The organism is Paraburkholderia sp. J63 (genome assembly GCF_905220245.1).
Taxonomy (GTDB): Bacteria; Pseudomonadota; Gammaproteobacteria; order Burkholderiales; family Burkholderiaceae; genus Paraburkholderia.
Genome location: NZ_CAJMZF010000020.1, coordinates 1 through 56,869, shown reverse-complemented (window position 1 = coordinate 56,869; position 56,869 = coordinate 1). Strand labels below are relative to the sequence as shown.

Here is a 56,869-nt window from a genome sequence, read left to right as displayed (position 1 = left end):
TGGTTGTCGCGTGGACTTCCGCCTGTCTGGTCGATAAACATGGCTTGGCGAGTTGCGAACTCGCGTTTTAGTTCTTGCATGGTGTCCTCTTGCTCCTGGGTTGGCCGTGGCGTGTCCGTGGCGATTGCTGCGTTGCTTCGGCGATGTGCGCAAACGATAGGCTTCGTGCGGTTAATTATCAAGATTGATAATTAAAATCAATATAATCATGCTGATCCTTATACTAAGGGAGCGAGACGTACATTCATTGAGGTTCAACGCGGTACAATTGGTTGATTACATCCAGGGGCGAAGGCGCAAGTAAATGCTCAAAGATCTGTTGACTCGTGCGGAAGTGCTCGAACTGCTCAGCATTAAACCCAGTACGCTCTATGCGTACGTGAGTCGGGGAATGATCAAGACTGCGCCGCACGCTGACGGGCGTAGGAGCCTTTATTACCGCACTGATGTCGAGCGCGTCCGTAGCCGCAAGCGCGGACGGCCACCTGCAGTAGCCGCAGCCGAATCGACGATGCATTGGGGCGCTCCCGTAGTGGCATCTGCGATCACGCAGGTGACGCCTGGGGGGCCGCTTTATCGAAGCCGGTCCGCTGTCGAGATGGCGCGCGCCGGGGTTGCCTTCGAATCGGTCGTGCAGCTATTGATTACGGGCATGTGGCAGGACAATTTCGCGCCGTGGCCGGCGATTGCGACTCCAGCCGACGTGAGGCAGTTGCTGGATCACTACCGAAAGACTTCTGTTTCTGGTGATATCGGTAACCTGCTTGGCATGATTACCTTTGGGCTTGGCATGCAAGATCGAGGGGCGAAGGAGATTGCGGACGGCGCATCTGTGCCCGCTGCGCGGCTGATCATGCAGACGATGGCCGGATGTCTTGGTTTTCTTCAGGTCGCACGTCGCTATGCTGAACGTCAACCGTATGAGTCGCTCGCGACTTTCTTGTTACGCGCCAACGGAATCGCCCCAGCGCCAGAGGCAGTCCGCGCCGTCAATGGAGCGTTAATCGTTCTTGCCGACAACGAACTTGCGCCGGCTACATTCGCCGCGCGTATTGCGGCCTCGACTAACGCTGACCTGTACAACTGCGTATCGGCAGCCATAGGTGCGCATGTGGGATTCTCCACGGGTACGGCTACGCAAAAGGTGGAGACTGCGTTGCTTCAGACCACTTCTGCAAAAGATCTCTCGCAAAGAGCAGGCCTGGTCAAGGAGTACGGCGCAAGTTTGTTCGGATTCAATCATCCGATGTATCCAGGCGGTGATCCCCGCGCGGACCTCATTCTTGAGTTGACGCGGTCGTTGCCGAAACTCGATGCGGGAACGCGGAATACGCTCGCGTTTCTGGACGATGTCCGAGGGAGTTTTGAATCCAGTCCTGGAGTGGCGGTATCACTGGTCACGCTAACTCGTGCGTTGGGAATGCCAGACGGATCGGCGACGGCCATCTGGATCCTCAGTCGTACGAGCGGGTGGGTCGCGCACGTCTTGGAGCAGCGCACACTCGGGTTTCTGTTGCGGCCGCGCGCAAAATTTGTGGGGAACCCGACTCAGCGGTGATCCAATTGACATAAATATAAAGAGCGAATTTCCGCTTGTTACGGGACCATCGCGTTCTCGAACAAGCCCTGGGGATTGGGCGGGCAGCGGACGGCTAGATCTCGATTTCGCCGCCGATCTTGGACCAGCTGTACCCGCCCGCTAGCGTTTCCCGAACTGAAGGCTATTTCGAAAAGTCATCTTGATAGCTGGAATCCAGAAGAATTCGGGCGCGTTCGAGAAAGATCAACCGGCGATTCGAAAAAGCGCATTCGCATTCCACTGATTGCCTTCTTATCATTACGGAGCACGTGGCCCGGGGCCGCGCTCATCCGACACGACGGGGGTGGCGCGGTTCGGTCGAATTCGCGCATCTGACGGACAACAAAACCGGAGGCATGGAGGCAATGCAAGGGCTGGTTTTTCAAGGCGACTGCAAGGTAGATCTGGTTGATTTCGACGACCCGGTGCCCGGTCCCGGCGAGGCAATCGTCGAGATAAAAGCATCGGGCATGTGCGGAACCGACCTGCATTATTACCGCAACGGAATGAGCGAATCTTTGCGCATGCTGGGTCTCGCGCATCGGATCGAATCGGATCGCATCATCGGCGGCCACGAGCCCTGTGGGGTCGTAGCGGCGGTAGGCGCGGGCGTGGACGCGAAGTCCATCAAGGTGGGCGACCGCGTCATGGTCTTTCACTACGCGGGCTGTAACTTTTGTGAGCATTGTCGTACGGGCTGGACGCAGTTGTGCGATCACGGTGCCCGCATCTACGGGGTGCTAAGTCATGGCGGCCACGCGCATTTCATGAAGGTGCCCGCTTCGTCGCTCGTGCATCTGCCTCAGGAGATGTCGTTCAAGGGAGGTGCGGCTGTCGCGTGCGGGACCGGTACGGCCTGGGGGGCATTGCTGCGTCTGAACATCAGCGCGCGCGACACGCTCGCCGTTTTTGGCCTCGGCCCCGTGGGTCTGTCTGCTGCCCAGTTGGCCTCGGCCATGGGCGTCGAGGTGATTGGCGTGGACATCAGTGCCACGCGCGTCGAGCAGGCCCGCGCATTCGGCGTTGCCCATGCCATCGACGCAAGCGTGCTCGATCCGGTCGAGGAAATTCACAGGCTTACCGGGGGCAAGGGCGTGTCTTGTGCGGCCGAGTGCGCGGGCGGTGAGACGGCGCGACGCCAGGCTATCCGCAGCACCAGGATGTGGGGGCGAATTGCGCTCGTGGCTGTTGGCGGCGAGGTCACCGTCGACGTCATGCAGGACATGATCGGCAAGCAGCGGACGCTGATCGGCTCGTTCACGTTCTCGCAGGTTGCGATGCAAGACTGCGCCCACTTCATCGCCGACCATGGCGTCGAGGTGGACCGGCTCTTTACCCGCGAGTGGACGCTCGCTCAGGGTCGTGAAGCTTACGCCGAATTCAACCGTCAGTCCGGCGGCAAAGGCGTATTCGTGTTCTGACACCGTGCGCCGGGTATCACGCCGGAATTCGAAGTTTGCTGCCGGGTACGGCAGCGGAGAATGCAATGACAAGGACCATCGAACTGAAACACCCGCGCCATCTGTTCATTGGTGGCGCCTGGGTTGACCCTGCCACACCGGAGACGGTCGACGTGATCGATTGCTCGACCGAAGAGGTCGTCGCGACCGTCGCGAAAGCGGTGTCCGGGGACATGCAGCGGGCGGTTGCCGCCGCGCGGCACGCTTTCGACGTCGGCCCGTGGCCACGCATGACGCCACAGGAGCGAGCGGCCTACCTTGAACGGCTCGCGGCACGCCTCGAGGCGCTGAATGACGAATTCGCACGTATCTGGGCAATCGAGACCGGGATCGTCTACAAGGTCGCCCAACCACGTATCGGGTTGTTCATCGGCGGAGCGTTTCGCCAGTATGCGGCGATGGCGTCGACTTTCGCTTTCAGCGAAGCGTGCCGGTCGGTCACGGGAAATCCGGCCTGGCGCGTTTTCGAGCCGGTCGGCGTGGTTGCGGAAATTCTCCCGTGGAACGGGCCTGCCGGCTTGCTGGCTTATAAAACGGCTCCGGCGCTGCTGGCAGGCTGCACGCTAGTCATCAAGTCCCCTGTGGAGGCGCCGTGCTCGGCTTACCGGTTCGCGGAAATCTGCGAAGAGATCGGTTTGCCTCCTGGCGTGATCAACGTGGTGACAGCGGATCGCGATGTTTCCGAAGAACTCGTGCGTCACCCCGGCGTGGACAAGATCACGTTTACCGGATCTACCGCCGCCGGGCGCAGGATCGCCTCGATCGCGGGAGAACGGGTAGCACGTGTGACGCTGGAACTCGGCGGCAAGTCGCCCGCCATCATTCTCGACGACTACGATGTAGAGGCCGCCGCGAACGCGCTGGGCAATGCCTACTTCGGCTACAACACCGGCCAGATCTGTCATAGCCTGACGCGCGTGATCGTACCGCGAGCGAAACACGACTCGATGGTCGAAGCGCTCTCGGGCATTGCGCGCGCGATCGTTCTCGGCGATCCGTTTGCAGAGCAGACCACCTCGGGCCCCCTGGCCAGCGCCCGGCAACGGAACACTGTGGAGCGTTACGTCGCAAGAGGTATAGCGGAGGGCGCAAGGCTTGCGACCGGCGGCAAGCGGCCTGTGCATCTTGAGCGTGGCTTTTTCTTCGAGCCCACCGTTTTTGGCCGCGTCGACAACCGTTCGGCGATCGCGCAGGAGGAGATTTTCGGACCGGTCCTCTGCGTCATTCCCGCCGACGACGAAGCCGGTGCGATCAAGATGGCGAACGACAGCCTCTTTGGCCTGAACGCCGCGGTGTTCACGCACGACCGGGATCGTGCCATGCAGGTCGCGCGGCAGCTCCGGTCGGGCACGGTCGGCCACAATGGACCACGTACCGACTTTTCGATTGGCTTTGGTGGTTTCAAACAGTCGGGCATCGGCCGCGAAGGCGGCGTGGAGGGACTCACCGCATTCATGGAATCGAAAACGATCATCATGGCGTGATGGACATTCATCACGTCAGCTTGTTCATATAGAGGTCAATCGTATGAAGACTGTATCCATCAAGACTCCTTACTGGGACATCGCCGCCGACGTTCATTTGCCGCCGGATTTCAGCGAGTCGAAAACGTATCCAGCGATCATCAGCGCGCATCCGATCGGCAGTTGCAAGGAGCAGACTTCCGGCAACGTTTATGGCGAAGCGCTCGCGAAAGAGGGTTTCGTCGTGGTTGCGTTCGATGCGAGCTTCCAGGGTGCGAGCGGCGGTGAGCCGCGCTACATCGAAGACCCGACACTGCGAGTGGAGGACTTCCGCCACGTCGCCGACTATCTGGTTACGCTGCCGTATGTCGACGAGAACAGCATCGGCGTGCTCGGGATCTGCGGTGGCGGTGGCTACGCCATCAACGCAGCGATGACGGAACGGCGCATCAAGGCAGTGGGTACGGTGACCGGCGCCAATTATGGTCGGCTGATGCGTGAAGGCTTCAGCAACTATGACCCGATTGCCGCTCTGGAAGCGATGGCAAAGCAACGTACCGCGCAGGCGCGCGGTGCCGCGCTACGTGTCGATGATTTACTGCCGTCCTCACCGGAGGCCGCGAAGGCAGCCGGCCTCACCGAAATCGACCTCTGCGGTGCGACGGAGTATTACCGGACCGATCGGGGGCGTACGCCGCATGGTGTCAACCGCGCATTGTTTTCGCACCAGGCCGCTGCCGTCGGCTGGGATGCGTTCCACCTGTGCGAAACGTTACTCACGCAACCGCTGATGGTCGTCGTAGGCGACAAGGTCGGAGCGTTTGGAGCCTATCGCGACGGATGCGAGATCATCGGGCGCGCCGCCTCGAAGAAAAAGGAACTGGTAGTCGTCGAAGGCTGGTCGCATTACGACCTTTACGACAAACCGGAGCCTGTGTCTCAGGCGCTTGTCAGGCTGATTCCCTTCTTCAAGGCGAATCTCGTAGATCACATGGCATCCGAAAGCCCGCCTAGCGCCCGGATTTGAGTTGTGCCCACAGCCTGTTCTCGAGCCGCATGATCTCGGCCGGCAGCGGTGCCTGCAAGGTCAGCGATTTCAGCCGGTCGGCGTCGGGATAGATCGCGGGATTGCCGACTATCGACGGCTTGACTAGCGAGCGTGCAGCCGCATTGGCATTCGGGTAGAACACCTTGTTCGTGATTGCGGCACTGACCTTCGGCTGCAGGATATAGTTGATCCACTGCATCGCCGCGTCCGCGTGCGGTGCGTCTTTCGGTACGGCCATCAGGTCGAACCACAGGATGCCATCGCCTCGAGGAATCGAATAGCGAATCTCGTAAGCACGATGCGCTTCCTCCGCACGCGCTTTCGCGATCGCGACGTCGCCGGACCACGCAAGCGCAACGCAAACGTCGTCGTTGGCGAGATCGTTGATATAGCCGGACGAATTGAACTGTGTAATATACGGACGAATGTTCCGATAGAGCTGGTACACGGCCTGGTAGTCTGCGGGGTTTGTGCTGTTCGGGTTCTTGTGAAGCTGGATCAGGCCGACCGCGAACGCGTCTTCTGGCGAATCGAGCACCGACACGCCGCACTGCTTGAGTTTGGACACGTACTGCGGGTCGAACAACAGTGCCCAGCTGTCGACAGGCGCATCCTTGCCGAGAATTTCGGCGACTTTCGTCGAGTTATAGCCGATGCCATCCGTTCCCCATGACCACGGCACGGTGTACTGGTTGCCGGGATCGGCATTCGACACCATTTTCATGAGCACTGGATCGAGATTGGCGAGATTGGGGATTTTGCTCTTGTCGAGCTTTTGATACACGCCCGCCTGAATCTGTTTGCCCGCGTAGGCTGACGAAGGCACGACGACGTCGTATCCCGACGAGCCAGCGAGCAGCTTGGCCTGCAGGGTCTCATCGCCATCGTAGACGTCGTAGCGCGTATGGATGCCGGTCAGCTTCACGAAGCCAGACACCGTGTCATCGGCAATGTTGTCCGACCAGTTATAGAGGTTGAGTTCCTCCGCGCAGGCACGAGTCGCGGTCGTTGCAAGGGCCACCAGCGAGGCAGCGAAGACAGCGCAGAGAAGGGGCGGAAAACGACGAGTCATCATATTGGGCTCTCGGATCAGGAAGATTCGGTTCGGACTACCAGGGGAGGCGAGCAGCGGCTAATTGCGAGGTGCCCGGTCGGGCTGCCAGCCAGCGGCTTCGAGCGCGCGCAGCAACCGTTGGGCATTGAGAGCGCGGACCTGTCCCACGCGGCCTTCCATGTCGGTGGCCGCAAGAAGCGCATTGAGGATGGCTTCCTCCACGGCATCGGCCGCCGCGACAAACAGTGCCGTCATCCAGTCCGGCGTCACGCTCTGCAGTGTGGCAAGCGGTGCGCTGGTGCGGCTGTAGTCGGCGGGTGGCAGCCCGCGGTTACCGACCGAGAACGCGACAAAGATATCGCCGCTCGAGTACTCGGTGCCGCCCCCAACGCGCGCCAGGCCGACGCCGGCGCGCCGGGCAATCTGCGCGCACTGGTGGGGCAGCAGCGGGGCGTCGGTGGCGATCGCGACCACGATCGAGCCCATTCCGGGCGTGCCGGCATTGCGCCGCTCAAACGGCGAGGCCACGTCGGCCAATGCGTGGCCGACGGGATAGCCCGCCACGCGCAGCGCGTCTCGCGTGCCGTAATTGGCCTGGACAATCGCGCCGACCGTCCACCCGCCGTCCTGATCGGCGAGACGCCGCGAAGCCGTGCCGATTCCCCCCTTGAATTCATGGCAGATCATGCCGGTGCCACCGCCTGCGCAACCCTCGGCGACTGTCCCGCCGCGCGCATCGGCCAACGCTTCGCGCACGTGGGCAGCGGTCACATGCTGCCCCCAGATGTCGTTAAGCACGCCGTCAAATGTCTCGAGCACGACCGGCATGCACCAGTACTGCTGCGAGCCCACCGACGCACGCTCTGCCTGTACCAGCGCGTCGCGGACCACGCCGACGCTGTGGGTATTCGTGAAGGCGATCGGCGTGGTCAACAGGCCGGACTCACGGATCCATTCGAGGCCCGTGGCGTCGCCGTTACCGTTGAGCACGTGGCACCCCGCATAGCACGGGTCGAGCCGCGCCATGCCCGGACGCGGCTCGATGATCGTTACGCCGGTGCGAATCGACGATTCCCCGTTCTTTTCGATCAATGTACGATGTCCGACCCGAACGCCGGGCACATCGGTGATGCTGTTCAACGGACCGGGCATGCCACGTCCGATCCGGATGCCGATGTCTCTGATGCGCATACCTTTTCTCCGAGGCGCGGGAAGCGCCTTGTGTGTTTCGACTACTCGCGGACGCGTTTCACCTGCGTCGAGGTACGGCGATGGTAGGCGGCTCGCCGCGGGAGGACTATCGTTCCGACGGGTTAGGCGCAGCGGCGGGGCTAAACCTTTGGGATTAGAGGAAGGAGACGGAATGAAGCTTGAGACGACGGACATCGCGTTTCACCAGCGACTCGGGCGCCTGATCGAGCGTCTCGATGACCCGCAGTTCTGGAATGCACTGATCGACCTGCTGCGGGGCGTCGTCCAGTTCGACAACTGGGTGGTGGTGGTCTTCAGCCCGATACGCAAGCCGTGCCTGATAGCGCAAAGCCAGGACAGCAAGCCATACGACGCGCTGTTTGTGGATTATCTGAACAACGTTTATCTGCTCGACCCGTTCTATCAGTTCAGCCTCGGGCAGATCAGTCCAGGCGTATACCGGCTCGATGAGGTCGCTCCCGATCACTTTCGCGAGACGGAATATTTTCGACGCTATTTCTCGGTGAACGTGGTGGAGGACGAAGTGCAATATCTCGCGCCGCTGCCGGGCGGTGAGACTGTTTCGCTGTCGATGGGCGGCGGTCGGCGCATCGGTCACGCGGATATCGGCACGCTCTGTCTTTACGGTGCATGGATCTTGCCGCTGATGCGTCGCGCCGCACGGCTGCCTGCCGACGAAACGGGCGCACCTGAGCGCGTCGCCGCCGAAAGCGAGCGGCGCAGCCACTTCGAGCAAGCGTTGCGGCGGCGCGCGAATCCGCATCTGACCGACCGGGAGATTGAGGTCGCGATGATGATCCTTGGTGGCCATTCGAGCAAGAACATCGCCCGGTTGCTCGACATTTCTCCGGCCACGGCGAAGGTCCACCGCAGCAATCTTTACCGGAAGCTCGAAATTTCATCGCAGGCGGCGTTGTTCCGGCTCTTCATCGATGAGGATGTCTAGACGTTGGCCGAAAGAACGCCATTCGTGATTTGGTTCGGCGCCATACCGGCATCAGTCCGGAGGGCGCCAGTGATTTGAACCGAGGCATCGCGCGCGGTAATCGCATATCGCGCGCCGCCGTGCGCCTGCAGCGAACCGGTAGCACTTGCGCGTTGCGCCGCAAAGTCCGCGAGCGTGCGCAACGCATCTCGTGCCGAGCGCAAATAGAGCGACTGTAACTGGAACACGTGCCAGCGTCCCGCATGGACTTCGAGTGTGCAGCGTACGCCGCAAGCGTTGGCGTGCAAGGCAAGCCGAAGCGAATCGGACAGCAACGTCTCCTGATCGCCCACCTGGACCAGCATCGGCGGAAGTCCGCGCAGATCGGTATCGAGCGGGCCGCCCGCAGCCGCAGGATCCGCGCCGTAATACCAGCGCAGGCCTTGCTCCAGCCAGCCGCGACGGATCATCGGATCATCGGCGCTGCGCGTTGAGAGCGTTTCGCCGCCGAGTGCCGCGTCGGTGACTGGCGAGATCAGCGCGAGTGCCGCCGGCATGGCCTCGCCGCGTTCTCGCAGTGCCATCGCCAGGGCCAGTGCGAGCGCGCCGCCTGCCGAATCGCCGGCAATGACGATGCGCTCCGGCGCATAGCCTTGCGCGCGCAACGTTGCATAGACGCGTAGCGCGTCGTCGAGTGCTGCCGGGCACGGGTGCTCCGGCGCGAGCCGGTAGTCAGGCACCCAAACCGCCATGTGCGACTCACGCGCAAGCCGCGTCGTCACGCTGCGGTGTGTGTTGGGGCCACCGAGGCAGAACGCGCCGCCGTGCAGATAGAGGATCGCGCCGCCCGTATCCGCGTGTCTGGGCGCGACGATCTCCGTAGCGACGCCGCCCGCGGGCGTGCGATAACGGATCACGCCGCCCACGCCGGGCATCAGCAGCGACAGCATCCCGACGATGCTCCGCTGGAAGCCGACGCCGAACGGCGGTCCGATCAGCGTGCGGAATCCGACCCGCAGAAAGCCGCGCAGGACGCTTGCGTTGAGTCTTTCGAGCATGCCGGTGGGCTCTGCGACGGTGACGCCGGCCGCCTGTCCGGCGAGTCCTGGTAGCGCCGTCGAGAACCGGTAGGCGGAGAGCCCGGAGAAGCGTGTGAGCCAGCGGTATGAAAGCGTGAAGCCTGGCCAGTTGGTGCTGTTGTGTCCGGACGCATCGACATACCAGCTCTTGCAGCCATTCCATACCGAAGCGGCGAGCCTCTGCTGCACGTGCAGGTTGAATCGCCGGTAGGGACGCGGATCGATGTCGATGGCGCTTGCACCCGAGCGCTGCATCTCGCGCACGCAGCGCATCACGTGCGCAATCTGGCTTTCGAGCATGTAGACGATCGAATTGTGGCCGAGGTTGGTATTGGGGCCGTACAGCATGAAGAAGTTAGGAAAGCCTGGCACGCTCATGCCGAGCCAGGCCTGCGCGCCGCGCCGCCAGACCTCGTTAAGGTCGAGTCCGCTGCACCCCGTAATACGCATTGGCGAGAGGAATTCGGTGGCAGCAAAGCCGGTGCCATAGATGATCGCGTCGACCTCATGCAGCGTGCCATCGGCGGTCTTGACCCCGTGCCCGGTCACGCGCCGGATACCCTGGGTGACGAGTTCGACGTTGTTCCGGGTCATTGCCGTGAGATAGTCGCTCGACAGCAGGATGCGCTTGCATCCGATGGGATAGTCGGGCGCAAGCCGTTCGCGCAGCGCCGCGTCATGAACTTGTTGTGCGAGCAACTTTCTGAATGGCCGACCGACCACGAATTTCATCAGCCCGTTCAAACGTGTGAATGCAATCGCACGCGACTCGTAGCGCAGATAGATCGCAGCGCGATGCAGTTTCATCGCCCACGGCAATTTGCGGAACAGCGCGCGTCGCCACGGGCTGTACTCGCGGTCCGGGCGCGGCATCAGGTAAGCGGGCGAACGCTGGAATACCGTGAGCGACTTAACGGTATCGGCAATGGCGGGTACGAACTGGATCGCCGAGGCACCGGTGCCAATCACGGCGACGCGTTTTCCCTCGAGCCGGTAATCGTGATCCCAGTGGGCGGAATGAAACGCGCGGCCACGGAATTCTTCCTTCTCGTTGGACGGCAAGGCCTGGTGATGGCGCCCGCGTGGTATATCGCTGCGCTCTGTGTGCTCGGCCTCCTGATCGGGCTCGTGTGGAAAGCCCCGAACTACGTCGAGCCCGATTCGCGCCACCGGCAGTGACGACGCCTGGGCGATGACACCAATCGGGCGCACCGGTTCCACTGGGCCGCGGGCGCCGTCATCAGCCCGCGCACCACCTTGCGATCCCCCATGCTACTGACGCTCGGGATGACGCAGTCGCGAATGATGCCGGCCATATAGCATGTAGATCAGCATGCCGATCAGCAGCCAGACGACGAGCCGCACCCAGGTAATCAACGGCAGCCCCACCATCAGCAACAGGCAAAACGCAATCCCGAGGATGGGGACGATCGGCACACCGGGCGCGCGAAACGGGCGCGCTGCGTCGGAGTCGCTGCGTCGCAGGTAGATGACCGCGCCGCACACGAGCACGAATGCAAACAGCGTGCCGATACTGACCATCTCGCCCAGTATGCCGATCGGCGTGAGGGCCGCCACGATGGCGACGACCGTACCGATCATGAGCTGGCTTCGATGCGGTGTGTGCAGGCGCGGATGAACGCTGGAGAACAGGTGGGGGAGCAGCCCATCCTCCGACATCGTGAAGAAGATACGGCTCTGCCCATAGAGCAGCACGAGGATCACGGTCGTCAGCCCGGTTAGCGCACCAATCTTGATCAGTACGGAGAACCAGGTAAAGCCAATGGCATCCACACCCTTGGCGATCGGATCGGGAACGTTCAGTTGTGCATAGGGTACGAGACCGGTGAGCACCGCGGCCACCAGGATATAGAGCAGCGTGCAGATGACGAGCGACCCGAGAATCCCGATAGGCATGTCGCGCTGTGGCCGCTTCGCCTCCTGCGCGGCCGTCGATACGGCGTCGAAGCCAATGAAGGCGAAGAACACCACCGCGGAGCCGCGCAGAATGCCGCTTGCCCCGAAACTGCCGAATGCGCCCGTGTTGGGCGGAACGAAGGGATGCCAGTTGGCGGGATGCACAAAGGACGCGCCGATGGCGATGAAGGCCACCACCACGGTCAGCTTGATCGCGACCATGATGTTATTGAGGCGTGCGGACTCCCGGGTGCCGAGCACCAGCATCGTCGTGAGAATGGCGACGATCAGCACGGCGGGGAGGTTGATCATGCCGGAGGCGGTCGTGCCATCGGCAAGCTGCACCGTCGTGCCGGGGGCCGCCGCGAGTGTGGGCGGGATGGCGATTCCGATGTTATGCAACAAGCTGACGATATAGCCCGACCATCCGACCGCGACCGTCGCCGCGCCCATGGCGTACTCGAGAATCAGGTCCCAGCCGATGATCCACGCAAACACTTCGCCAAGCGTCGCGTACGTATACGTGTAAGTGCTGCCGCATACGGGAAGCATGGCGGCCAGTTCCGAGTAGCAAAGGCCGACAAACGCACAGGCAATGCCCCCTAGCACGAACGACAGGATGATGCCGGGTCCGGCGAATTGCGCCGCGGCGGTGCCGGTGAGGACGAAAATTCCGGCGCCGATGATGGCGCCGATGCCCATCGCGGTGATGCTGGGCGCCCCCAGGGTCTTCGACAGCGCGCGGCCGCCTTCGGCATCCGCGCTGCGCACAATGTCGGCGACGGATTTCCGCGCCCGGTAACTGATGTCGGCCATGGCAGCTTGTCCCATTCAGATTTAATTCAAAACGAATCGATTCGACTTGCTGGACTTCTTTAGAGTACGCCATGGGCGGCGTAAGGCAACCAGCGTGATACCGCCCATGGAGATTTACGCCAGCACCGGGAAACAGGGCCATTACACGGATCTCGTCGACGGGGACGCCCCGGCACGTTGCGGGTTAGCGTGCGTACTGCTTCAGGAACCGATCCGCAACCTGATTGAACTCGTCGGGCGTTTCGAAATAGGGTGAATGACCGGCGTCCTCGAACGTGTACGTTTGCGCGCCGGGGATCAGCGTCTGCACGTGCAAATGGCTGGTCGGCGTCAGGAAGTCGTCGTGCGTGCCGCCGCCGATGAACGTCGGCACGCTGAAATCGGCGAAGTCTTCGGGATGCAGCTTGACGCTATCGTCCTGCATCGTGCGAGCGTCGAAGGGACCGTTGAGCTGCTTGATCTGGCTGTACAGGAAGAACAGTTCCGGACGCTCCTTCACCGTCCTCCGGTTCCAGCCGACGCCATCGCCGCGACCCGCACCGCCGAGGCGCCCGCTATTGAAGGTGTCGCCGGCCGTCTTCAACACATGCCAGTTTTCCTCCGACCACGCGGGCGTGGGAGAGCCGGTGATGAAGAGGCATGACACACGCTCAGGATGACGCACGGCGAGCGGAAGGCCGGCCCACGCACCCAGCGACTGGCACACGAACGCTGCACGATCGATGCCTTCGGCGTCCATGATCGCCAGCATGTCGTCCGGGAAATAGCGAGGGTGCACGAGTTCCGGTGCGCAGTGCGACTGCTTGAAGCCGCGCATGTCGACCGTGATGGTTTTGTAGCGGCTCTGGAAGAAGGGCACTTGCTGAAACCAGCACATCGTGTTTCCTCCGCCGCCGTGCACGAAGAAGACCGGGTGGCCTTCGCCATGAATTTCGTAGTACAGATTGACGTCGGTGGTTTTTACAGTGGGCATTGCTCTTTCTCCTTGGGTAGGGTTCGGCCCGAACGGCGGCCTGGAATGCGTCAGAACTTGTTGCGGAGGCCCGCGGTGATGACGATCTGGTGATTGTTGCTCGATGGCGCGCCGAGATTCGTGAACCAGGCGTTGGCGCCCGATGCCCGCTGGATGCCCGCGCTCAAATAGACATCGGTGCGCTTCGACAGGAAATAGTTGGTGCCCAGCGTCAACTGGTGATAGTGGGCGTTCGTGTAGCTGGCAGACGTGCTGTCCTGGCTTGTGTAGATGTAGCCGGCCGCTACCTGCCAGGCGGGCGTGACCAGCCAGCGGCCGTTGATCTGGTAGTTCGCGAAATGCAGACTGCCGCCAGTGAGGATATCGAACTGGGCGTTGGTGTAGAGGACTGCGAGCGTCGCGGGGCCGAACGTCCAGGAACCGCCCGCACCGAACACGCGGTTGTCCTTCACGTTCGCAATGATCGAGCTGGCGGTGGAATAGTAGTTGTCCGATGCAATGGCGCCACCCGCTGTGCTTCCCGGCGCACTGAGGTGCGCATACGCAGCGTCGAGCCGCAGCGGGCCGTTGCTATAGTCGGCGCCCACGCTCCACGTCCGGTTTTGCGCGAACGCACCGGGTTGATTCGAGAACCCGTAAAGCCCCTCGACCGTCAATCCGCGCAAGGTCGGGCTCGTATACTTGACCGAATTCTGGCTCCGGTACGTGTTATTGAGGTCGTCGTTGTCGTAGACCGAGTTGGCGAATGCGCCCAGTGCGCCGTTCGATGCGGCTTGCTCGAACGTCAGATAGTCTTCGACGCTGTTGTACTGTCGACCGAACGTGAGCGAACCGTAGGTTTCATTGGCAAGACCGACCCACGCCGAACGCCCGAATAGTCGGCCCGCCTGCAGGGCAGCGCCATTCGACGGATTGAAGCCGTTCTCGAGTGTGAAGATGGCACGCGTGCCGCCGCCGAGATCCTCGGAGCCTTTGAAACCCCAACGCGATCCGGCATAGTTTCCTTGTGTGACCTGCCATGTGCTGCCGCCTTTCTGATTGTTGGTGTAGGTCACGCCTTCGTCGATGATGCCGTAGAGGGTGACGGAACTCTGCGCATGCGCACCGGCGGTGCAGGCGAGCAGAGGAATACAGGCAAGTTTTCGAATGTTTCTCATGAGGTAGCGTCTCGGGTCAAAGTGGGGCGGTAGACAGTCAGTCCATGCGTCGTTCGCGAACGCAAAGCACGGCCGCGAGCGAGATCAGATCGCAGGCGGCCACATACCAGGCCGCGGAGAACGGTTGTCCCGTCCTCGCGATCATTGCGGTGACGATGAACTGGGCCGTGCCGCCGAACAGCGTATTGGCGAGCGCATAGGTGGTCGAGAAAGCGGTCGCTCGCACGTTCGCCGGGAACAGTTCCATCATCAGCAGCAGCGTGGCGACGACGCTGAAGCCGAGTAGCGCGGTGACGACCATCACGGTCGTCACGACGGCGGCGGCGTGGGTGGTGCGCGTCACGATCCACAGCGCCGGCAGGCAGGCCGCCGTGCTCAGGATGAACGCAGGCCGCACGAGCGCCTTGCGGCTGGCGCACCGGTCGGCGACGAAACCGCCGATGAACGCGAAGATCGTGAATGCGATCGACGCGCCGAGCGCCGTCGCAAAACCCGTGGACGCGGGAAGATGAACGATCCGGGTCAGATAGCTCGGCATGTAGAACACCATTACGTACATGGTCACGGTCTGCCCCGTGGTGAGCCCGATGGCGGCCAGCATGTCGTTGCGGTGCCCGGCCCAAAGCTCGCCCAGCGGATGACGATGCGCGTCGTGTGCGCCACCCTGAGGCGATTCGGGGAGATGTCGGCGGATATAGAAGCCGATCGGCGCGATCAGCGTGCCGATCGCGAACGGCACGCGCCAGCCCCAGGCAGCGAGGGCATCGGGCGCGAGCGCATGGCTCAGCACATAGCCGCATAGCGCGCCGATGACGGAAGAGACGCCCTGGCTCACCATTTGCCAGCCGACCATGAAGCCCCGCCGATGTTGGCTGCCCGATTCCATCAGATAGGTCGTCGCGGTGCCGATTTCGCCGCCCGCCGCGAAGCCCTGCAGGATGCGGCCGCCGACAATCAGGACCGGTGCGGCCCAGCCGATTTGTCCATAGGTCGGGCACAGCGAGATCAGGCAGGTGCCGATGGCCATCAGCAGAATGCTCAACGTCATGGCGTCACGGCGGCCGACCCGGTCGGCGTAGCTGCCGAGCAGCAACGCGCCGACCGGCCGCGCGAAAAAGCCCACGCCGAACGTGCCAACCGCGAGCAGCAGTGAGGAAATCGGATCGTGAGTGGGGAAAAAGGCACTGCCGATATACGCGGCGAAAAAGCTGTAGACGGTGAAATCGAAAATCTCGAGGCCGTTCCCAAGTGCGGTCGCCACGATGATTTTTCTGGTCGTCGCGCGCGTGCCCGTATCCGCACGATCGGGCGAAGGTTGTACCGATGAAATTTGCACTGGCGTCTCCGTGAGCGTTTTTGGGTTCTGACGAGATGTTTTCCTGCCAAAATATCGAAAACAAAGCAGGAATTTTTTGAGCTATGCTGAATCGTTATAGCTCTGCGCCGGATGCCCATCATGAAGCTCAAACAACTCACTGCGTTGCTGGCCGTGCAGGAGACGGGAAGCTTGCTTGCCGCTGCCGAGCAGTTGAACGTGACCCAGCCGGGCGTCAGCCGCGCGATCATCGAACTCGAAAACGAGCTTGGCGTGGCGCTGCTCGTGCGTTCCGCACGAGGCGCGACGCTGACTGAATTCGGGCTTGCGGTATTGGCGCGGGCACGCTTGATCGATCGTGAGGTGCGCCGGATTGTAGAGGATGCCGAAGCAACTCGCGGTGTGTTCAACGGCTCTCTCACGATCGCGATTACGCCGCCCGCGGCGACGGCGGATTTCGCCGAAACCATCACGGCTTTCTCGGACGCGCATCCCGAGGTGCAACTGCGCGTGCTCGAACTGCGTCCGCATCTGATGGCGAGCGGTCTGCGCGACGGCACGCTCGACGTCGCGCTCTTTGCGCAATACAACGAGCCCGAACGCTCGCCGCATTTCGACGTTACGCCGCTCTACACGCTCGGAATCACGCTTGCGGTCAGCTCACGCTATCGAGGCCCCGGCGAAGTCGGCATCCGCGAGTTGCGGGAGATGTCGTGGCTGGTACTGGATCCCGTGATCGACACCCATAGCCTCGTTTCGACGCTGTTCGGGCAGCACGGGCTGGCGCCGCCGGCACGGATCATTCAGTGTTCGTCGCTCGCGATGTACATCGAGCTGGCCGGGCGTCTCGACGTCGTCTCCGCATGGACGGATGCCGGCATGAACGCACTGTGCAAGCGCGAGGAAGAGGGGGCGATGAAGCGCCTGCGGGTCACGGGGCCCATGCCGACGGCAACGATGTGCATCGCGTATCCGGCGATCGACATGATGACCGCGACGACACGTGAATTCGTCGTGTGGTTTCAGTCGACGTTGCGCAAGTCCGGTTCCGGGGTGCGTTCTTCGGTGCGGAGTACGTAATAATTTGCGGGTGGGCGCAGCGCCGCCGCGCGCTGGCCTGCGCGTCGTCTAGAACGGCAACGCGCCCGGCGGCGCGTTGCGAACCACCGCGAGCGTCGCACCGATATGGTCTTCGAGCGCCAGCGCCGCGCGCGCATCGGCGCGCCGCATCGCGGCTTCGAACAAACAGGTGTGTTCCGCATGCACGTCGCGCGTGGAATTGCCGAGGCCGATGCACACGCGCCGGTAACGCTCGCTCTGCTGCGACAGCATGCGCAGGATCAGATAGGTCCACGACGACGCGGCCGCCGAGATCAGTGCTTCGTGAAAGCGCCGGTTACAGGCTTCCCACGCGGCCCGGTGCGCGATCGACACCGGCTGCTCCCACGCCGAGAGCATCTCGAAGCTTTGCCGCACGCGCTGCTCCCACGCGGCGTCCCCGTATCGCACGGATTCGCGCAGCGCGTCGACCTCGATGTGAATGCGCAACCGCGTGATCGCCTCCAGGTCCGCAACCGACATCGGCGTGACGCGAAACCCGCGCTGCCCTTCGGCGACCACGAGCGCATCGCTGACGAGCCGCGTGAGCGCCTCGCGCAGCGTGGCCGCGCCCACGCCGTACACCGTCTTCAGATGCTCGACGCGCAGTTTCGCGCCCGGCGGGTAGTGTCCTTCGACGATATGTTGCCGAAGCTGGTGGTAGGCATGCTCGCTGAGGGTGCGCGCATGCGGTTCGATTGCATCGTCGGCGGCCGGGTCGGTCGCGGGTAGCGCGTCGCCGGTCAGCAGGGCGGCCGACGGATGCGCGGGCAGGATGGTGTTCATGTCACACGTCCTCCTGGTCCTGATTGCGGTTGAGGCGATAGCTGAGTTGCGCGCGCGTGAGCCCGAGCAGGCGCGCGGCGGCCGACAGGTTGCCCTTCGCGCGCTCGACGGCTTCATGCAGCAGCGCCCGTTCGAGCCCTTCGAGGCCGCCGCCTTGCAACTGGTCGAGCAGGCTCGCGCAGTCGATCGTCATCGCGGACGGCGGCCGGATCTGCCCCGCATGGTCGACCGTGGCGCCGCCGGGCGAACCGACGCCGGGGAACAGGTCCTTCGCGTCGACTGGACGGTTCGGGCGCGACAGGATCACCGCGCGCTCGATCAGGTTCTCGAGCTCGCGCACGTTGCCAGGCCAGCGGTAGCCGCGCAGCGCGTCGTACGCGTAGTCGGTCAGCGTCGGCGCCGGCTTGCCGTGCAGCGACGCGAAGCGCGCGAGCATCGCGTCGGCGAGCAGCGCGATGTCGTCCTGACGCTCGCGCAGCGGCGGGATCAGCACCGGGTAGACGTTGATACGGTAGTAGAGATCGGCGCGGAAGCTGCCGTCGCGCACCGCCTGTTCGAGATCGCGGTTGGTCGCCGCGACCACGCGCACGTCGACCTTCCGGCTTTGCGTCGCGCCGAGCCGTTCGACCTCGCCTTCCTGGAGCACGCGCAACAGTTTGGCCTGCACGTCGAGCGGCAGCTCGCCGATCTCGTCGAGGAACAGCGTGCCGCCGTCCGCGCGTTCGAAGCGCCCGGCACGCGCGGCCTGCGAGCCGGTAAACGCGCCTTTCTCCGCGCCGAACAGTTCGGATTCGATCAGCGCATGCGGGATCGCCGCGCAGTTGATCGCGACGAACGGCTTCGCGGCACGCGGGCTGAGGCTGTGCAGCGCCCGCGCGAAGCGCTCCTTGCCGACGCCCGTTTCGCCGGTCAGCAGCACGGCGACCTTGGTCGGCGCGGCCGTTTCGAGCAGCCCGTAGGCCGCGCGGAAGGCTTCGGAGCGGCCGACGAGCCGGGTCCGGTCGTCGTCGGGCGCGATCTCGAGGCGCAGCGATTCGACTTCGGTCTGCAGGTCGCGGATCGTATTGATCAGCGAGTCGGGCTTGAACCACGACGAGATTTCTTCCGCATCGGGCCAGTCCTCGGCCGGCTTGCCGACGATCGTGCAATGCGAGTCGTGCATGCCGACGCAGGCCGTCTCCTTGAACAGGATCTGGCGGCCAAAGAACGCGCTCGTATAGCCGGTCGCATAGCCGATCAGCATCCAGCACACGGGTTCGGACTGCGGGCCGAACGTGCGGCGGTGCACGTCGGCCTCCCACGAATGTTCCCAACGGTATTCGAAGTGGAACGCGCCCGTCACCGGATCGGCGTCGAAGCGCACCGGCGTGACCTGCACCGCGCCTTCGAGCATGTGCAGTTGCGGGCCGACATGGAAGATGTCGAACAGCGAGGCGCCGCTGCGGATCTCGCGCGCGAGCGCCGCGTCGCGCTCGCCGGCCGCGAAGCCCACGCGCGTGAGGAAGCGCCGCGTCTGCGCCGGCCCGACGCTTTCCATCAGTTCCCGGCGCAGCGTGGCCAGCGCGCCGGCATGCAGCAGCACCATCCGCTGGCCGGCGAGCCAGATGCGGCCGTCGCTCGCTGAAAAGTGAATCAGCTTGCGCAGGTCGGTGTCCGGCGGCAAAGGGGGCAGGCTGGACCGCGTCATGTCGTCTCCGTCGAATATCTCGTGATTTTCTGGAATTCAGCTGCCGGCTGCGCCGCCGGACGGCGATTTGCTCATTTGATCAAATGCATCTTGCCCGGTTGCTCAAATGATGAAAAGGCGCCAATGGATCGGGGTTTGGTGCGGCGATCCGGAGCAGGTTTCCATTCTGGTTAACCGGCATTGTGCTTCGCGAATACGAATTTTGTTTCAGGGCTTTCCCTGAATTATCGAGATTTTTTGCGGGGACGGACGAAGGTGGCATGGATGCTGCATTGAAGTGCGGCATGGAGGCGACACCGATCATGAATCAAACGACAACCGATCAACCCCCGTTCGATCCGGGCTGCAAGTACGTCCGGGTGACCGGCACCAACAGCCGCGGCTTCGTCGAATTCGAGCTTTCGATCGGCGGCGCACCGGAGCTCGCCGTCGAGCTGACGTTGCCTCCTGCCGCGTTCGACGCGTTCTGCGTGGAGCAGCGCGTGACGCGGCTGGACCAAGCGAACCCATGACCTTGAGGAGCAAGAAGTGACCATCGAGCTGAAGACTGTCGACATCAAGCCGCTGCGGCACACCTTCGCGCACGTGGCGCGGCATATCGGCGGCGACAAGACGGCGACACGCTACCAGGAAGGGATGATGGGCGCGCAGCCCCAGGCGAACTTCCATTACCGCCCGACCTGGGACCCCGATCACGAGATCTTCGACGCGTCGCGCACCGCGATCCGCATGGAGAACTGGTATGCGCTGAAGGATCCGCGCCAGTTCTACTACGCATCGTGGGCGACCGCTCGGGCGCGCCAGCAGGACACGATGGAGTCGAACTTCGAGTTCGTCGAGTCGCGCCGGATGATCGACCTGATGCCCGACGAGGTTGCCGCGCACGCACTCGAGATCCTGGTGCCGCTGCGCCATGCGGCATGGGGCGCGAACATGAACAACGCGCAGATCTGCGCGCTCGGCTACGGCACCGTATTCACCGCGGCCGCGATGTTCCATGCGATGGACAACCTGGGCGTCGCGCAATACCTGACGCGTCTCGCGCTGTCGATGTCCGGGCCCGATGCGCTCGACGCGGCAAAGGCCGCATGGGAGACCGACGCCGCGTGGCAGCCGCTGCGCCGCTATGTCGAGGACACCTTCGTCGTCGCCGACCCGGTCGAGCTGTTTATCGCGCAGAACCTCGCGCTCGACGGCCTGCTGTATCCGCTCGTCTATGACCGTTTCGTCGATGAACGGATCGCGCTCGCCGGCGGCTCGGCCGTCGCGATGCTGACCGCGTTCATGCCCGAATGGCACACGGAATCGAACCGCTGGGTCGATGCGGTCGTGAAGACGATGGCGGCCGAATCGGACGACAACCGCGCGTTGCTCGCGCGCTGGACGCGCGACTGGTCGGCGCGTGCACACGACGCGCTGGCGCCGCTGGCCGGGCGCGCACTGCGTGACGCCGGCGCCGCGGCGCTCGACGAAGCGGGCGAGCAGTTCCGCGCCCGCGTCGGCAAACTCGGCATCGCGCTCTGAGCCGACGCCCCTCCCTTATTCGAGGAAACCCGCATGTCAAACGTATTCATCGCCTTTCAGGCCAATGAGGAGTCCAGACCAATCGTCGAGGCGATCGTGGCGGACAACCCGAACGCGGTGGTCGTCGAATCGCCCGGCATGGTGAAGATCGATTCGCCGGACCGCTTGACGATCCGCCGCGACACGATCGAGGAACTCACCGGCACGTGCTTCGACCTGCAGCAGATCCAGGTGAACCTGATCACGCTGTCGGGCCACATCGACGAGGACGACGACGAGTTCACGCTGAGCTGGTCGCACTGAAACGAACATCGCGCCACGCGCGCCGACAACACCGGAGACACGAATGGACACGCCAACGCTCAAGAAAAAGCTCGGCCTGAAAGAACGCTACGCGGCGATGACGCGCGGCCTCGGCTGGGAGACCACCTACCAGCCGATGGACAAGGTCTTTCCGTACGACCGCTACGAGGGCATCAAGATTCACGACTGGGACAAGTGGGTCGACCCGTTCCGCCTGACGATGGACGCGTACTGGAAATACCAGGGCGAGAAGGAAAAGAAGCTGTACGCGGTGATCGACGCGTTCACGCAGAACAACGCGTTTCTCGGCGTGACCGACGCGCGCTACATCAACGCGCTGAAGCTGTTCATCCAGGGCGTGACGCCGCTCGAATACCTCGCGCATCGCGGCTTCGCGCACGTGGGCCGGCACTTCACGGGCGAGGGCGCGCGCATCGCGTGCCAGATGCAGTCGATCGACGAGCTGCGGCACTACCAGACCGAAACGCACGCGATGTCGACCTACAACAAGTTCTTCAACGGCTTCCATCACTCGAACCACTGGTTCGATCGCGTGTGGTACCTGTCGGTGCCGAAGTCGTTCTTCGAGGATGCGTATTCGGCCGGACCGTTCGAGTTCCTGACCGCGGTCAGCTTCTCGTTCGAGTACGTGCTGACGAACCTGCTGTTCGTGCCGTTCATGTCGGGTGCCGCGTACAACGGCGACATGTCGACCGTGACGTTCGGCTTCTCCGCGCAGTCGGACGAGTCGCGCCACATGACGCTCGGCATCGAGTGCATCAAGTTCATGCTCGAACAGGACCCGGGCAACGTGCCGATCGTGCAGCGCTGGATCGACAAATGGTTCTGGCGCGGCTACCGGCTGCTCACGCTCGTCGCGATGATGATGGACTACATGCAGCCCAAGCGCGTGATGAGCTGGCGCGAATCGTGGGAGATGTACGCGGAGCAGAACGGCGGCGCGCTGTTCAAGGATCTCGCGCGCTACGGCATTCGCGAGCCGAAGGGCTGGCAGGACGCGTGCGAAGGCAAGGACCACATCAGCCACCAGGCGTGGTCGACGTTCTACGGGTTCAACGCGGCTTCCGCCTTCCACACGTGGGTGCCGACCGAAGACGAGATGGCGTGGCTGTCCGCGAAGTATCCGGATTCGTTCGACCGTTACTACCGGCCGCGCTTCGACTACTGGGGCGAGCAGGCGAAGGCGGACAACCGCTTCTACATGAAGACGCTGCCGATGCTGTGCCAGACCTGCCAGATTCCAATGCTGTTCTCCGAGCCCGGCAACCCCCGAAAGATTGGCGCGCGCGAGTCGGACTACCTCGGCAACAAGTTCCATTTCTGCAGCGACCACTGCAAGGAAATCTTCGATCACGAGCCGCAGAAATACGTGCAGGCGTGGCTGCCCGTGCATCAGATCTATCAGGGGAACTGTTTCCCGCCTGATGCGGATCCGGCTGCCGAAGGCTTCGATCCGCTCGCCGCGGTGCTCGACTACTACGAGTTGGGCATGGGCCGCGACAACCTCGATTTCGAAGGCTCGGAAGACCAGAAGAACTTCGCGGCATGGCGCGGCCAGGCCACGAGCAACTGATCCATACGCAATCAATACGCAACCTCGAACGAGACCGGCGCACGCGCGGAAACACGCACGCGCGAACGCCGGCCGACAGGAGACAAGCATGGCCGTTATCGCGCTCAAACCCTACGACTTCCCGATCAAGGACGCGGTCGGGAAGTTTCCGGCGCCGCTCTTGTACGTGTGCTGGGAAGACCATCTGATGTTCCCGGCGCCGTTCTGCCTGCCGCTGCCGCCGGACTTGCCGTTCGGCGCGCTCGCCAGCGATGTGCTGCCGTCCGTCTACGGCTACCACCCGGACTTCGCGAAGATCGACTGGGACCGCGTCGAGTGGTTCCGCTCCGGCGAGCCGTGGACGCCGGACGCGGCGCAGAGCCTGGCCGGCAACGGCCTCGGGCACAAGGACCTGATCAGCTTCCGCACGCCGGGCCTCGACGGCCTCGGCGGCGCGAGTTTCTGATCGTCACGTGGACGGGCGAACCATCATGAGCCACCAACTTACCATCGAGCCGCTGGGCGTCACGATCGAGGTCGAGGAAGGGCAGACGATGCTCGACGCGGCGCTGCGCCAGGGCATCTATATTCCGCATGCGTGCTGTCACGGGCTGTGCGGGACCTGCAAGGTCGCCGTGCTCGACGGCGAGACCGATCTCGGCGACGCGAACCCGTTCGCGCTGATGGACTTCGAGCGCGAGGAAGGCAAGGCGCTCGCGTGCTGCGCGACGCTGCAGGCCGACACCGTGATCGAGGCCGACGTCGACGAGGATCCGGACGCGGAGATCATCCCGGTCAAGGATTTCGCGGCCGACGTTACGCACATCGAACAATTGACGCCGACCATCAAGTCGATCCGGCTGAAGCTCTCGCAGCCGATCCATTTCCAGGCGGGCCAGTACGTGCAGCTCGAGATTCCCGGCCTCGGGCAGAGCCGCGCGTTTTCGATTGCGAATTCGCCGGCCGATGTCGCGGCGACCGGCGAGATCGAACTGAACGTGCGGCAAGTCCCAGGCGGGCTCGGCACCGGCTATCTGCACGAGCAGCTTGCGACTGGCGAGCGCGTGCGCCTCTCGGGTCCGTATGGCCGCTTCTTCGTGCGCCGTTCGGCGGCTCTGCCGATGATCTTCATGGCCGGCGGCTCGGGCCTGTCGAGCCCGCGCTCGATGATCGCGGACCTGCTCGCCGCCGGCGTGACTGCGCCGATCACGCTGGTCTACGGGCAGCGCAACGCGAAAGAGCTCTATTACCACGACGAATTCCGCGCGCTCGCCGAACATTACCCGAACTTCACCTATGTGCCCGCGCTGTCCGAAGGCGCATCGGGCGAGGGCGTCGCGCAAGGGTTCGTGCACGACGTCGCGAAGGCGCACTTCGACGGCGACTTCTCGGGCCACCAGGCCTACCTGTGCGGGCCGCCCGCGATGATCGACGCGTGCATCACCGCGCTAATGCAGGGCCGCCTGTTCGAGCGCGACATCTATCACGAGAAGTTCATCTCGGCGGCCGACGCGCAGCAGACGCGCAGCCCGCTGTTCCGCCGGGTGTGACATGGACGCGAGCCGCGTATGCGGGACGGTCACGATCGCGCAGACCGACGAGCGCTATGCGTGCGCGAGCGGCGAGTCGCTGCTGGCCGGGATGGCAAGGCTCGGGCGGCGCGGCATTCCGGTCGGCTGCCTGAACGGCGGCTGCGGCATGTGCAAGGTGCGCGTGCTGCGCGGCGCGGTGCGCAAGCTCGGGCCGATCAGCCGCGCACACGTGAGCGCCGATGAGGAGAGCGAAGGTTATGCGCTCGCGTGCCGCGTGGCGCCGGACGGCGACGTCGAGCTGGAAGTGGCCGGCCGGCTGAAGAAGCCTTTCTTTTGCGGCTCGGCCTGTGCCGGGGCGCCGGTTCTTAAAAAGTAATCTGGAGGAGACTCACCATGGGTGTGATGCGTATTGGTCATGTCAATCTGAAGGTGATGGACATGGAAGCGGCGTTGCGGCATTACCTGCGCGTGCTCGGCATGCAGGAAACGATGCGCGACGCGGCCGGCAACGTCTACCTGAAATGCTGGGACGAATGGGACAAGTATTCGCTGATCCTCTCGCCGTCCGACCAGGCGGGGCTCAAGCATGCCGCGTACAAGGTCGAGCATGACGCGGACCTCGACGCGCTCAGGCAGCGTATCGAGGCCTACGGGATCGCGACCGAGATGCTGCCCGAAGGCGCGCTGCCGGGCGTGGGCCGCCAGTTGCGCTTCCTGCTGCCGAGCGGGCACGAGCTGCGCCTGTTCGCGAAGAAGGAACTGGTCGGCACCGCGGTGGGCTCGCTGAATCCCGATCCGTGGCCCGACGACATTCCGGGCTCGGCCGTGCACTGGCTCGATCACTGCCTGCTGATGTGCGAGCTGAATCCGGAGGCGGCCGTGAACCGCGTCGAGGAGAACACGCGCTTCATGGCCGAGTGCCTCGATTTCCACCTCGCCGAGCAGGTGATGGTCGGCCCCGGCAACACGATCCAGGCCGCGACGTGGATGTTCCGCAGCACGACGCCGCACGACATTGCGTTTGTCGGCGGCCCGCGCAACGGGCTGCATCACATCGCGTTCTTCCTCGACGACTGGGCCGACGTGCTGAAGTCGGCCGACGTGATGGCGAAGAACAAGGTGAAGATCGACGTCGCGCCGACGCGCCACGGCATCACGCGCGGCACCACCATCTACTTCTTCGATCCGAGCGGCAACCGCAACGAGACCTTTGCGGGGCTCGGCTATCTCGCGCAGCCCGATCGCCCGGTCACGACGTGGACCGAGGACCAGCTCGGGCGCGGAATCTTCTTCCACTCCGGTGAACTGAACGAAGCGTTCACGACCGTCTATACCTGACCCCCCGCACAGGAGCGCAGCGTCATGGCTCGCAATGATTCGACCCACAGCGTGGGCACGCGCGTGATCGACTGGCCCGCCGCGTCGCGCGCCGCGCAGGCGGCGGCGCAGGCCGCCGAGCGGCTCGGCGTGCGCGTGAACGTCGCCGTCGTCGATGCGGGCGGCTTGCTGGCGGCATTCGTGCGGATGCCCGGCGCGCCGCTGCATTCGATCGACATCGCGATCGACAAGGCGTACACGGCCGCGAGCTTCGGCTTGCCGACCGGTGCGTGGCACGACGCGCTGGCCACACATTCGGAGGCCGTGCGCCAGGGGCTCGTGCTGCGCGCGCGCTTCGTTGCGTTCGGCGGCGGGCTGCCAGTCGTCGAGGACGGCGTGCTGATCGGCGGCATCGGCGTGTCGGGCGGCAGCGAGGCGCAGGACGAGCAATGCGCGCACGCGGGTCTCGAAGCAGCCGGCTTTGGCGGTCCGTGAGGCGCGGCACACGGAACGCGAACGCCTCACGAACTCAACGGATCACGGATTCACGACTCTCGGCAGACACATCATGTACGACACAGAATCGAAAGCCGCGACACGCGGCCCCGCCGGCGGGCAGCCGGAACCGCGGCTCGTCCGCAACTTCATCGACGGCGACTATCGCGCGGGCGAGCGCTGGTTCGACAAGCGCTCGCCGCTCGATAACGCATTGATCGCGCGCGTGGCCGAAGCGAGCCGCGCCGATGTCGACGCGGCCGTGCAGGCGGCGCGCGCGGCGCTGGCGGGGCCGTGGGGCGGCCTCACCGTCGCGCAGCGCGTCGAGATCCTGTACGCGGTCGCCGACGGCATCACGCGCCGCTTCGACGACTTCCTCGAAGCCGAGGTGGCCGACACCGGCAAGCCGGTAAGCCTCGCGAGCCATATCGACATCCCGCGCGGCGCCGCGAACTTCAAGGTGTTCGCCGACGTCGTGAAGAACGTGCCCGGCGAAACCTTCGAAATGGCGACGCCGGACGGCGCGGGCGCGCTCAATTACGCGATCCGGCGGCCGGTCGGCGTGGTCGGCGTGATCTGCCCGTGGAACCTGCCGCTGCTGCTGATGACGTGGAAGGTCGGGCCCGCGCTCGCGTGCGGCAACACGGTGGTCGTCAAGCCGTCCGAAGAAACGCCGCAGACGGCCGCGCTGCTCGGCGAGGTGATGAACGCGGCGGGCGTGCCGCGCGGCGTCTACAACGTCGTGCACGGCTTCGGGCCCGGTTCGGCCGGCGAATTCCTGACGACGCATCCGGGCGTGAACGCGATCACATTCACCGGCGAGACGCGCACGGGCGCGGCGATCATGAAGGCCGCGGCCGACGGCGCGCGGCCCGTGAGCCTCGAGATGGGCGGCAAGAATGCGGCGATCGTGTTCGCCGATTGCGATTTCGACGCGGCCGTCGAAGGCACGCTGCGCTCGTGCTTCGCGAACGCGGGGCAGGTCTGCCTCGGCACCGAGCGCGTCTATGTCGAGCGTCCGCTGTTCGAGCGTTTCGTCGCCGCGCTGAAGGCCGGCGCCGAGCAGTTGCAGCCGGGCCGGCCGGAAGCGGAGACGACCGGCATCGGGCCGCTCATCAGCCAGGAACATCGCGACAAGGTGCTGTCGTATTACCGCAAGGCCGTCGAACTCGGCGCGACGGTCGTGACGGGCGGCGGCATACCCCACATGCCGGACGACCTGCGCGACGGCGCGTGGGTGCAGCCGACCCTCTGGACCGGCCTCGGCGACGATTCTCCAATCGCACGCGACGAGATCTTCGGGCCGTGCGCGCTCGTGATGCCGTTCGACACCGAAGCCGAGGTGATCGGCCGCGCGAATGCGAATGCGTACGGGCTGTCGACCGCGATCTGGACGAGCAACCTGTCGCGCGCGCATCGCGTCGCGGCGTCGATCGACGTCGGCATCGCGTGGGTCAACTCGTGGTTCCTGCGCGACCTGCGCACTGCATTCGGCGGCGCGAAGCAATCGGGCATCGGCCGCGAGGGCGGCGTGCATTCGCTCGAGTTCTACACGGAACTGCGCAACGTCTGCATCAAGCTCTGATCCCATTTTTTTCGACCGGACGATTCATATGGACTCCACATTGATCACCGCACTGGGCGACCGGCTGTACGACGCGATGACGTCGCGCACGCCCATCGCGCCGCTGAGCTCGCAGCACGAGGACCTGTCGGTCGACGACGCCTACCGGATCCAGCAGCGCTTCGTGCAGCGCCGACTCGATGCGGGCGAGACCGTCATCGGCAAGAAGATCGGCGTGACGTCGAAGGCCGTGATGGACATGCTCGGCGTGTACCAGCCCGACTTCGGCTACCTGCTCTCGGGGATGGTGTACGGCGAAGGCGAGTGCATCGCGCTCGACACGCTGATCCAGCCGAAGGCCGAAGGCGAGATCGCGTTCGTGCTCAAGCGCGATTTGCTCGGCCCCGGCGTGACGAATGCGATGGTGCTGGCCGCGACCGAATGCGTGATGCCGTGCTTCGAGATCGTCGATTCGCGCATCCGCGACTGGAAGATCCGCATCGGCGACACCGTGGCGGACAACGCGTCGTGTGGCGTGTTCGTGCTCGGCGACAAGGCAGTGAGCACGCGCAGCGTCGATCTCGCGACCTGCGGGATGGTGTTCGAGAAGAACGGCGACGTGATCGGCACCGGCGCGGGCGCGGCCGCGCTCGGCTCGCCGGTGAACGCCGTCGCCTGGCTCGCCAATACGCTCGGCCGCCTCGGCATTGCGCTGAAGGCCGGCGAAGTGATCCTGTCCGGCGCGCTCGCTGCCATGGCGCCGGTCGGACCTGGCGACAACTTCCGCGTGTCGATCGGCGGGATCGGCGCGTGTTCGGTGCGCTTCGCGTGAGCGGCGCCGTTCTCAACCATTTATTGAATAACAAGGACTTCCCCATGACCCGGAAAATCCGTTGCGCGCTGATCGGCCCCGGCAATATCGGCACCGATCTGCTCGCCAAGCTCATGCGCAGCCCCGTGCTCGAACCCGTGTGGATGGTCGGCATCGATCCCGACTCCGACGGCCTCAAACGCGCGCGCGAACTCGGCCTGAAGACCACCGCGGAGGGTGTCGACGGCCTCGTGCCGCACGTGCTCGCCGACGGCGTGCAGATCGCGTTCGACGCGACGAGCGCCTACGTGCACGCGGAAAACAGCCGCAAGCTCAACGCGCTCGGCGTGCTGATGATCGACCTGACGCCGGCCGCGGTCGGCCCGTACTGCGTGCCGCCCGTGAATCTGAAGGACCACATCGGCTCCGGCGAGATGAACGTGAACATGGTCACGTGCGGCGGCCAGGCGACGATTCCGATGGTGCGCGCGATCTCGCGCGTGCAGCCGGTTGCGTACGGCGAGATCGTCGCGACCGTGTCGTCGCGCTCGGTTGGCCCCGGCACGCGCAAGAACATCGACGAATTCACGCGCACCACGGCTGCGGCCGTCGCGCGGGTGGGTGGCGCGAAGGAGGGCAAGGCGATCATCGTGATCAACCCGGCCGAGCCGCCGCTGATCATGCGCGACACCGTGCACTGCCTGACCGAGGACACGCCCGACGAGGCGCGCATCGTCGAATCGGTGCACGCGATGATCGCCGACGTGCAGCGCTATGTGCCGGGCTACCGGCTCGTCAACGGGCCGGTGTTCGACGGCAAGCGCGTATCGGTCTATCTCGAGGTCGAAGGTCTCGGCGACTACCTGCCGAAATACGCGGGCAACCTCGACATCATGACGGCCGCCGCCGCGCGCACCGCCGAGATGTTCGCCGAGGAGATGCTCGCGGGCCGTCTCGCGCTCGCGCCGGCCGTGCCGGTGGCTCCGGAAGCGGCGTGATGCGGGCCATGGCGCACCCGCGCATTTCGAACGAACCGACGAACAAGGAACGGCAATGAATCTCAAAGGCAAGCGAATCACCGTCCACGACATGACGCTGCGTGACGGCATGCACCCGAAGCGTCACCAGATGACGCTCGACCAGATGCGCTCGATCGCGAGCGGGCTCGACGCGGCCGGCGTGCCGCTGATCGAGGTCACGCACGGCGACGGCCTCGGCGGCTCGTCGGTCAACTACGGTTTTCCCGCGCACACCGACGCCGAATATCTCGGCGCCGTGATCCCGCTGCTCAAGCGCGCGAAGGTGTCGGCGCTGCTGCTGCCCGGCATCGGCACCGTTGATCACCTGAAGGAGGCGCACGCGCTCGGCGTGCACACGATCCGCGTGGCGACGCACTGCACCGAGGCCGACGTCTCCGAACAGCACATCGCAATGGCGCGCAAGCTCGACATGGATACCGTCGGCTTCCTGATGATGAGTCACATGAACAGCCCGGAAGGACTCGTGAAGCAGGCGAAGCTGATGGAGTCGTACGGCGCGAACTGCATCTACATCACCGATTCAGCTGGCTACATGCTGCCCGACGACGTGAATGCGCGGCTGGGCGCGGTGCGCGACGCGTTGCAGCCCGAGACCGAGCTGGGCTTTCACGGTCACCACAACCTCGCGATGGGCGTCGCGAACTCGATCGCTGCGATCGAGGCCGGCGCGAACCGGATCGACGGTGCGTCGGCCGGGCTCGGCGCCGGCGCGGGCAACACGCCGCTCGAAGTATTTGTTGCGGTATGCGAACGAATGGGCATCGAGACCGGCGTCGACGTATGGAAGATCCAGGACGTCGCCGAGGATCTCGTCGTCCCGATGATGGATTTCCCGATCCGCATCGATCGCGACGCGCTGACGCTCGGCTATGCGGGTGTGTACGGTTCGTTCCTGCTGTTCGCGAAGCGTGCGGGCGACAAGTACGGGATTCCCGCGCGCGACATCCTCGTCGAGCTGGGCCGGCGCGGCATGGTCGGCGGCCAGGAGGACATGATCGAAGACACCGCGCTGACGCTCGCGAAGGCGCGCGTGGCGCAGGCGAAGCGGGAGGCCGCATGAACCTCTCGACCGATATCGTCGAATCGCTGGCCGCGCATCTCGACGACTGCATGCGCGAAGCGCGCGACACGACGAAGATCACCGACCGTCATCCGGAGATGGACTGGGACGACGCGTATGCGGTGCAGGATGCGATCCGCCGCCGGCAGCTCGGGCGCGGCGCGCGGATCGTCGGCTACAAGGCCGGTTTGACCTCCCACGCGAAGATGCGGCAGATGGGTGTCGACACGCCAGTGTTCGGATTCCTCACTGATCTCTACGACTTGCCAGAAGGCGGCGAGTGCGATACGTCCGCGCTGATCCATCCGAAGGTGGAGCCGGAGATCGCGTTCGTCACGAAGGCGGAGCTGAAGGGGCCGGGCTGCCATATCGGCGCGGTGCTGGCCGCGACCGACTTCGTGGTGGCCGGCATCGAAGTGATCGACAGCCGCTACCGCGACTTCAAGTTCGACCTGAAGAGCGTGGTGGCCGACAACACCTCGGCCGCGCGCTTCGTCGCGGGCGGCCGACCGCTCGCGGTGGACGGCGTGGATCTGCGCACGCTCGGCGTCGTGCTCGAGAAGAACGGGCAGCCGGTCGCGTTCGGCGCGGGCGCGGCCGTGCTCGGGCATCCGGCCGCCGCGATCGCGATGCTCGCGAACCATCTCGGCGCGCGCGGCGAATCGATTCCCGCGGGCAGCCTGATCCTCTCGGGCGGCATCACCGAGGCGGTGGCCGTCGCGGCCGGCGACAGCGTGACGCTGCGCGTGCAGGACATCGGCTCGATCGGCCTGCGCTTCGTCTGAACGAAAACAAGGAGACCATCATGCCGGTAGCCCATCTCTACATCCTCGAAGGCCGCGACGACGACAGGAAGGAACGCCTGATCGCCGAGGTTACTGAGGCCATTCATCGCTCGCTCGATGCGCCGGTCGAATCGGTGCGCGTGATCATCACCGAGATGCCAAAGGGGCATTTCGGGATCGGCGGGCAGAGCGCAAAAAAGCGCGGGCGCTGATGCGCGCCGCGTCCGACAATCGACTGGGGAACGTCATGTCAAGCAATCCTGAATTTGGGCGCCGGATCGTCGCCGGCGGCATCGACACGAACTATCACGACGTCGGCGACGGACCGCCCGTGCTGCTGATCCATGGATCGGGGCCGGGTGTCACGGCCTGGGCGAACTGGCGCCTCACGATGCCCGCGCTCGCACAGCAGTTCCGCGTGATCGCGCCGGACATGGCGGGATTCGGCGAGACCGAGCGCACGGCCGGATATCAGTATTCGATGGACAACTGGGTCGACCATGCGCTCGGCCTGCTCGATGCGCTCGGCGTCGAGCGCGCGCACGTGATCGGCAATTCGTTCGGCGGCGCACTGGCGCTCGCGCTCGCGATTCGCGCTCCGCAACGCGTCGGCCGACTCGTGCTGATGGGCGCGGCGGGCACGCGCTTCACGCTGACCGAAGGGCTCGATGCGGTGTGGGGCTATACGCCGTCGATCGCGAATATGCGCGCGCTGCTCGACGTGTTCGCATACGACCGCACGCTCGTGAACGACGAGCTCGCGAAGCTGCGTTACGAAGCTAGCGTGCGGCCCGGCTACCAGGAGGCGTTCGCGAACATGTTTCCGGCGCCGCGGCAGCGCTGGGTCGATGCGCTCGCGAGCGACGAAGCGAAGCTGCGCGCACTGACGCACGACACGCTGATCGTGCACGGGCGCGAGGACCGCGTCATTCCGCTCGCGAGTTCAATGAGGTTGCTCGAACTGCTGCCCAATGCGCAACTGCACGTGTTCGGCCGGTGCGGGCACTGGACGCAGATCGAGCACGCGGCGCGTTTCAACCGTCTCGTCGCCGACCATTTCACCGAGTAGCGCAGCGGCGGGGCGCATTGCCGTTACGCATCGGATGCCACGGTGCGCGGCGGCAGCGTGGAAAGGCCAGCCTGAATCAACATAAGAAAGACATTCAGTAGAACCAATCATGGAGACATCGATGAAACGTAAGGCGGCATTCGGATTGATCTCGCTCGCGGCGTGCGTGGGCATCACGTTGAGCACCGGCGCGTCGGCGACGGAGGGCGGCAGCGATACGATCGGCGAGGGCGCCGAGGCGTTCTTCGCGGGCGCGCTGCCGCCGGCCGGACTGTATGGCCTGCTGTACTACACGCATTACCATGCGTCGCGCTTCAACGATTCGCATGGCAACAGCTCGGTACCGGGTTTCGGGCTCGACGCGGACGCGCTGATTCCGCGCGTCGTCTGGATGTCGAACTTGTCGGTGCTCGGCGGACGCTACGGCGCGTATGCGGTGCTGCCGATGGAGCATCTCGCGCTGGACGCAGGCGGCGCATCGTTCGACCGCACCAACCTCGGCGACCTGATCGTGAGCCCTGCGCTGATCGCGTGGGGCTCGGGTGCGCTGCGAACGGTGGCCGCGATCGAGTTCGTGTTTCCGACCGGCCAGTACGACGTGCATGCGACCTTGAACACGGGCAAGAACTACTACACCGCGCGGCCGGTGTTCGGCGTGTCCTGGTTGCCGAACGACAAGGTCGAGGTGTCCGCGAAGTTCACATACAGCTTCAATTCGCCGAACGACGACACGCATTACCACTCGGGAAATCTGTTCCACTTTGACTACTCGGCGAGTTATGCGATGACGCCGAAGGCGCGCGTCGGGCTATCGGGCTACTTCATCGAGCAGACGACCGACGACATGCAGAATGGGCAGCCTGTCAACGGCGACGGTTTTCGCGGCCAGACGTTCGCGATCGGGCCGGGGTTTCGCTATCAGTTCAGCAAGATCAGCGTGGAGGCGCGCGTCGTGAAGGAGTTTTTCGTGCGCAACCGGCCGGCCGGAGAGGCCGTGTGGGCGAAGGCGGTCATCCCGTTCTGACTCGAAGTGACGCCAGGCAGCGGTCTTGTCGCGTGCATGCGCCTGGCGCTTCGTCTGATTGGGCCGCCTGGGTGCAGCGAGTGAACCATGCCGTTCACGAAATCGATCTCGCCTGATCGATTGCGGCGGTCATCATAAAGTGCCTTGGAAATAGCGGGCCATTTTCTATACTTCGCAACGTGAGCAGTATCGAAGTGATATTCATCGCGTCGCACGCGGCGTCAACCCGGACACGGCTTCGCGAAGGCCGCCCATCTTCCCCCGCGCGACAGCAGCACCTTGTACCCAGGTGTACGGGCTCGGTGCGTTCGTCATGCATCAAACGTCTACTATCGTCTTCACATCGATTGATGGATCGCCCTGCGGCGGCTGGCGCATGAGACTACGACGTCGAAGCGCCGGCATGCCTCGACCGAACTGAAAGCGGAGATCAGTGATGAATGCAACTGCAAAGAACGGCGCGCCGCCCGACCAGCCACTTGTCGACACCACGCCATACGGATATGGGCCCGACGATTCGATCAGCGATGTCAGCGAAAACGCGGCCATCACGCATCACACGTTGAAGCTCGACGGGAAGTCGATTGCCTATACGGCACGAGCGGGTCATCTCGTCACGACCGACAGCTACAGCTCGCGGCCAGGCGCCAAACTGTTCTACGTGGCGTTCACCGCCGACGATGCGACGCCGTCTTCGAGACCCGTTACCTTTTTCTATAACGGCGGTCCCGGCTCTTCGTCGGTTTTCCTGCTGCTCGGTTCATTCGGACCGCGGCGCATCAAGACGAGCATGCCGAACTTTACGCCCCCCGCGCCCTATGAACTCGAAGACAACGCGGATAGTCTGCTGGATCAGACGGACCTTGTGTTTATCGACCCGGTCGGCACCGGTTACTCGACCGCGGTCGAGCCTCGCACCAATAAGGACTTCTGGGGCGTGGACGAGGACGCCGGCTGCATCAAGCAGTTCGTCAAGCGTTATCTGACCGTGTTCAACCGCTGGAATTCTCCCAAGTATCTGTTTGGCGAATCTTATGGAACGCCGCGCACCTGTGTGCTCACGTGGCTGTTGCACGAGGACGGTGTCGATCTGAACGGCGTGGTCCTGCAGTCTTCGATTCTCGATTATTCGCAGACGGGCAACCCGATCGGCATCCTCCCGACTTTCGCGGCCGACGCGTGGTTCCACAAGAAAGTCTCGTTGTCTCCGGTGCCCCCCGATTTGCCCAAGTTCATGGACGAGGTATGCGTGTTCGCGAGCGGTCCGTATGCGAATGCAATCAATGCGTTTCCCGACGTCGACGAAGGCGTGCTGCAGCATCTGAGCGACATACTGGGCATCCCGCCCATGGTCCTCAAATACTGGCAGCTCGATCCTTCCATGGGAAACGGCTCGGCTTTCCTGACGAGCCTGTTGCTCGATGCCGGGCTGGCCGTGGGCGCCTACGATGGCCGCGTGACGGGAGTCGACACGGGCATTGCCGAATTCGTCGCGCCGGACTCGGGCAGTAACGATCCCACGATGGCCGCCGTCGATGGCGTGTATACGGCCATGTGGAATATGTACCTCAACGACGAATTGCAATACACGTCGATATCGCCCTTCATGGACCTGAACGACCTGGCCTTCGAGAATTGGGACTTCGGCCATATCGACCCGACGGGTGCGCAGAAGGGGGGAGCGGGGACGCTGTACACGGCAGGCGATCTTGCTGCCGCCATGTCCGTCAATCCCTACCTGAGGGTGTTTTCGGCCAACGGGTATTACGATGCCGTGACGCCGTTCTTCCAGACATTCATCACTTTCCAGACCATGCCCCTGGGCAGCGAGCAGATCGAACATAACCTGTCGGTCCACAACTATCCCTCGGGGCATATGGTCTATCTCGACAACGCATCGAGAACCGCGATGAAGACCGACCTCTCGTCTTTCTTCGGAGAGGCGCAAGCCCATGTCGCCGCCATCAGGGCCGCGATTCAGCCGGAGCAGACGGCTGCCGAAGGCGTTGCACGATATCGCAGGCGATTGAATCGCACTCCGTATTAAGGCGCCGCATCGGGATGGGGGAGGCCTCAAGGCCAAAACCTGCTGGCTGCGGTTCAGGCGGCGTTGGGATAGACGGTCTTGCGCGCGCGGAGCGATGATGAATCCGGCGTCGCGGTTTCACCTCGCTGGCGCGGTTTTAGACGGCGCATGCACGAGGCATCATGGTGCGTTGTCGCTGAGCAGCGCCACCAGCCGCTTGATGTCGGCACGGTCCGACTTTGCGCCCGAAACGAAAGCGCAGTAGGGATGCCCGAGTCGAAGCGACGTCGACGACAAGGCAATCAAACGACCCGCCTCCAGGTCCGCTCGCGCCATGACTCTTTGCCCGAGCGCCACGCCCAGCCCCAACTTCGCCGACGCAATCGCCAGGCTGGAAAGCCCGACACGGCGCCCGCGTGAAGGATCGGGATGGGTGCGGGTGCCGGACTGCTCGAACCAGTCGCTCCACGTGGGATGAGACGCATAATTCGGCCCCCAGTTGGTGTGGATAAACAGGCTCTCGTGAAGCTGCGCGAGGTCGAATTCATTGTTGCCATGCTTGTACCAGAAGTCCGGCGCGCAAACCGGCAGAACCTCGTCGTGAACCAGCGGGATAGCGGCAAGTGTGGGGTAGTGATAGTCGCCGTAGCTGATCCGGAGATCGATATCCTGGCGCACCACGTCGACAGGATCGTCCTCCACGCGAACATCGATCGCCATCTGCGGGAAAAGCTGGAGCAGCTCGGCAAGCCTGGGCGCGAGCCATGTTTCCGCGAGAGATATCGGTACGCTGACCACGAGTCGCATGCGCATCTCGCCCTCCAGAATACGCACGGTCATGGCGGCGATATCATTCAACGCGCGCGCGGTCTGCGGGTAAATCGCGAGACCGGCATCGGTTAGCGTGATGCGATTGCCGGTTCGCACGAAGAGCTGCTTGCCCAAATAGTCCTCGAGATTTCGAACCTGTTGACTCACGGCTGCTGCCGACACGCCGAGTTCAGTTGCCGCCAAAGCGAACGCACCCATTCGCGCTGCCACCTCGAACGCCTTGACCGCATTCAGCGGGGGAAGTCTCGACATCTCGCGTCTCAAGCAAAAGTTTTTCTATCGCTAGACTAACAATTTGTGCCGTTGAAAGAAAGATTTTTCCAAGATATCTTCTCTTCTCACTACCTGAGGAGGCGAAGATGCATGACATTTTGAATCTCGAGCGGTACCCGTTGGATCAAATTGGCAGCGCCGAATGGCAAGATCTGGTTAATCGTTCGATTGCCGATCTGGCGCAGAGTGGCATGTTCAATCTGGAAGGACTGCTTTTACCCGGCGTGGCGGAAAAAGCGGTTGCCGAGATTCGGCCTGTGATGGACACACAATCCCATACCCACAAGCGCTTGCACAACATCTACTTCAAGCCTGAGATTCCGGAGCTCTATGCGGGCCACCCGGCACTTCGCGAGGTCGAAACCGTGAGCCACACCGTGTGCGCCGATCAGATTCCCGGGAGCATCGTGTTGGCGATCTACGAATATGAGCCTCTGGTGCATTTCCTGGCTGCGACAATGGGCAAGCGTTCGCTTCACGTGATGCAGGATCCGCTGGCGCGTGTGAACGTCATGTCGTACCGCGAGGGCGAGACCCTGAACTGGCATTTCGACCGGGCGGAATTCACCACCACGTTGTTGTTGCAGGAGCCGGAAGCGGGCGGGGAATTCGAATACCGGTCTGATCTGCGGGCGGACGACGATCCGAACTATGATGGCGTCGCAAGACTGCTGGAGGGACGCGACGCGAATGTCAAAAGCCTCGGGCTCAAGGCCGGCAATCTGAACGTGTTCAGGGGCAAGAATACGGCACACCGTGTCACCAGCGTGCGCGGAAACCGCGAGAGGATGATTGCCGTCTTCTCCTATTATGAAAAATCGGGTGTCGTGTTCAGCGACGAAGAGAAACTCGGGTTTTACGGACGGGCGGCGTAGCCATTGCCCGATAATGCAATCTGATGATCTGAAAAAATTAATATGCATAACGAAGTTAATGAATGAAAATCATGAGCGGAGACTGATGATGCTTATCAAGCGTGGAGTGTTGGGCCGGCTTGTCGCGTTAGCCGTATGCGGTGCGTCGATGACATTGGCCGCGTCGGCACAGGCGAAAGACTGGACGTCGGTCACCATCGCCACCGAAGGGTCGTATGAACCGTGGAATATCACTTTGCCCGGCGGCAAGCTCGGCGGCTTCGAGCCCGAACTGATGCAGAATCTGTGTACGCGCATCAAGATCGAATGCAAGCTGGTCGCGCAGGACTGGGATGCGATGATTCCGGGCCTGCGAGCGGGCAAATTCGATGTACTGATGGACGCCATCATGGTTACGCCGGAGCGCGAGAAAGTGATCGCGTTTTCGCGGCCCTACGCACTGACGCCGGGCGCTTTCGTTTCGGCCGATCCGAAAATGCTGTCGGCGCTTGGCGGTCCCGCTGAAGTGCTCAAGCTGACCGGTGACCCGAAGGCGGACAAAGCCGCCGTTGACCGACTGCGCGCAGCCTTGAAGGGGCGCACGATCGGTATTCAGATTGGTACGGCGTACACCGATTTCATCAACAAGAACTTCAAGGACATCGCGACTATTCGCGAGTACAAGAAGTCCCCGGAGCGCGATCTTGATCTCGCGTCTGGGCGCATCGACGTCGCATTCGATGACGTGAGCTATTTCACAGCGGTCCTTAAGCAGCCGGAGAATAAGTCCCTTGCCTTTGTTGGGCCGAAGATCGGCGGGACGATCTGGGGGCCAGGGGAGGCGCTCGCGTTCCGTCAAGAAGACGGCGAATTGAAGGCGAAATTTGATGCCGCGCTTACCGCCGCGCTCGCCGATGGCACGGTGAAAAGACTGTCCCAGAAATGGTTCAGCATCAATATCACGCCGTGATGGCAGGAGCATCAGTTGATGACAGCGGTTCTGAACGAGCAACTGCGCTTGTGCTTCGAGCGATGGCATCCAGCGCTTGTTCTTAACGGTCATCCTCAACGTTTGCAAATGCATACGGCGAACGATATCTATCGAAACTTGTTTAATTGACGAGTACCTGGAACGCGCTCGTTAGATGTATTGAGCATGATCGGCCAGAGGAAACGGCTGTCGCTCCGTGCTAATCCCACACGGCAGGAGTGCGCCCAGGTGACTCAGTGGTTGCAGCCATGGGCCGCGTTTTATATAAGTGGAGGCAACCATAAATGTCCACGCCACCTGAAGTTCTCACCATTCGCCAGGCCGTGAAGGGTATCCTGGATGATATGAGGTCTCCCAAGCTCGACCCTGACAAGACGCTAAATGAGTTGAAGGGCAAGTTAAAAACCGCGCGCCTGACGAATAACGCGCTCAAGAATGTCACCGATAGTTCCGGTGTGCCCTTGGAAAAATATGGTGGATCCGAGACCCTCGAAGAGCTCGTCGAAAAGAATTGCGCGAAACCGGCCGGATTCTTCAAGAAGCAAAGAAGCGACGCGGAATCAAAGAAGATAGCGTTGAGCGTCACCGCGCCGTCCTTCGCCACGATGCTGATGTCGCCCGCTTCGATCTCTTTGTGCTTGACGATGGCGGCATACACGTTCCTGCGCAACGCGCGATTGGCCGCGCGAATTTCCTTGGCCGTCATACCGTGCGATGCCGCAGCGGCCGTGGCGGGGAGTGATGCTCGCGCGAACGACCCCGTCAAATTACGGCGCCGCCGCGTGGCGTCGAGGGCCGCGGTGTCGACGTCTCAGATCGCGAGGTCGGCGCCAGCCTGAGCCAGCGGCCGCTCGCCCGACCGGGATTGCTCGATGGTGCTTCTCACGGTTGGCACTCCTTCAGTTCTGCGGTTGTTGCCGGGGCGAATCGGTACTGAAGTGCTTCAGATTCGCATCGCCATGCTGATCCCGCAAGCGGGAGCATTGCGCCAGTGCGACGAAGCAGGGCAGCGAGGCAATGGCGCACAGGTCGGTTCCGAGCAGAACCAGCGTCAGCGGCCCATGGACGCCCGCTGCGGCGAGCCGGCCGCTCAGGGCGCCGGCGACAAAATTCCCGAGTGCGATGGCAAAGACGTTAATGAGCGTCATCGTCAGGCCCGTGATCGTCGATCGCATATGCGTCGGCACCTGACCCTGGATGACGGCGATGGCCGGACCATACAGCGCGAGCGGCAGGAAGGCGCCTGCGCACATGCCCGCGTAGAACAACGGCGAGCCTGCTGCCGCAAAGCGGTAACAGACCATCAACGGCGCGCAGAGGCCCATGAGCAGCGCCATGAATCCCGCATGCCCGCCGGCGCAGCGCCGCGCGAAACGATCGCCCGCCGTGCCGCCCACGATGGCGCCGAGCGTGCCAAAGACGATCTGCACGCCGCCGATGATGCGGGCGATGCCGCCCGGCTCGAGCCCGCGTTCGCGCACGAGCCAAAGCTGCGCGAACGAGAGCCCGACGAAGACCATATGGGCGAGAACGAATCCCGCGATCGCCAGTTGCAGTGCGGGACTGCTGCGCACGGTGCCCACGACTTCGCGCAACTGCGCGGCGAAAGGGGCGCCGCGCGAAGCACCGGCGTCGTGTACGCGATCATCCTTCAGGAGTGCGAGGCATAGCGCGATCGCGGCGCCGATTGCCCCGAGCGCATGGCCGAAACGCGCCGGGCATCGAACCTCGGTCCGCTTGCTCTTGCCGTGCGCGACGAGCCAACGCTTCGCCATGCGCTGAGCGCCGCGGCACGCTACAACCATCTGCAGAACGAGGCGCTGTTCATCAGCGTCGAGGAGGAGGCGAACGTTGCCATCGTTCGCGAGGAGCGTGTGTTCACGCGATGGTTCAGGTCGCGCTTCGGATGCAGTCCGGGTCAGTACAAGGCGAAGGAGCTGAGTCCGCGCGCGGGGCGGCAGAGGAAGCCGGCCGCCGCCGCGCCGGCGAAACGCAAGAACACCGGCTGATGATCACGAGGGATCACGAGGGATCACGAGGCGCCTGTCTGCGGGGGAGAGGGCGGGGGCCAGATGCCCTCACAGAGCTGCCCGACCGTTGCCAGAAAGAGATCGACCGGCGCGGGCTTGCGCAGGCAGGCACAGTGTCCGTGCTCCGGCTGCACCGAAATCGATGTCGCCGTGTGGATCAGCAGCGGGACATGGGCCAGTTCGGGGCGTGCCCGGATGCGCCGGCACAGTTCCGCGCCGTCCATGACCGGCATCGTCCAGTCCGTGATGATCAGATCCGGCACATGCTGCTCGATACATTCGAGCGCCTCGAGGCCATGGCTAGCGCACCTGACCTCATATCCGGCGTTGCTCAGGATGAGATGGCATGCTGTCAAAATCTCAGGTTCGTCGTCCACCAGCAGGATGAAATACATGAGAGACGGCCCGCAATCTTGCGTCCCTGACAGTCGAGCAATCCCTGTTCCGCGCGATCCGCGACCGGTAATAAGATAGGGTCCGTCGTGTGCCGGTTGTGTAAATTTTGCCGCCTGTCCACGACCGGCATGAACTGCATGAGCGGGCGGTGCTGCACCGCGGCATTTCAAATTGTCAGGAGAACGGGGATGATGAACGAACCGGGGGGCGCGCTGCATCGGGAGTTTGCCCATTACCTGCGGCAGGAACGCGAACGCCTGACCGGGGTCTGGATGGCCGCCGTTTCCGCCGACGAGTCGCTCGTCGATGCGGACCGGTTGACGTACGAGCAGCTTGCCGACCATCTGCCCGAAATCTTCGAGGGCATTTGCGTGGCGCTCGAGGCCCGCGATCTGGAGCGAATCGAAGCGTCGATCGAACAGGATGCCCGCAGGCATGGCAAGGTGCGCTGGCGGCAGGGCTATCGCATCGAGGAACTGGTCCGGGAACTGGATCTGTTTCGCCAGGTGCTGATCGACGCCGGCGAGGAGTTTGCCACGGTGAACGGTGCATTTACGCGGCTGTATGAGCGGCAGGCGCGCCGGATGGTCGATGAAGCCATCAGCTTCGTGACGGTGAACTCGATCCAGGAGGCCGTTGGCGAGCGTGATCGCCGGATCGAAGAGTACACGGGCGTGCTGGAGCGGGCCAATCACGAGTTGATGCTCAGGCAGCAACTGGTCAGCGACCTGCACGAATCGCGCATGCAGATTACGCGCAGCGTGGTCCACGATCTGCGCAATTTTTTGAACGCGTTTTCGGTGGCGCTGCAGCTCATTTCCCGTGTGCCGGCGAAGGCGGAGGCCGGACTGACACTGGCCATGCGGCAGGCGGCCGACATGAAGCAACTGGTGGACGACATGGTCGAATATTCCGTCGTCCTGGGCGACAGCGCGCCGCTCGCGGTCGAGCCGGTCCAGCTACGCGAGCTGTTTGACGAACTGGCTACGGCGTGCCGGCCCGCGATCGAGGCCAAGGGGCTGCGCCTGCGAGTGCGGTTCGACGCGGGCGACGAGCCCGTTTTCTCGAATCGCCTGAAACTCAAGCAGGTCGCACTGAACCTGCTGACGAACGCAACCAAATACACCGACGCCGGGGACATCGAGCTGGCGATGGGGCGCGACGGCGAGCATCACTGGTACATGCGGGTCACCGATACGGGAGCGGGCATTGCCGCGGCGGACAGGGAGCGCGTGTTCGAGGAGTTCGAGCGAGCCGCAGGCGACGATATTCCCGGCATGGGGCTCGGACTGGCGATCGTGAAGGAGCTCTGCCGGGTGCTGGGCGGCGAGATCCATTTCGAATCTCGTGAAGGCTGCGGTACGCGGTTTGAAATCCGCTTCCCGGTCGCGCTTTGCGGGGAGGCGTAACGCCTTGTCCCGGGACAGGCTGGGGTCGCCAGCCCGTCCATCGCAGATCGATGGACGGACAATTGAATACGTAATCAAGAATGTTTACTTTGTGTGGAAACACCGCTACATTTACGTCCAGCAAGGTTGTTCGCCCGTGTGCATACGTATTCATACTTTCCGCTTATAAGGGATTGCCAGCAGTTTCTCCGCGGGTGATCCCAGAAAACGACCGATCTGATGAAAACTCCTGTTACTTCCGTCGACGTCGCACGTCTTGCGCAGGTATCGCAGTCCGCGGTCAGTCGGACCTTTACGCCTGGAGCCAGTGTCGCCGAGGCCACGCGGGCGAAGGTCCTGGCGGCGGCACGCAAGCTTGGATACCGTCCGAACGCCCATGCGCGAAGCCTGATCACAGGCCGTTCCCGGATCATCGGGCTTGTCCTGAGCTACTTCGAAAACCTGTTCATCTCGGTGGCGATGGAGCAGCTCGCGAGGCGCCTGCAACGTGATGGATACCACATCCTGATGTTCGTTGCGGACCTGCACAATGCCGATGAATTGATCGGGGAAGTCCTGCAGTACAACGTCGACGGCATCGTTCTCGCCGATGCGACGCTCTCGTCGACCCTTGCAGGACTGTGCGCCGACTCCGACATTCCCGTCGTGCTGTTTAACCGGGTGATGTCGTCGAGCATCGACAGCACAGTGAGCTCGGTGCGCTCGGACAACGTCGAGGGCGGGCGCCTCGTGGCCGCCCATTTCGTCGGACAGGGCAAACGGCGTATCGCCTACATTGCCGGCCAGGAGGAGTCCTCAACAAATCTGGAGCGCGAACGCGGATTTCGCGAGGAGCTGGCCCGACACGGCCAGCGGATCTTTGCGCGCGCGGTCGGGAACTATAACCAGTCGGAAGCGCGCCACGCGACGCACGAGTTGTTTGGTCTGTCGGGAGAGCGTCCGGACGCTGTGTTCGTGGCGAGCGACCACATGGCTTTCTCGGTGATGGACGTGCTGCGCCATGAGCTCGGCTTGCGCGTACCGGAAGAGGTCTGTGTCGTCGGCTACGACGACGTCCCGCAGGCGCAATGGCAATCGTATCAGCTGAGCACCGTGCGGCAATCGGTGCCGGACATGGTGGAAGCGGCCGTCGGCCTCCTGCATGGCTACCTGCGCGATGCCGATCAGCCTCAACCGGCGAAGGACGTTGTCGTCCCGGTCGAACTGATATTGCGCGCTTCTTCGCCCGCGTAACGGCATGAGTGCTGTCGATGCTGTTTCGATGCCGGGTAATTAGTTCGGACTACAAATTTATGTGACGGAGTCAATAGAGTGACAATCAGGCGAACACGGATCGCTCGCCGGTCTTCAGACCGAGCCGGAAATCCGCAAGCCGTGCAGCCTCCTGGAAGCTCGCACAGTCCGGTCGCGCCGGCACGCTCCGCGCTCGTCCTGATACCGGGCACGTTGTGCGATGAACGCATCTTCGAGCGGCAGGTCCGGATTCTGAGGACGATGTCTGCGGTGCATATCGTTGACATGGCCTCGCTGAAGTGTCGCGAGCAGTGGCTCGATGCGCTCATTGAGCGCCTGCCGGAGCGATTTTCCGTGGCCGGTTTTTCTCTTGGCGGCATGTTCGCGCTTGAACTGTTGCGACGCATTCCCGAACGCATCGAGCGCGTCGCGCTGATTGCGAGTAACGCGCAGCCCGGCACGCCAGCGATACGCAGGCGCAATCGCCGGCTCGCGCGCCTCTGGCGAGCCGGCGGCGCAGGGGCTGTGATTGGCGCGCTCGAACCGCGCTATTTTCATCGCCAGCGCGTGCGGCGGGAGCAAGGCGCGCTGCTTCACGCCATGGCCGCGCGCACGCCATCGAAGTCAGCCACGGCACAGTTTCAATGGGCCGCCGAGCGCCCGGCCGGATATCGGGCGCTGAGCGGGTTTGGCGGGCCTGCCCTGATTGTCAGCGGTGCGCGCGATGCAATCTGTACGCGTGCACAGCAGCGCCTGATGGTCGCTGCGAATCGCCAGTCGCACTGGATTGAATTCTCCCGGTGCGGTCATTTTCTGATGCTGGAAGAGCCAGCGAAACTCGGTCGGGCGCTCGCCGGATGGATGCGCGAGCCCGTTGTTTGTCAACAAGGAGTCTGAATTGACCACCGCTCATGCCATCAGGCAGCGATTTATTCCGTTTTCGAGCCTCCGGTATTGTACCGACGCCTTCATCGACTACCGGATTCCAGGCTGCGCGCCGAAGTACAACTATGCGCTCATCGGCCCCGGCGTCTCGCAGAACCCGAACCAGCCGGTCAGCCTGCGCGAACCGCACGGCTTCCAGGTCGGCGGGGTGGCCATGCCGCCCGGCGTGACCAATCCGCCGCACATGCACTTCACGTGCGAGGTATTCATCTGCACGCGCGGTCAGTGGGAGCTGCATTGGGGCTTCAATCCGGAAAAACTGACGGCGCAACTGGATTCCGGCGACATCTGCTCGGTGCCGACCTGGATCTATCGCGGATTCAGAAACACGGGGAAGGAAGACGGCTTCATGTTCACCGCGCTCGGCGGGAACGATACCGGTGGCATCCTGTGGGGGCCGTCGACGCTCGAGGCGGCTGCGCGTGAAGGCGTGTACCTGACCGAAAGATACGAGATCATCGATGAAAGCCGGGGGCAGACGTTCGCCGACGGCGTACGCCCTTTGCAGCCGATGACGCCGGACGAGATGAAGACGCTGCGCCATTGGTCGGCGCAGGACATGCAACAGCGCATCGTGCGTTTCGCCGATCTGGCCTGGTCGCGTCAGGCGCTGCTGGACTCGGCGCTCGACGGCTGCGGCGCTTCGCTTGCCCCGGTCATCGGGCTCGGCATGACGCAGGACCGCGATCATCAGGCGCCCGTCGCGAACGCCCATGGCTTCTCGCTGGAGTGGCTCAAAATCCCGGCGGGCGGGCGCGTATCCACGCACCGGGTGAAGGAAAAGCAGGTGCTCATTGTCCGGTCCGGGCAGATCGACCTCAATGTCGAATCCGCTGAGGGTCCGGTTACGCAGACGCTCAAGGGCGAACACGATGCCTGGGACAGTTTCTCGATCCCGGGCGACTGCTGGCGCACCCTGCGCAATACGGGCAGCGCCGACGCATTGGCGGTCGTGATCACCGAAGGTGATCATCGCAAGGCCATCCAGTGGCATGACGAGGTTGTCGAGGCAGCGGCGGGGCGTGATCGCGCGCTCGATGCCAGTGGCTTTGTCGCGCCCAAGCGCTTCATCGACCGGTCGCAACGTTAAGCGGAGCCAACCCATCGTGCTCGAACATAACCGTCCGCTTGATACCCGGCTGCCTGCCATGCTCAAGAGCGGGGAAAGGCTGCGCGGAATTTTCAATGGCCTGCCGTCGCCCGCGATTGTTGAAATGTGCGGCTATGCCGGCTTTGATTTCGTCGTACTCGACAATGAGCATGGCTCGGCTGATCTCCAGTTGACCGAGCATATGCTGCGTGCCGCGCGCGCGAGCGCGATACCGGCGATCGTGCGCTGTTTCGAGGCGGATATTGCGCGAATTCTCGACATGGGTGCGAGCGGCGTAAAGGTCCCCATGGTCAACACGGCTGCTCAGGCGCGCGCCCTGGTGCAGCGGGTCCGTTATCCGTGGCCCACGGGACAATCCGGCGGTGGCCAGCGTGGCGTCGCGTTCAGCAGTCGCGCGGCCGGCTACGGCGCGTTCGGCGGATCATCGCATACGGCCCGCAGTAACGAAGGCGTTGCCCTGGTCGTGATGCTGGAGACTCCGCAGGCGCTGGAAAACGCGGCGGAAATTGCCGGCGTGCCTGGGGTGGATGCGGTGTTCATCGGCCCGAACGATCTGTCGCACAGCATGGGCTATGGGCCGGATTGGTCAGCCCCAGCGGTTCAGAGCCTGATCGAGCGCGGCCTGCGTGCGATCAGCGGTGCGGGTGGCTGCGGGGGAATGCTTGCCATGAGCGAGGAAGAGGAGGAGCGCTACGCGGCGTGGGGCGCACGTTATTTCGCGACCGTCAGTACTGCGTTGATTACGCGTGCGTTCGGCGAAGCCGCCTCGCACGCATGCCGGAAACTCGCGTATTGAAGGGTGTCGGCCCCGCATTGACAAACGAAATTGGCTGATGCAATCTGCAATGAAACTCGATTGCATACGAATGCATCGATGCCGCCAGCACCGACTGGTTGCGTTCCGGTAAGCAAAACAAAACCCAAGCAGCAGTATCACAAGTTAGCGCGGCGCGGCTCGAAGAGGCCGGCTTCACAAGCGATATTGCATACGAATGCATTTTTACATCTGGATAACGATTCAAGGAGACGAAATGATCCGGTATCTCAAGCGTGGCAAGGATGCCCAATTGCGTGCGCAGGACGACACGCAGGTGCGACAGACCGTCGAGTCCATCCTCGGGGACATCGGGCAGCGCGGCGACGAGGCCGTGCGCGAATACAGCCGCCGCTTCGACAACTGGGACCCGCGCGATTTCCGGCTCTCGCCGGCCGAGATCGAAAAGGCTGTGCGCACGCTGTCGGCGCGCGAAACGGAAGACATCCTCTTTGCGCAGACGCAGATCCGGCGCTTTGCGCAGATCCAGCGCGACAGCATGCGTGATGTCGAGGTGGAAACCCTGCCCGGGGTCATTCTCGGTCACCGGAACATTCCCGTGAACGCAGTCGGCTGCTATGTGCCGGGCGGCAAATATCCGCTCATTGCATCGGCGCACATGAGCGTGCTCACGGCGAAGGTTGCAGGCGTGCAGCGTGTCATCGCCACGGCGCCTCCTTATCAGGGCGCGCCTCATCCGGCAATCGTCGCGGCCATGCACTTTGCGGGGGCGGACGAAATCCTCGTGCTGGGCGGCGTGCAGGCCGTGGCGGCCATGGCGCTCGGGACCCAGTCGGTCGCCCCGGTCGACATGATCGTCGGGCCGGGCAACATGTTCGTGGCGGAGGCCAAGCGTCAGCTGTTCGGGCGCGTGGGTATCGATCTGTTCGCCGGTCCCACGGAAACCCTGGTGATCGCCGACGAGAGCGTGGATGGCGAAATGTGCGCAGTCGACCTGCTCGGGCAGGCCGAGCACGGACCGACGTCGCCCGCCGTGCTGCTCACGAACAGCGAAAAGCTTGCGCAGGACACGTTGAAAGAAGTCGAGCGTCAACTGACGAAGCTGCCGACTGCCTCCATTGCAGCGGCCAGCTGGGCGACCTACGGCGAGATCATCGTCTGCGACACCTATGAGGAGATGGTGCAGAAGGCAGACGAGCTCGCCTCCGAGCACGTGCAGGTCATGACCTCGAATCCCGACTACTTCCTCGAGCACATGACGAACTACGGCGCGCTGTTCCTCGGTCCGCGCACCAATGTGAGCTTTGGCGACAAGGTGATCGGCACCAACCATACGCTGCCGACGAACAAAAGCGCGCGTTACACGGGCGGCCTGTGGGTCGGCAAGTTTCTCAAGACCTGCACGTATCAGAAAGTCACGAGCGACGCCGCTTCGGCCATGATCGGCGAGTACTGTTCCCGCCTGTGCCACATGGAAAATTTCGCCGGACACGGCGAGCAGGCCAATATCCGCGTGCGCCGGTATGGCGATCGCGCTGACGTGCCGTGGTACGAGCCGGTCGCGGCGCGCGAAGCGCTGGAGCCGGCAAGCGTGACGGGCCGCCGTGGCAAGGGGGCGCGTCCCGAACAGGGCTATCTGACGCGCGATAACGACCTCTCGCGCACGGCGGAGACGCAGCGCGTGATCGAGTCCATGGTCGACGGCCTGAACGACCATACGATCGATGGCATCGAAGCGTTCTTCGCTCGCGATTTCCGCTGGATGGGCAACGCGGGATGCGGCACGAAGCAGGGGGTGAGCGAGTTCAAGGACAACTGGCAACGCCCCTTCCAGGCGGCGTTCTCGGACAAGGTCTGCGTTGACGAGGCGCGTCTCGTCCAGGGCCAGTGGATGGCCGCGTTCGGTGCCCAGCACGCCGTGCACTCCGGCAACTTCATGGGTGTTGCGCCGACGGGCAAGCGCGTCGAGATCCGTTACATGGACTTCTGGAAAGTGGTCGATGGCAAGATCGTCGACAACTGGGTGATGGTCGACTTCCCGCACGTCATGCAGCAGCTGGGCAAGGACCCGTTCGGCGGCCACGGCTGGGAGAAGCTTGACGGCGGTCCGCGTATTGCCGCGACGAACCCCGACGAAGCGTCGTCCTTCGCGGCCGGAGGCAAGGGCGCGCGTCCGCAGCAGGGCTACCTGACGCGTGACAACGACCTGTCGCGCACGGCGGAGACACAGCGCGTGATCGAGTCCATGGTCGACGGCCTGAACGATCACACGATCGAAGGCATCGAAGCGTTTTTTGCCCGTGACTTCCGCTGGATGGGCAATGCGGGGTGTGGCACGAAGCGGGGCGTGAGCGAGTTCAAGAACAACTGGCAGCGCCCCTTCCAGGCGGCATTCTCGGACAAGGTTTGTATCGACGAGGCGCGCCTGGTGCAGGGGCAATGGATGGCGGCCTTCGGGGCGCAGCATGCGGTGCATTCCGGCGAATTCATGGGCATCGCGCCGACGGGCCGCAACGTCGAGATCCGCTACATGGACTTCTGGAAAGTGGTCGACGGCAAGATCGTCGACAACTGGGTGATGGTCGACTTCGCGCACGTCATGCAGCAACTGGGCGTGGATCCGTTCCAGGGCGAGGGATGGGAAGCGTTCGACCGGGGCGAGAAGGTGCCGCCCGTTCCCCGGAAGGCAGCATGAGCACCGCTTCATCCCCGCTGAGCCTGCCGGCGTTGCCGTCCTTCAGCCTCGACGGGCGCCGGGCGCTGGTGACGGGGGCCGGCCGCGGCATTGGGGCGGCCGCGGCTGCGGCCCTTGCGCAGGCCGGAGCGATGGTGACGCTCGCCGCGCGGTCGGAAGACGAGCTCCAGGCCGTGGCCGCGGCGATCGAGGAGCGTGGCGGGCGGGCAACCGTTCTGCCGCTCGATGTGACGGATGCCGGGGCCGTGCACGCCCGGCTCGCGCAGGGCGAACCGTTCGACATTCTGGTGAACAGCGCCGGCACCAACCGTCCTGCGCTGCTTGCCGACACAGCGGACGAGGACATCGACGCGGTAACGGCGCTCAACCTCAAGGCGACGCTCTATGTCACGCGGGAAGTATCGCGACGCATGATTGCTGCGGGCCGCGCGGGATCGATCGTCACGGTTTCAAGCCAGATGGGTCACGTTGGCGGTCCTCGCCGTACGCTTTACTGCGCGACGAAACACGCGGTGGAGGGCATGACGAAGGCGCTCGCATGGGAGCTCGGCCCGCAGGGGATCAGGGTCAACACGTTGTGCCCGACCTTTATCGAAACAGCGATGACGGCGGACATGTTCGGCGACCCGTGTTTCAGGGAGTTCGTGACGTCCCGGATCGCGCTCGGCCGCCTGGGGCAACTGAGCGACATCATGGGCGCCGTGGTATTCCTGGCATCGGACGCGTCGGCCATGGTGACGGGTTCCGCCCTGATGGTCGACGGCGGCTGGACCGCCGTCTGAATAACGTTGTACAGGGAGCTAGCGGGCGTGAGGCGTGTCGGGCAACTGCGCACGGGTTGCCATCTACCGCGTCAAGCGCCCAGTCTGGAACGGCAAAGCACCGGTCAGCTATGGAGACAGGACATCATGGCCGCGATTGAACTGAAAGAGATAGTCAAGAAGTGGGGCGATACGGTGGGCGTGAAGCGCATGTCGCTCAGCATCGCCGACGGCGAGTTTCTCGTGTTTCTCGGTCCTTCGGGCTGCGGAAAGACGACCACCATGCGCATGGTGGCGGGCCTTGAAAGCCCGACGGACGGTGAGATCTGGATTGGCGACCGGTGCGTCAACCAGCTGGAACCGAAGGACCGGGATGTGGCGATGGTGTTCCAGAGCTACGGCCTGTATCCGAACATGACGGTCTACGAAAACGTCAGCTTTCCGCTGCGCATCCGCGGAACGCCCTCCGCCCAGATTCATCCCGCCGTCATGCAGGCTTGCGCGAAGGTTGAACTGAACGAGCTGCTCAAGCGCCGCCCGCGGGAACTCTCTGGCGGCCAGCGGCAACGCGTGGCCCTGGCACGGGCGATCGTGCGCAAACCCAAGGTCTTCCTGATGGACGAACCGCTCTCGAACCTCGATGCAAAGCTCCGGGTGAGCATGCGGGCGCACATCAAGCACCTTCATCACGAACTTGGCGTGACCACCATCTATGTGACGCACGATCAGGTCGAAGCGATGACACTTGCCGACCGCGTGGTGGTGATGAGCAAGGCCGAGATCCAGCAGATCGGTACACCCGAGCAGATCTATAACGACCCCGACAATGTATTTGTCGCGAGCTTTATTGGTTCTCCGGCCATGAACCTGATGAACGGTGAACTGCGCGATGGCGTATTCGAGAGCCGCTCGTCGGGCTGTGAGATCGCCATACCGGGATTCGGCGCGTTGACGTGCAAGAACGTCGTGCTCGGCGTGCGGGCGGAAGACCTGTCGGTCGTGGAGCACGGCAGCGGTGACATTCGCGGCGACGTGTTCTCGTTTGAGCTGCTGGGGGACGCCACCACGGTGACAGTCAAGCTCGGACACCAGTTCATTACCGCGCGTGCGGACAAAAGTTTCCGGACCGACATCGAAAAGCCCGTCGGGTTCGCTGCGCAGGCAAAGCGCTGTTTCCTCTTCGACGGAGAAACCACACAGCGTATCCGCTTCACACATTGAATTCGTACAACTACATATATCGGAGACAGCATGAATATTCGCACACTGCACGGTTGCCGGTCGCTTGCGACGCTGGGCCTGACCGCGGCCCTGGCGGCACAGCCGGCTTTCGCGGACTGCACCGACATCCAGGGCTCGGGCAACATCAGCATCATTTCGAGCGCCATGCCGTCGGCGCTGCATATTGCAAAGGTCATCGAGCAGTGCAACAACGGTGCGATCAAGGCATCGGTGAAGGTCGTCCCGGACGACAGCTCAGAGGTCGAGCTTGCATTTGCGTCGAACGGCAAGTCCGTTTTCGATGCGGCGATCATCTCCAGCGAGGTGTATTCCAGCCTTGCTGCAAAGGACCAGCTTCAGCCCATCACCGATCTGGTCAATAAATACCGCGACAAGTACCGGATCGAAGACGGCATGCTGGTGAAATCGGGCGGCAAGGTTCTCGCGATCGCCTTCCAGCAGAATGCGCAGAATCTCTTCTACCGCAAAGACCTCTTCGACAAGTATCACATCAAGGTCCCGACAACCTATCAGGAGATGCTTCAGGCCGCGGCGATCATCAAGGCCAAAGATCCGTCGATTCCCTATCCGATTGCGCAGACGTTCTCCAAGGGATGGGACATTTCCACCGAGTTCGTCAACATGTACGAGGGCTTCGGCGGCAAGCTGTTCCAGCCCGGTTCGGCGGCGCCGGCGTTCAACGGCGAGGCCGGCGTGAAGACGATCGAGTTGATGAAGTCGATGCTGCCGTACATGACGCCCAACTATCTCGCATCGAATTCCGACGATGTGATGAACCAGTTCCAGCAGGGCAAGGCCGCGATGGGCGTGCTGTGGGCGAGCCGTGCGCAGCGCATGGATGATCCCGCCGCCTCCAGAGTGGTCGGCAAGATGGCGTTTGCCGCCGCGCCGGCCGTCATGCCCGGCGGCAAGAGCGCGACCCATCTGTGGTGGGACGGCGTCGCGCTGCCGGTGAGCATGTCCGCCAATCGCGACACCGTCTTCCAGGTGCTGATGAACGCGCTGGACGAGAGCAATACGAAGGCGGGCAACGACGCAACGATCTGGATCCGTTCCGTGTACAAGCCAACACGTTTCGGAACCGGCGTGCTGATGTCGGAGAAGGCCGGTGCGCCCATCTGGCCGACCGAGCCGTATCTCGGCCTCGCAACGGGTGCGCTGGGCCGCTTCATTCCCGACGCGCTGGTCGGCACCAGGACACCGCAGCAGGCACTCGATGCAGCCGCCGCAGCCTACAGGGAGGCAGCGATGGAAAAGGGATACCTGAAGTAATTAGTCAGGACATTCCTCAACGCCTCGCGAAAATTGAGATGAAAGCGAAAACCTTCCTCCAGTTTGTCGGTCCCTCCGTCGCCATCATGGTGTTGCTGCTGGCCGCCCCGCTCGTCATTACGTTTTACCTGTCGGTGCGCAACTGCACGCTGGTGATGGAGCCGGTCAGGATCGAAGAAGTCACACCGTTCGGCAAGCAGGAGTCGTGGTCGCAGCGGGTGAAGCTCGACGAAAGCGGACGCGCTGTCCAGATGTGCCGCTTTGTCGGGCTCGACTACTATCGCCGCGTGCTGGGCTTGTCCAGCGGTGAGGCGTCCAGCACAGGCGGCGGCATGCAGGCCGTTGCCGCCACGACGTCGGCTCCGTCGGCACAGAACGAAGGCCGTGACAACGAGTTCATCGACGCATTGCGTTTTACGATGTTCTACACGTTCGCCACTCTGCCGTTCGTTCTGGTTATCGGCCTGCTTCTGGCGCTGGGCGTCAATGGTGCAGCGAAACGCCTGAAGGGCGTATTCATCACCGCGTCGCTGCTGCCATTTGTCATCACGCCGCTCATTGCGGCGCTGTCGATCAAGTGGCTGTTCCGGGATGGCGGTCTCGTTCCGGACCTCCTGGCGCATTTTGGCGTTCACGTATTCTGGATGGCGCATGCCTGGTCGGCGCGGCTGCTGATCGTCCTGTATGGAATCTGGCAGGTGGTGCCATTCGCCTTCATCATCCTGTACGCGGGCCTGCAATCCGTGCCGGTCGATGCACTCGAAGCGGCCACGATCGATGGCGCGTCACGCCTTCAGAAGTTCCGGTACGTAACGCTGCCCCATCTGATGCCGCTGATCGTTTTTATCACGCTGATTCACGTGATGGACGCCTATCGCGTCTTCGAACCGGTCGTGGTGCTCACGCAAGGCGCATTCACCACCAGCGTCCAGTACCTGACTTACTACACGCTGCTGGTCGAACGCAATCCGTTCAAGGCCAGTGCATCGGCCATGCTGACGCTGGTCGGAATACTTGTTCTGCTTACGCCGCTGCTTGTGCGAACGTGGCGCGAACAGCGGAGGGCTATCTGACATGAAAAAACGCAACCTGGCTCTGGCGATCGTGCTCTACACGGGGCTCGTACTGTGGGCACTGATCGCAGCACTGCCCATCCTGTGGACCGCCATCATTTCGTTCCGGCACTACGTCGACGCCTTCAGCACACCGGTCAGATGGATCGCGCCATTTACGTTCGATAATTACCGGGACCTGTGGATCGGCAAGGAGTTTTACCGGAATTTCCTGAACACGGCACTTGTCACGGCTTGCACGGTCACGATTTCACTGGTGGTCGGATGTCTGGCGGGCTATGGGCTGTCGCGCTACCGAGGTGTATCGGGCTTCTGGCTGCTGATCCTTGCGCTGCTGTTCCGGGCGGTTCCCCAGTCGAGCCTGCTGCCCGCGTTCTACACCGTTTTCGACGCGCTCGGTATCCGCAACACGTACCTCACATTGATCTTCGTGCTGGTCGCGACCAATCAGCCGTTCACGATCTGGATGCTGCGCTCGTTCTTCGTGAATATTCCTAACGAACTCGACGAGGCGGCTCTCGTCGACGGATGTACCCGGTTTCAGGCCTTTTACCGGGTAATCATGCCGGTTATGTGGCCCGGCATTGTCACAACCGGCCTTTTCAGTTTTTTGCTGGCGTACAACGATTTTCTGTTCAGTTCTTCGCTGACCAACGCCGACAAGATGACCATGCCTGCCGCAATCGCCAACGTCATTTCGACGGAAAGCACTTCCTTGCTGATGCAGGGGGTCGCGGGCGCGGTGAGCATTACGTTGCCGCTCATTGTGCTCGTGCTCGTTTTCCAGAAGCAGATTGTCGGCGGATTAACGCAGGGCGCCGTGAAAGGTTGAGAGCAGATAAACCGATACAAGAGGAAGAGAATGAAGTACGAGTCAGGAAAGTACACGAGCGTGCCTGATTACATCTATGGGATCACGCGCGAGATCTGGGAAGATCGCGGCATTGGCCGGAAGCTGCAGGAATACTATGCGGCGGATATTCTTCTTCGCGCGCCAACCGGCTTTACAGGCAGCAACGAAGGCGTGGTATCGCAGACGCTGCAGACGCTGCATCAGTTTCCCGACCGCCAACTGATCGGCGAAGACGTGATCTGGACCGGCTATGACGATGGATCGTTCCTGTCGTCGCACCGGCTGACGTCCGTGATGCGGCACACCGGCGATGGGATTCTAGGCCCGGCGACCGGGCGGCTCGTGCGCAGCCGCATCATTGCCGACTGCTGGGTAAAGGGCGGCAAGGTCGTGGAGGAGTGGCTGGTGCGCGACCAGGCCGCGTTCGCACGTTGCCTTGGCATCGAGCCTTCTGCGCTTGCGCGGCAGATGGTCGAACGGGAGTTGCAGAACGGTCAGGCGGTGACATTTTTCCTGCCCGAACATGACCAGCTGAGTGCCCTCGAGGATCCGGTTCCGGAAGACGGAACCGTGCTTGCAATCACTGAGCATCTGCACCGGATCTGGGGCGAAAAGGATACGTCGGGCGTCCGTGACCTGTACTTCTCCGGTGCATTGTTGCATGCGCCCGGCGGTGACGTCCGGTATGGCCATGACGATATCGATACGTTCGTTGTCGGATATCTGGCATCGTTCCCGGATGCCGTGTTTCAGATTGATGCTGCGCGAGTCAACCGCGATATTGAGAGACCGGTTCGAATCGCATTGCGCTGGAGCCTTAGAGGGACTCATTCAGGATTCGGTCACTTCGGCGAGCCCACCGGCGCAGCCGTGTACGTCATGGGGATGACCCATCTCGACGTCACGCAAGGACGCGTGGTCAGCGAATACACGGTCACGGATGAAGTGTCCATCTGGAAGCAGATTCATGCGCACCGTCTGGGGTGCGCCAAAGGCTGAGTGACATCCGGGGCTAACGATGTCCCGGTTTTATCCGTGACCAGAATAATAAGCATTACATATTGATTTATTGAAGTCGCACACCGAAGTCAACGCAATTTAATAATTTAGTAATGCAAACTAAGGAGGAGATCTTGAAAATCAACCTGAAAATCGTGGCCGCAGCGTGTCTGGCGGCAGCAGGAGCGAACGCGCATGCCCAAAGCTCGGTGACGCTGTATGGCATCGTCGATACCGGGCTGATGTATGTGCATAACAGTGCAGGACACAGCACCCAGCTGGCCATGACCAACGGTGGCGAGCAGCCATCCAGATGGGGACTGAGGACGAGCGAGGACATCGGCGGTGGACTCAAGGTGGTCGCCACGCTTGAGAACGGCTTCGATCCGAATACCGGCAAGCTCGGGCAGGGCGGTCTGATGTTCGGACGTCAGGCCTTTGTGGGGCTCTCGAGCGACCAATGGGGGGCCGTTACTTTCGGGCGGCAGTACGAGCCACTTACCTTTATCGTTCAGCCCATTCAGGGGGACTATTATCTCGGCGGGATCTTCACGAGTCCGGGCGACATCGATAACGCAGACAGCAGCATTCGCATCAATAACGGCGTGCAATGGCTAAGTCCAAACTGGGCCGGCTTGCAGCTCGGTGCGATGTATTCCTTCGGTGGTGTTGCCGGCTCGGTGGGGTCCGGTCAGACCTATAGCGGTGCTGCGTCGTACACCTTCGGATCGGTGACGGCGGCAGCAGGTTACCTGCATATCGACAACGGCAATCCAGACCTCTCCATACGGGGCACATCTTCGGCGAGCTCGCTGTTCAACAGCTCGGTGAACAGCGCGTACAAGACTGCCCGGTCGATCAACATCGCACGTGCCGGTGGCGCCTGGACGATCGGCCCCGTGGTGCTGGGCGGCTACTACAGCTTTTCGGAGTACAGCCCCGATGCCGAATCCGCATTCACGCGCACGGAAAAATACCATATCGGGTCGGTCTATGCGGTCTGGAACGTGACGCCGGCGTTTCAAACTGAAATCGGCTACACGTACATGAAATCACTGGGTGACTCGTCAGCGAAGCAGAATCAGCTAGGCCTGGCAGTCGACTATCTGGTGAGCAAGCGTACCGATGTCTACGCGTTCGGCGGCTACGCGCATGCCAGTGGCACCAATGGCAGTGGTCCGGCGCAGGCGGTCATCGGGTCATGGGATATCGACTCTGGCGCGGGCACGCAAGAGCTTGTGATGGTGGGAATCCGGCACAAGTTCTAGCGCGGCAAGCGCCTCCACGGCGAGGCTCGCATACATCCTGCGAGCCTCGATGAGACTCAACGTTGCCAACTTACTATCCATGTCCAGCATGTTTTCATTTTTCAGGAACGGCCTCGCCGATCGCGACGCAGCCGTGAGCCAGTCGGTGGTCAGAGAACTCGAACGC

At 63.1% G+C, this 56,869-nt stretch carries 54 protein-coding genes and 1 pseudogene (1 of these 55 cut by a window edge); 42 read left to right on the top strand and 13 right to left on the bottom strand.

Going from position 1 to position 56,869, the window contains the following annotated elements:
* Window positions 1-80, bottom strand: the beginning of a protein-coding gene (locus U5775_RS21565; protein ID WP_322060118.1) for a cupin domain-containing protein. It extends 1,042 nt beyond the left edge of the window; the window shows 80 of its 1,122 coding nt (coding positions 1-80); it begins with the start codon at window positions 78-80; the stop codon falls past the left edge of the window.
* Between the two features lie 224 nt (window positions 81-304).
* On the opposite strand from U5775_RS21565, the gene U5775_RS21560 reads away from it, so the two are divergent.
* From U5775_RS21560 to U5775_RS21545, 4 genes are all read left to right on the top strand, one after another.
* Window positions 305-1,558 carry a citrate/2-methylcitrate synthase gene (locus tag U5775_RS21560; protein ID WP_322060117.1) on the top strand — a complete coding sequence of 418 codons (1,254 nt, stop codon included), beginning with the start codon at window positions 305-307 and terminating at the stop codon, window positions 1,556-1,558.
* 290 nt (window positions 1,559-1,848) lie between these two features.
* Window positions 1,849-3,000 (top strand): zinc-binding dehydrogenase, encoded by a 1,152-nt coding sequence (locus U5775_RS21555; RefSeq protein ID WP_322060116.1) that lies wholly within the window; start codon window positions 1,849-1,851, stop codon window positions 2,998-3,000.
* A 65-nt stretch (window positions 3,001-3,065) separates the two neighbouring features.
* Window positions 3,066-4,523 (top strand): aldehyde dehydrogenase, encoded by a 1,458-nt coding sequence (locus tag U5775_RS21550; RefSeq protein ID WP_322060115.1) that lies wholly within the window; start codon window positions 3,066-3,068, stop codon window positions 4,521-4,523.
* A gap of 43 nt (window positions 4,524-4,566) precedes the next feature.
* Window positions 4,567-5,529: an alpha/beta hydrolase gene (locus U5775_RS21545; RefSeq protein ID WP_322060114.1), complete on the top strand. Its 963-nt coding sequence runs from the start codon at window positions 4,567-4,569 to the stop codon at window positions 5,527-5,529.
* Here U5775_RS21545 and U5775_RS21540 read toward each other — a convergent pair.
* The gene (locus tag U5775_RS21540) at window positions 5,513-6,622 is read right to left on the bottom strand and encodes a polyamine ABC transporter substrate-binding protein (protein ID WP_415913627.1); all 1,110 of its coding nucleotides are present in this window, start codon (window positions 6,620-6,622) and stop codon (window positions 5,513-5,515) included. The genes U5775_RS21545 and U5775_RS21540 overlap by 17 nt on opposite strands.
* Window positions 6,623-6,682: 60 nt before the next feature.
* Window positions 6,683-7,795 (bottom strand): P1 family peptidase, encoded by a 1,113-nt coding sequence (locus tag U5775_RS21535; RefSeq protein WP_322060112.1) that lies wholly within the window; start codon window positions 7,793-7,795, stop codon window positions 6,683-6,685.
* A gap of 172 nt (window positions 7,796-7,967) precedes the next feature.
* Between U5775_RS21535 and U5775_RS21530 the strand changes: the two genes are divergently transcribed.
* The gene (locus U5775_RS21530) at window positions 7,968-8,762 is read left to right on the top strand and encodes a LuxR C-terminal-related transcriptional regulator (protein WP_322060111.1); all 795 of its coding nucleotides are present in this window, start codon (window positions 7,968-7,970) and stop codon (window positions 8,760-8,762) included.
* On the opposite strand, the gene U5775_RS21525 is transcribed toward U5775_RS21530, so the two are convergent.
* The 5 genes from U5775_RS21525 to U5775_RS21505 all read right to left on the bottom strand — a co-directional run bounded on the left by U5775_RS21525 (window position 8,759) and on the right by U5775_RS21505 (window position 15,944).
* The gene (locus U5775_RS21525; RefSeq protein WP_322060110.1) at window positions 8,759-11,032 is read right to left on the bottom strand and encodes a flavin-containing monooxygenase; all 2,274 of its coding nucleotides are present in this window, start codon (window positions 11,030-11,032) and stop codon (window positions 8,759-8,761) included. The genes U5775_RS21530 and U5775_RS21525 overlap by 4 nt on opposite strands.
* A 60-nt stretch (window positions 11,033-11,092) precedes the next feature.
* Window positions 11,093-12,553 carry an amino acid permease gene (locus tag U5775_RS21520; RefSeq protein WP_322060109.1) on the bottom strand — a complete coding sequence of 487 codons (1,461 nt, stop codon included), beginning with the start codon at window positions 12,551-12,553 and terminating at the stop codon, window positions 11,093-11,095.
* A gap of 184 nt (window positions 12,554-12,737) precedes the next feature.
* Window positions 12,738-13,526 carry an alpha/beta hydrolase gene (locus U5775_RS21515; protein ID WP_322060108.1) on the bottom strand — a complete coding sequence of 263 codons (789 nt, stop codon included), beginning with the start codon at window positions 13,524-13,526 and terminating at the stop codon, window positions 12,738-12,740.
* A 50-nt stretch (window positions 13,527-13,576) separates the two neighbouring features.
* Window positions 13,577-14,683, bottom strand: a complete 1,107-nt coding sequence (locus U5775_RS21510) for a porin (protein ID WP_322060107.1) — start codon at window positions 14,681-14,683, stop codon at window positions 13,577-13,579.
* Between the two features lie 37 nt (window positions 14,684-14,720).
* Complete coding sequence (locus U5775_RS21505; RefSeq protein WP_322060106.1) at window positions 14,721-15,944, bottom strand: MFS transporter; 1,224 nt, start codon at window positions 15,942-15,944, stop codon at window positions 14,721-14,723.
* 195 nt (window positions 15,945-16,139) lie between these two features.
* Between U5775_RS21505 and U5775_RS21500 the strand changes: the two genes are divergently transcribed.
* Entirely contained in the window at window positions 16,140-17,078 is a 939-nt protein-coding gene (locus tag U5775_RS21500) for a LysR family transcriptional regulator (RefSeq protein ID WP_322060105.1), read from the top strand.
* A 48-nt stretch (window positions 17,079-17,126) separates the two neighbouring features.
* Here U5775_RS21500 and U5775_RS21495 read toward each other — a convergent pair whose 3' ends face one another.
* Window positions 17,127-17,882 carry a GntR family transcriptional regulator gene (locus tag U5775_RS21495; protein ID WP_322060104.1) on the bottom strand — a complete coding sequence of 252 codons (756 nt, stop codon included), beginning with the start codon at window positions 17,880-17,882 and terminating at the stop codon, window positions 17,127-17,129.
* A 1-nt stretch (window position 17,883) separates the two neighbouring features.
* The gene (locus tag U5775_RS21490) at window positions 17,884-19,569 is read right to left on the bottom strand and encodes a sigma 54-interacting transcriptional regulator (protein WP_322060103.1); all 1,686 of its coding nucleotides are present in this window, start codon (window positions 19,567-19,569) and stop codon (window positions 17,884-17,886) included.
* A 260-nt stretch (window positions 19,570-19,829) separates the two neighbouring features.
* Between U5775_RS21490 and U5775_RS21485 the strand changes: the two genes are divergently transcribed.
* The 18 genes from U5775_RS21485 to U5775_RS21400 all read left to right on the top strand — a co-directional run bounded on the left by U5775_RS21485 (window position 19,830) and on the right by U5775_RS21400 (window position 35,713).
* Window positions 19,830-20,081, top strand: coding sequence for a phenol hydroxylase subunit (locus tag U5775_RS21485; protein WP_415913625.1), 252 nt, complete (start codon window positions 19,830-19,832; stop codon window positions 20,079-20,081).
* Window positions 20,082-20,097: 16 nt separating this feature from the next.
* The gene (locus tag U5775_RS21480; protein ID WP_322060102.1) at window positions 20,098-21,093 is read left to right on the top strand and encodes a phenol hydroxylase; all 996 of its coding nucleotides are present in this window, start codon (window positions 20,098-20,100) and stop codon (window positions 21,091-21,093) included.
* A gap of 33 nt (window positions 21,094-21,126) precedes the next feature.
* A complete protein-coding gene (locus U5775_RS21475; protein ID WP_322060101.1) occupies window positions 21,127-21,396 on the top strand; it encodes an MmoB/DmpM family protein in 270 nt (89 codons plus the stop codon).
* 43 nt (window positions 21,397-21,439) lie between these two features.
* Entirely contained in the window at window positions 21,440-22,990 is a 1,551-nt protein-coding gene (locus U5775_RS21470; RefSeq protein WP_322060100.1) for an aromatic/alkene/methane monooxygenase hydroxylase/oxygenase subunit alpha, read from the top strand.
* A gap of 88 nt (window positions 22,991-23,078) precedes the next feature.
* Window positions 23,079-23,435, top strand: a complete 357-nt coding sequence (locus U5775_RS21465) for a phenol hydroxylase subunit P4 (protein ID WP_322060099.1) — start codon at window positions 23,079-23,081, stop codon at window positions 23,433-23,435.
* A 25-nt stretch (window positions 23,436-23,460) separates the two neighbouring features.
* Complete coding sequence (locus U5775_RS21460) at window positions 23,461-24,519, top strand: 2Fe-2S iron-sulfur cluster binding domain-containing protein (RefSeq protein ID WP_322060098.1); 1,059 nt, start codon at window positions 23,461-23,463, stop codon at window positions 24,517-24,519.
* 1 nt (window position 24,520) lies between these two features.
* Complete coding sequence (locus U5775_RS21455; protein WP_322060097.1) at window positions 24,521-24,877, top strand: 2Fe-2S iron-sulfur cluster-binding protein; 357 nt, start codon at window positions 24,521-24,523, stop codon at window positions 24,875-24,877.
* 17 nt (window positions 24,878-24,894) lie between these two features.
* On the top strand, window positions 24,895-25,839 hold the full coding sequence (locus U5775_RS21450; protein ID WP_322060096.1) for a catechol 2,3-dioxygenase: 945 nt from the start codon (window positions 24,895-24,897) through the stop codon (window positions 25,837-25,839).
* Between the two features lie 24 nt (window positions 25,840-25,863).
* On the top strand, window positions 25,864-26,313 hold the full coding sequence (locus U5775_RS21445) for a heme-binding protein (protein ID WP_322060095.1): 450 nt from the start codon (window positions 25,864-25,866) through the stop codon (window positions 26,311-26,313).
* Window positions 26,314-26,386: 73 nt separating this feature from the next.
* Window positions 26,387-27,898 (top strand): 2-hydroxymuconic semialdehyde dehydrogenase, encoded by a 1,512-nt coding sequence (locus U5775_RS21440; RefSeq protein ID WP_322060094.1) that lies wholly within the window; start codon window positions 26,387-26,389, stop codon window positions 27,896-27,898.
* Between the two features lie 28 nt (window positions 27,899-27,926).
* The gene (gene dmpE, locus U5775_RS21435; RefSeq protein WP_322060093.1) at window positions 27,927-28,709 is read left to right on the top strand and encodes a 2-oxopent-4-enoate hydratase; all 783 of its coding nucleotides are present in this window, start codon (window positions 27,927-27,929) and stop codon (window positions 28,707-28,709) included.
* 44 nt (window positions 28,710-28,753) lie between these two features.
* Entirely contained in the window at window positions 28,754-29,686 is a 933-nt protein-coding gene (locus U5775_RS21430; protein ID WP_322060092.1) for an acetaldehyde dehydrogenase (acetylating), read from the top strand.
* Window positions 29,687-29,741: 55 nt separating this feature from the next.
* Complete coding sequence (gene dmpG / locus U5775_RS21425) at window positions 29,742-30,788, top strand: 4-hydroxy-2-oxovalerate aldolase (RefSeq protein ID WP_322060091.1); 1,047 nt, start codon at window positions 29,742-29,744, stop codon at window positions 30,786-30,788.
* Entirely contained in the window at window positions 30,785-31,573 is a 789-nt protein-coding gene (gene dmpH, locus U5775_RS21420) for a 2-oxo-3-hexenedioate decarboxylase (RefSeq protein WP_322060090.1), read from the top strand. The genes dmpG and dmpH overlap by 4 nt, the downstream gene beginning before the upstream one ends.
* A 20-nt stretch (window positions 31,574-31,593) precedes the next feature.
* Window positions 31,594-31,785, top strand: coding sequence for a 2-hydroxymuconate tautomerase (locus U5775_RS21415; RefSeq protein WP_322060089.1), 192 nt, complete (start codon window positions 31,594-31,596; stop codon window positions 31,783-31,785).
* Between the two features lie 35 nt (window positions 31,786-31,820).
* Window positions 31,821-32,642, top strand: a complete 822-nt coding sequence (locus tag U5775_RS21410) for an alpha/beta fold hydrolase (protein WP_322060088.1) — start codon at window positions 31,821-31,823, stop codon at window positions 32,640-32,642.
* Window positions 32,643-32,763: 121 nt separating this feature from the next.
* A complete protein-coding gene (locus U5775_RS21405) occupies window positions 32,764-33,666 on the top strand; it encodes a transporter (RefSeq protein ID WP_322060087.1) in 903 nt (300 codons plus the stop codon).
* Window positions 33,667-34,102: 436 nt separating this feature from the next.
* Window positions 34,103-35,713, top strand: a complete 1,611-nt coding sequence (locus U5775_RS21400) for a S10 family serine carboxypeptidase-like protein (RefSeq protein ID WP_322060086.1) — start codon at window positions 34,103-34,105, stop codon at window positions 35,711-35,713.
* A 159-nt stretch (window positions 35,714-35,872) separates the two neighbouring features.
* On the opposite strand, the gene U5775_RS21395 is transcribed toward U5775_RS21400, so the two are convergent.
* A complete protein-coding gene (locus U5775_RS21395; protein ID WP_322060085.1) occupies window positions 35,873-36,775 on the bottom strand; it encodes a LysR substrate-binding domain-containing protein in 903 nt (300 codons plus the stop codon).
* A gap of 107 nt (window positions 36,776-36,882) precedes the next feature.
* Between U5775_RS21395 and U5775_RS21390 the strand changes: the two genes are divergently transcribed.
* From U5775_RS21390 to U5775_RS39480, 3 genes are all read left to right on the top strand, one after another.
* Entirely contained in the window at window positions 36,883-37,671 is a 789-nt protein-coding gene (locus U5775_RS21390; protein WP_322060084.1) for a hypothetical protein, read from the top strand.
* 88 nt (window positions 37,672-37,759) lie between these two features.
* Entirely contained in the window at window positions 37,760-38,620 is an 861-nt protein-coding gene (locus tag U5775_RS21385) for a transporter substrate-binding domain-containing protein (protein ID WP_322060202.1), read from the top strand.
* Between the two features lie 305 nt (window positions 38,621-38,925).
* Complete coding sequence (locus U5775_RS39480; protein WP_415913624.1) at window positions 38,926-39,480, top strand: hypothetical protein; 555 nt, start codon at window positions 38,926-38,928, stop codon at window positions 39,478-39,480.
* 60 nt (window positions 39,481-39,540) lie between these two features.
* On the opposite strand, the gene U5775_RS39475 is transcribed toward U5775_RS39480, so the two are convergent.
* Window positions 39,541-40,416 (bottom strand): MFS transporter, encoded by an 876-nt coding sequence (locus tag U5775_RS39475; RefSeq protein WP_415913623.1) that lies wholly within the window; start codon window positions 40,414-40,416, stop codon window positions 39,541-39,543.
* On the opposite strand from U5775_RS39475, the gene U5775_RS21365 reads away from it, so the two are divergent.
* Window positions 40,342-40,650, top strand: a complete 309-nt coding sequence (locus U5775_RS21365; protein ID WP_322060081.1) for an AraC family transcriptional regulator ligand-binding domain-containing protein — start codon at window positions 40,342-40,344, stop codon at window positions 40,648-40,650. The genes U5775_RS39475 and U5775_RS21365 overlap by 75 nt on opposite strands.
* Window positions 40,651-40,673: 23 nt before the next feature.
* Here U5775_RS21365 and U5775_RS21360 read toward each other — a convergent pair whose 3' ends face one another.
* On the bottom strand, window positions 40,674-41,066 hold the full coding sequence (locus U5775_RS21360) for a response regulator (RefSeq protein WP_322060080.1): 393 nt from the start codon (window positions 41,064-41,066) through the stop codon (window positions 40,674-40,676).
* A 192-nt stretch (window positions 41,067-41,258) separates the two neighbouring features.
* On the opposite strand from U5775_RS21360, the gene U5775_RS21355 reads away from it, so the two are divergent.
* The 14 genes and pseudogenes from U5775_RS21355 (at window position 41,259) to U5775_RS21290 (ending at window position 56,703) form a co-directional block, all read left to right on the top strand.
* Window positions 41,259-42,476, top strand: coding sequence for a sensor histidine kinase (locus tag U5775_RS21355; protein ID WP_322060201.1), 1,218 nt, complete (start codon window positions 41,259-41,261; stop codon window positions 42,474-42,476).
* Window positions 42,477-42,695: 219 nt separating this feature from the next.
* Window positions 42,696-43,709: a LacI family DNA-binding transcriptional regulator gene (locus U5775_RS21350; RefSeq protein ID WP_322060079.1), complete on the top strand. Its 1,014-nt coding sequence runs from the start codon at window positions 42,696-42,698 to the stop codon at window positions 43,707-43,709.
* 261 nt (window positions 43,710-43,970) lie between these two features.
* Window positions 43,971-44,606, top strand: a complete 636-nt coding sequence (locus tag U5775_RS21345) for an alpha/beta hydrolase (protein WP_322060078.1) — start codon at window positions 43,971-43,973, stop codon at window positions 44,604-44,606.
* 1 nt (window position 44,607) lies between these two features.
* Window positions 44,608-45,744 (top strand): cupin domain-containing protein, encoded by a 1,137-nt coding sequence (locus U5775_RS21340; protein WP_322060077.1) that lies wholly within the window; start codon window positions 44,608-44,610, stop codon window positions 45,742-45,744.
* A 16-nt stretch (window positions 45,745-45,760) separates the two neighbouring features.
* Window positions 45,761-46,561 (top strand): HpcH/HpaI aldolase family protein, encoded by an 801-nt coding sequence (locus U5775_RS21335; protein ID WP_322060076.1) that lies wholly within the window; start codon window positions 45,761-45,763, stop codon window positions 46,559-46,561.
* 235 nt (window positions 46,562-46,796) lie between these two features.
* Window positions 46,797-48,107: pseudogene (hisD, locus tag U5775_RS21330) on the top strand (histidinol dehydrogenase); the annotation flags it as partial.
* Window positions 48,081-49,235, top strand: a complete 1,155-nt coding sequence (locus U5775_RS21325) for an ester cyclase (RefSeq protein ID WP_322060200.1) — start codon at window positions 48,081-48,083, stop codon at window positions 49,233-49,235. The pseudogene hisD and the gene U5775_RS21325, both read left to right, overlap by 27 nt.
* Window positions 49,232-50,017: an SDR family NAD(P)-dependent oxidoreductase gene (locus U5775_RS21320; RefSeq protein ID WP_322060075.1), complete on the top strand. Its 786-nt coding sequence runs from the start codon at window positions 49,232-49,234 to the stop codon at window positions 50,015-50,017. Before U5775_RS21325 ends, U5775_RS21320 begins: the two co-directional genes overlap by 4 nt.
* A 126-nt stretch (window positions 50,018-50,143) precedes the next feature.
* A complete protein-coding gene (locus U5775_RS21315) occupies window positions 50,144-51,217 on the top strand; it encodes a sn-glycerol-3-phosphate ABC transporter ATP-binding protein UgpC (protein WP_322060074.1) in 1,074 nt (357 codons plus the stop codon).
* A 165-nt stretch (window positions 51,218-51,382) separates the two neighbouring features.
* The gene (locus U5775_RS21310; protein WP_322060073.1) at window positions 51,383-52,510 is read left to right on the top strand and encodes an ABC transporter substrate-binding protein; all 1,128 of its coding nucleotides are present in this window, start codon (window positions 51,383-51,385) and stop codon (window positions 52,508-52,510) included.
* Between the two features lie 38 nt (window positions 52,511-52,548).
* Window positions 52,549-53,583 (top strand): sugar ABC transporter permease, encoded by a 1,035-nt coding sequence (locus U5775_RS21305; protein WP_322060072.1) that lies wholly within the window; start codon window positions 52,549-52,551, stop codon window positions 53,581-53,583.
* A 1-nt stretch (window position 53,584) separates the two neighbouring features.
* Window positions 53,585-54,415 carry a carbohydrate ABC transporter permease gene (locus U5775_RS21300; RefSeq protein WP_322060071.1) on the top strand — a complete coding sequence of 277 codons (831 nt, stop codon included), beginning with the start codon at window positions 53,585-53,587 and terminating at the stop codon, window positions 54,413-54,415.
* A gap of 30 nt (window positions 54,416-54,445) precedes the next feature.
* A complete protein-coding gene (locus U5775_RS21295) occupies window positions 54,446-55,435 on the top strand; it encodes an ester cyclase (protein WP_322060070.1) in 990 nt (329 codons plus the stop codon).
* A gap of 140 nt (window positions 55,436-55,575) precedes the next feature.
* A complete protein-coding gene (locus tag U5775_RS21290) occupies window positions 55,576-56,703 on the top strand; it encodes a porin (RefSeq protein WP_322060199.1) in 1,128 nt (375 codons plus the stop codon).
* Window positions 56,704-56,869: the final 166 nt, after the last annotated feature.

What these genes read in the sequence shown, in the direction of transcription:
- U5775_RS21560 (WP_322060117.1), top strand. Translation starts at nt 305, where the DNA reads ATGCTCAAAGATCTGTTGACTCGTGCGGAAGTGCTCGAACTGCTCAGC.
- U5775_RS21550 (WP_322060115.1), top strand. Translation starts at nt 3,066, where the DNA reads ATGACAAGGACCATCGAACTGAAACACCCGCGCCATCTGTTCATTGGT.
- U5775_RS21545 (WP_322060114.1), top strand. Translation starts at nt 4,567, where the DNA reads ATGAAGACTGTATCCATCAAGACTCCTTACTGGGACATCGCCGCCGAC.
- U5775_RS21540 (WP_415913627.1), bottom strand. Translation starts at nt 6,622, where the DNA reads ATGACTCGTCGTTTTCCGCCCCTTCTCTGCGCTGTCTTCGCTGCCTCG.
- U5775_RS21535 (WP_322060112.1), bottom strand. Translation starts at nt 7,795, where the DNA reads ATGCGCATCAGAGACATCGGCATCCGGATCGGACGTGGCATGCCCGGT.
- U5775_RS21530 (WP_322060111.1), top strand. Translation starts at nt 7,968, where the DNA reads ATGAAGCTTGAGACGACGGACATCGCGTTTCACCAGCGACTCGGGCGC.
- U5775_RS21520 (WP_322060109.1), bottom strand. Translation starts at nt 12,553, where the DNA reads ATGGCCGACATCAGTTACCGGGCGCGGAAATCCGTCGCCGACATTGTG.
- U5775_RS21515 (WP_322060108.1), bottom strand. Translation starts at nt 13,526, where the DNA reads ATGCCCACTGTAAAAACCACCGACGTCAATCTGTACTACGAAATTCAT.
- U5775_RS21510 (WP_322060107.1), bottom strand. Translation starts at nt 14,683, where the DNA reads ATGAGAAACATTCGAAAACTTGCCTGTATTCCTCTGCTCGCCTGCACC.
- U5775_RS21500 (WP_322060105.1), top strand. Translation starts at nt 16,140, where the DNA reads ATGAAGCTCAAACAACTCACTGCGTTGCTGGCCGTGCAGGAGACGGGA.
- U5775_RS21495 (WP_322060104.1), bottom strand. Translation starts at nt 17,882, where the DNA reads ATGAACACCATCCTGCCCGCGCATCCGTCGGCCGCCCTGCTGACCGGC.
- U5775_RS21490 (WP_322060103.1), bottom strand. Translation starts at nt 19,569, where the DNA reads ATGACGCGGTCCAGCCTGCCCCCTTTGCCGCCGGACACCGACCTGCGC.
- U5775_RS21485 (WP_415913625.1), top strand. Translation starts at nt 19,830, where the DNA reads ATGGATGCTGCATTGAAGTGCGGCATGGAGGCGACACCGATCATGAAT.
- U5775_RS21475 (WP_322060101.1), top strand. Translation starts at nt 21,127, where the DNA reads ATGTCAAACGTATTCATCGCCTTTCAGGCCAATGAGGAGTCCAGACCA.
- U5775_RS21470 (WP_322060100.1), top strand. Translation starts at nt 21,440, where the DNA reads ATGGACACGCCAACGCTCAAGAAAAAGCTCGGCCTGAAAGAACGCTAC.
- U5775_RS21465 (WP_322060099.1), top strand. Translation starts at nt 23,079, where the DNA reads ATGGCCGTTATCGCGCTCAAACCCTACGACTTCCCGATCAAGGACGCG.
- U5775_RS21460 (WP_322060098.1), top strand. Translation starts at nt 23,461, where the DNA reads ATGAGCCACCAACTTACCATCGAGCCGCTGGGCGTCACGATCGAGGTC.
- U5775_RS21455 (WP_322060097.1), top strand. Translation starts at nt 24,521, where the DNA reads ATGGACGCGAGCCGCGTATGCGGGACGGTCACGATCGCGCAGACCGAC.
- U5775_RS21450 (WP_322060096.1), top strand. Translation starts at nt 24,895, where the DNA reads ATGGGTGTGATGCGTATTGGTCATGTCAATCTGAAGGTGATGGACATG.
- U5775_RS21445 (WP_322060095.1), top strand. Translation starts at nt 25,864, where the DNA reads ATGGCTCGCAATGATTCGACCCACAGCGTGGGCACGCGCGTGATCGAC.
- U5775_RS21440 (WP_322060094.1), top strand. Translation starts at nt 26,387, where the DNA reads ATGTACGACACAGAATCGAAAGCCGCGACACGCGGCCCCGCCGGCGGG.
- dmpE (WP_322060093.1), top strand. Translation starts at nt 27,927, where the DNA reads ATGGACTCCACATTGATCACCGCACTGGGCGACCGGCTGTACGACGCG.
- U5775_RS21430 (WP_322060092.1), top strand. Translation starts at nt 28,754, where the DNA reads ATGACCCGGAAAATCCGTTGCGCGCTGATCGGCCCCGGCAATATCGGC.
- dmpG (WP_322060091.1), top strand. Translation starts at nt 29,742, where the DNA reads ATGAATCTCAAAGGCAAGCGAATCACCGTCCACGACATGACGCTGCGT.
- dmpH (WP_322060090.1), top strand. Translation starts at nt 30,785, where the DNA reads ATGAACCTCTCGACCGATATCGTCGAATCGCTGGCCGCGCATCTCGAC.
- U5775_RS21415 (WP_322060089.1), top strand. Translation starts at nt 31,594, where the DNA reads ATGCCGGTAGCCCATCTCTACATCCTCGAAGGCCGCGACGACGACAGG.
- U5775_RS21410 (WP_322060088.1), top strand. Translation starts at nt 31,821, where the DNA reads ATGTCAAGCAATCCTGAATTTGGGCGCCGGATCGTCGCCGGCGGCATC.
- U5775_RS21405 (WP_322060087.1), top strand. Translation starts at nt 32,764, where the DNA reads ATGAAACGTAAGGCGGCATTCGGATTGATCTCGCTCGCGGCGTGCGTG.
- U5775_RS21400 (WP_322060086.1), top strand. Translation starts at nt 34,103, where the DNA reads ATGAATGCAACTGCAAAGAACGGCGCGCCGCCCGACCAGCCACTTGTC.
- U5775_RS21395 (WP_322060085.1), bottom strand. Translation starts at nt 36,775, where the DNA reads ATGTCGAGACTTCCCCCGCTGAATGCGGTCAAGGCGTTCGAGGTGGCA.
- U5775_RS21390 (WP_322060084.1), top strand. Translation starts at nt 36,883, where the DNA reads ATGCATGACATTTTGAATCTCGAGCGGTACCCGTTGGATCAAATTGGC.
- U5775_RS21385 (WP_322060202.1), top strand. Translation starts at nt 37,760, where the DNA reads ATGCTTATCAAGCGTGGAGTGTTGGGCCGGCTTGTCGCGTTAGCCGTA.
- U5775_RS39480 (WP_415913624.1), top strand. Translation starts at nt 38,926, where the DNA reads ATGTCCACGCCACCTGAAGTTCTCACCATTCGCCAGGCCGTGAAGGGT.
- U5775_RS21365 (WP_322060081.1), top strand. Translation starts at nt 40,342, where the DNA reads ATGGCCGAAACGCGCCGGGCATCGAACCTCGGTCCGCTTGCTCTTGCC.
- U5775_RS39475 (WP_415913623.1), bottom strand. Translation starts at nt 40,416, where the DNA reads ATGGCGAAGCGTTGGCTCGTCGCGCACGGCAAGAGCAAGCGGACCGAG.
- U5775_RS21360 (WP_322060080.1), bottom strand. Translation starts at nt 41,066, where the DNA reads ATGTATTTCATCCTGCTGGTGGACGACGAACCTGAGATTTTGACAGCA.
- U5775_RS21355 (WP_322060201.1), top strand. Translation starts at nt 41,259, where the DNA reads ATGAACGAACCGGGGGGCGCGCTGCATCGGGAGTTTGCCCATTACCTG.
- U5775_RS21350 (WP_322060079.1), top strand. Translation starts at nt 42,696, where the DNA reads ATGAAAACTCCTGTTACTTCCGTCGACGTCGCACGTCTTGCGCAGGTA.
- U5775_RS21345 (WP_322060078.1), top strand. Translation starts at nt 43,971, where the DNA reads ATGTCTGCGGTGCATATCGTTGACATGGCCTCGCTGAAGTGTCGCGAG.
- U5775_RS21320 (WP_322060075.1), top strand. Translation starts at nt 49,232, where the DNA reads ATGAGCACCGCTTCATCCCCGCTGAGCCTGCCGGCGTTGCCGTCCTTC.
- U5775_RS21315 (WP_322060074.1), top strand. Translation starts at nt 50,144, where the DNA reads ATGGCCGCGATTGAACTGAAAGAGATAGTCAAGAAGTGGGGCGATACG.
- U5775_RS21310 (WP_322060073.1), top strand. Translation starts at nt 51,383, where the DNA reads ATGCCGTCGGCGCTGCATATTGCAAAGGTCATCGAGCAGTGCAACAAC.
- U5775_RS21305 (WP_322060072.1), top strand. Translation starts at nt 52,549, where the DNA reads ATGAAAGCGAAAACCTTCCTCCAGTTTGTCGGTCCCTCCGTCGCCATC.
- U5775_RS21300 (WP_322060071.1), top strand. Translation starts at nt 53,585, where the DNA reads ATGAAAAAACGCAACCTGGCTCTGGCGATCGTGCTCTACACGGGGCTC.
- U5775_RS21295 (WP_322060070.1), top strand. Translation starts at nt 54,446, where the DNA reads ATGAAGTACGAGTCAGGAAAGTACACGAGCGTGCCTGATTACATCTAT.